Consider the following 56,803-nt stretch of genomic DNA (forward strand, 5'->3'; position numbering starts at 1 on the left):
CCACGGATTTCCCGCCCTCAACACCGCCAACGGCTACTCCGCGCTATGGGTTTGGCTCCAGGCAGCCGCTATCGGCCTATTTGGCCACACCGCACTCAGCCTACGGCTCTGGGCCGCAGTGCTCGGCACGCTCGCCGTCGTCGCCACCTGGCTCTGGCTGCGCGACTGGTTTAGCCCCCGCATCGCCTGGGTCGGCGCCCTCACGCTCGCCGTATCGCCCTGGGCCGTCACCCTCAGCCGAGGCGGCCTCGAATCGGCCCTCCCGCCAGTCCTGATACCGCTCACGCTCTGGCTCTGCGGCCGCGTCATGCGCCAGCCCAGCTTGATCGCCTACGCCGCACTCGGCGCCGCCCTGGCACTCAACCTACTCAGCGGGCCCATCGGCTGGATATTCACGCTCGCCATTGTCGGCATCGCCGTGGTCAAATCTGCCAAAGACCACAATCTGCTCAAAATCACCCGCGCGCGTCTCGTCGGCTCCAGCATCTTGGCACTCGGTCTCGCTGTCTTGGCCTACCTCACAGCCACATCGTTCACCAATCTCAAATCTGCTCCCCATGCCCTCGGCCTCGTCAAAACCGCCGGCGCCTTCGCTGACAACATCGTGAAAGTCCTGCTCATGTTCAACGTTCACGGCGACGAAAATTACCGCCACAATCTCGCCGGCGAGCCGCTTCTCAACGCCTTCGTGGGCCTCATGCTCATAGCCGGCCTGCTTGTGAGCATCTCGCGACTCCATCGCCAGCGCTACCGCATATTGCTCCTGCTCGCGTTTGTCATGCTCAGCCCAGCGCTTCTGGCCGGAGCCGGCACGCCCAACGCCAGCTGGGCCGTCGGAGCCATGCCCTTTGTCTTTGCCTTCGTGGGCCTGGGTACGTCCTACATGCTCGAGCTCTGGTACGCCACCTTCCCGATCAACTCCGCCGCTAGGGCCACCGGCCAAGCCGCCATCATCCTGCTCCTAGCCCTATCGCTGCTCCAGGGTTATACCCAATACTTCCGCGCCTGGGCCGGCTCCACCGCGGTCTACGTCGCCTACAACGAAGGCACCACCCAAATGGCCACCCACCTGCGCACCGACAAATTTAACGGCGAACGATTTGTGGTGGTGGGAGCCGATCAAGTTCCCGTCTTCGAATACCTCGACCACGACCTGGCCAACTACCGCCTGCTCGACACCACCGCGCTCGCCGGACTGCCCATCGCCACTGCCAGCCGCGAATTCTACATCGCCACGAGCACCCGCGACGCCGCCGTCAAGATACTCAAGGCCAAATTCCCCGGCGGGGTACTGCACCCGCATTATTCGGGCTTCAACCAAATCGAAATTTACTACACCTACGAAACCACCAAATGAGCGAACCTACCATCGACCTGAGCATCATCATTCCAGCCTACATGGAGGCCGCTCGGATCGCTGACGCTCTCGTCGACCTCGCCACCTTTCTCAAATCCCGCGATTACGGTAAGGTCGAGGTGATCGTGGTCACCGCCGACAGCCCTGACGGCACGGCCAAAATCGCGGCCGCCCAAGCCCGTCTGTTCAAACACTTCCGCCTCGTGCAGGCCGGCCCGCGAGTCGGCAAGGGCCGCGACGTGAGGCTGGGCATCTTCGAAGCCCGCGGCCGCTACCGCCTCTTCATGGACGCCGACCTCGCCACCCCGCTCCACCACCTCGACGACGTCAAAGCCTTCATGGATCGCGGCGGCGTCGTGGGCATCGCCGTGCGCAACCTCCTGGTGATTCACAAGCAATTCACGCGCAAGTTCGTATCCAAAGCCGCCAACATCGCCGCCCAAGTGCTCGTGGTGCCCGGCATCAAAGACACCCAGTGCGGCTTCAAAGTCTTCGAGGCCGAGGCCGCCGAAAAAATTTTCAGCCGCATGACCATGCTCCAATGGAGCTTCGACATGGAGATTCTCGCCATCGCCCGTCAGCTCCACTACCCCATCGAATACTTCGACACCCCCGACTGGAAAGACCCCAAAACCGCCGGCACCAGCCTCGTCGGAGATTCCATCATCAAGGTTGCCCTCAGCGGCTTCCTCGATCCCTTCAAAATCCGGGCCGGCATTTGGGCCGGTCGCTACCGCCAAGCTCACTACACTCACAAAGCCCGATACTAATACAGTTTATAAACGTAAATACTATTGCCAATCTGGGCTACGGGTTGGCGCACGCGCAAATACTCATACCCCGGCCGGTGATCCTTTTGAGCGTAAAACCGGTCGTTCTCGAGAAACGTCTCCGATACCGCGATGTACTGGCCCTTATACGGTCCATAATCTGCCCGCCACTGCTCAAACACGCTCCGCGAACAATCATACCCATCCGCCAATGTCACCAAATTACCCGCATCGTCATACCGCCGCTGACAGAAGTAGTATTGCGGCACGCCGCCGCCAAAGTAATCCACCGCAATATGATGAATTTCCGGATGCGCCTTCACGTAGCCCACAAGCCGCTTCAGATCCTGACCCCAATCCACGTTAGAGTCCGAAAAATAACGCCCCGCATTCGCCCCGCCACCGATAAACTCATTAAAGTACGACAAGTAGCTCGGATACGTCGCCACCGTGCTGCCGCCGTACCACACCAAAAGCAGCGCTAATGCCGCCACCGCTTGACGCGCCCAGCGCCCAGCCGCCAGCCGCCGCATCAGCTTCACCGTACCCACCGCCACCAATACAAACAGTGGCACATACACGGGCAAAATGTGCCGAATGCCCAAATTCAGGTTACCGGCTGTCGAAAACCCAAAATAAAACGCCGCAAACAAACCCAGCACCCACTCAAACAAATGACCCCGAATCGACGCCGCCCAGCGGGCCGGCCACTCACGCCTGGGGGTGCCGCGCCACGCCCACAGCACGAGCCCCACCAACACCACCATCAATATCAAGAGCCCAATCTGGGTCTTGAGCACAAACAGCTCCGGGAAATACGTATGAAAACTCTGGTTCGACACCTGCCCGTTAAAGTACGTCACGTTCCCGCCCGTCACGCGCCCAAACACCATCAGCACACCAAGCAAATACTGCACCAGCGGCTTCATCAGCGGCAAGTGGTTGATGGCCGCCAAACCATCCGCCAGCGCCCGAAACCGGCTATCAAACGATCCCTGGATGAGCGCATCCTGCACCGCCGTCGGCATCCGCCACACCTGCGGAATGTAATACAGCCACACCCATGCCAAGCTGACGACGCTCGCCCCCACCAAGCCGCCCACGTACGTTCGCATCCGCGCCCCCAGGCTCGCCGGACGCCGCAACACCAGAGCCAAACCGATGCTTACCAAACCCAAAAACGCGTACAACAAAATTCCCGAAAACTTCGCGAGCTGCGCGCCCGCAATCGCTAGCGACAACCACCAAAACGTCATCTTCGTCGGCCGTTCCACAAACCACACAAACGCCGCCAGTGCGATCACCATGAAGATACTCGCCCCCACATCGGTCGTCACCAGCGTGGCATGAGCCAAAATATTCGGACTGAGCGCATAGAAAAACAGCGCCAGCAGAGCCGTGCCGGTGCCCCAACGCCGCCGCACGATCCAATACAGCACCGCCCCAAAGGCCAGCGCCAGCAGCAACAACGGCAGCCGCGACAACAACAGAATCTTGTCGGCATCGTTGCCCAAGTGATACAAGAAATTCCAGCCCGTCTCCCACTGACCATTCACATCCGTTTTCCACGCTGGCAGGTCGAGCGGAAATTTGAGAGGCGTAAACTGCAGCGGCAGCGCCGCCAAGTCTTTGAGAAGCGGCGGGTGCTCCGGGTTAAGCCGGTAGTCTTGATAATGCAAATACGAGTATCCCGCCGAAATGTGCGCCACCTCGTCCACGATGGCCGAATTGCCGGCCATACTGCCAAAACCGAGCACCGCCATCACCGCCAGCAGCCCTCCGGCGATCCAGGCCTGTTGGTTCTGTATGATGTGTGCGAGCTTGGCTATGGTACGATTGGAGTAAGACTTCATGATGCCCTTGAGTATAAACTGATTCTAGCATAAGTATTATTCAAGCGGGCGGGTCTGTCACAACATAGCGTAAGGAGCATACCCATGTTCGAAAAAAGTAAGGCCCTGTTTGAGCTCAAGAAAATTCAGAGTGCACTCTCCAAGGAAATCATTGAGGTAGAGACCGGAAATGGCGCCGTCAAGGTGCGCATCAACGGCGAGCAAAAAATCCAAAAAATCACCCTCGACGAAGCCGTCATTCGCGGCACCGAGATGGCCAAGGTCGAAAAATGGATCGAATCCGCCATCACCCAAGCCATCACTCGCTCGCAGCAGCTTGCCGCCGAAAAAATGCGCAGCGTCGCCGGCGGATTGGGGCTACCCGGGCTGTAGACCGAGTGGCAAAACACTACCAATACATTCTGCTCGACTGGGACGGCAATCTCGCCAACACCCTCGACCTCTGGATGGCCGCCACGCGCAGCGTTTTGGCCCGCCACGGGCATTATCCCGACGACCAAACCCTCGGTGCCAGCCTCGGCCACTTTGAAGTAGCCTTCGCCCGCCTCGGCGTGGAAAACCCCCGCGCCGCTATAAACGACATCCGGGACGAAGTCACCGCCAACCTACCTCAGGCCCCCCTGTACCCCGATGCACTCGAGGTCCTCCAACACCTCAAGTCCCGCGGCAAAAACCTCGCCCTCGTCACCACCGGCTGGCGACCCATGATCGACGCCGCCCTGCAGCACCACGAGCTCACCGGGCTATTCGACATCGTCATCACCGGCGATGACGTCACCCACCACAAACCCCACGCCGAACCGCTCCAAAAAGCCCTAGCCGCCCTGGGCGGCATCAAAGACCAGGCCATCATGATCGGCGACACCGAAAAAGACATCGGCAGCGCCCACAATGCCGGCATCGACTCCATCCTCTTTCTCCCACCCCAGCACGCCCCTTTCTACGACTTCGAGGACATGCTGGCGCACCGCCCCACCCACGCCATCACCGATTTTCGCGATATAATGGGGCTTATTGCGTAGCGTCCGTGCGTAAATAAGAACCAACGTTAGCCATTGTGCGAGGCAAGGGTCCTAGGCCGTGCACATCCGATATGATCGTGATAATGTCTTCGTCGGCCAGCTCATTGTGTCGGCGAAGATCGTGAATATATTCAATCTCTTCGGTCGGAAATGCAGAGGCTATCTTCCGCGTATACATAGCCCATTCAGTATTATCCCGCAAATCACTACTCGGCCTATCAACCGGCCGGTCCTCAATAAACCCATCTAAAATAGGATCAAACACTGCCTCGATATAAGCCTTCGCCAAGAGATCGCGACTCGGCTCCTTCCCAAATCTCATGCTTCTCTCTAATTCCCCACGATAGTTAAAAGAATAGGGGCGCCCCGGGAAGCTACGCGTTGCTTCCACGCCCATCGTCCGAACCGCCTCATGATGAAGCGCCGTATGAAAAGCCCCTACACTATCGACTACCCTTAATTCTGATTTTTGCTTAAGTTCGGGGTGGCGCTCCAAAATAGCCTCGAGTTCCGGCTCCAGACGCTCCAACATAACTTGCTCTCGCTTATGTTGCCACTTCGCAATGTCAGTCGCTCGTCCTCGAACCTGTGCAAGCACTTCATCAAAACTCGCCGTCTTATCGTAAGGGCGAGCGTAAGCCTCGAAAATCTTCTCCGCTATCTCATGATCCTCCTCTTCCTCCTCGGCTCGCAAATCAATATGACCCACTACTACCCCGGACCCATACAGCGCCCGGAGCTGCGCTTCATCAAAAGTGCCGCGGATCGATTCGTCTGATCCATAAAAGGTATCAACAACCGTCTCGATATGGTCAGCGGGAAAATCAGCTGGGTTAGCATCTGCCAGCTCCTGCATTCGGCTAAGCCCCTTACGCCCCCTGGCCGCTTCGTATAAATAAACATCAGCCCCCTGAAGCTTCCCAGGCAAATCGGGGATATCTTTGGCACTTCCATGCGGAGCAAAATAAAAATCTAATGCTATTGGTGGCCAGTCCGGATGGCGTTCCGCCAGGGTTTTGCGTGTCGACTCAGCTTCAACACTACGCGCAGACTCTGACAACTCCGGACCCTCTACGGATTCGCCCTGCAATTGGGCGAGCAAGTCCTTTGCCCCCTTAAAGTGATCCCGATCACCCGGAGATCCAAATTCTCTCTGTTCCATTTTGCCATAATATCATGCACCGTGTAATTCCAGGGAGCCGGTTAAATTCTGATAAACTTAAAAAGTCATGCAAATCATCCCCTCATCCGTCGAACGCCTCATCACCGAGCTCGGTAGACTCCCGGGCGTCGGGCCGCGCACGGCCGAACGACTGGCTTTTTTTATGCTCAAAAATGACCCCACCCGCGCCAGCGCCCTCGGTGCCGCGGTCGATGGGCTCCACGCCGGCGTGCGCAATTGCCGCGTCTGCTTCAATTTTGCCGAGGCCGATGAATGCGAGGTCTGCCGCTCGCCCAGCCGCCTGCACAATCTCATCGCCGTCGTCGAGGAGCCCTTCGACGTGGTGGCGGTCGAAAAAACCGGCCAGTACCAGGGCCTCTACCATGTGCTCGGCGGCGTCATTTCGCCCATCGACGGCATGGGCCCCGACCGCCTCGAAATCGCCAGCCTCATCACCCGCGTGCGCAGCGGGGGAGTCGACGAAGTCATCCTCGCCACCAACCCGTCGCTCGAAGGCGAATCCACCGCCATGTACATCCGTGCTCAACTCGAACCCACCGGCGTCAAGCTCACGCGGCTCGCCCGCGGCTTGCCCGTAGGGGGCGACCTCGAGTATGCTGACCAAATTACGCTCGGCAGGGCACTCCAAGGAAGACAGGCATTTTGATCGACCACGAAACGTATCTCGCATTTGCCACCAAACTGGCCCACCAGGCCGGCGACATCATGCTCGAGCATTTCCAGATCGGAATCGACCGCGACACCAAAACCGACAACACTCCCGTCACCGTCGCCGACCTCAAAATCAACCAGCTCGTCATCGACACCGTCCGGCAAACCTACCCCACCCACAGCATCCTCGCCGAAGAGGGGAGTCACCTCGAGCCAAACGCCACCCACGTTTGGGTCTGCGACCCCATCGACGGCACATTTCCCTACACCCTCGGCGTGCCCACCAGCACGTTCTCGCTGGCCCTGGTAGTTGCGGGCAAGCCCGAAGTCGCTGTCATTTACGACCCGTACACCAAGCGGCTCTATCGCGCCACCGTGGGCAAAGGAGCCTTCGTCAACGATCAACGCCTCCAAGTAAGTTCCCATATCTCCCTGAAAAACACTCACGTGGGGGTCGCCGTTTACAAAACCGAGCAACTCGACATCGCCGGCCTCAACGCCGAGCTCATGGAGCAAGGAATTTGGGGGCTATCGTACCTGTGCATCACCTACGAAGGCACGCTCGTGGCCCTTGGCCAGTTTTCGGGCGCCACCTTCGCGTTTACCTCGCCCTGGGACATTGCCGCGCTCAAGCTCATCGTCGAAGAGGCCGGCGGCACCGTCACCGATCTCTACGGGCGCGAGCAGCGCTATGACCAACCCATCCGCGGCGCCATCATTTCCAACAGCCATGTCCACGACACATTGGTTTCGATCGTTAAAAAGCACCTGCTACCGTGACCGATCTCAAGCAAGACCTCGCAGCCGCGGGCAAACTCGTCACCGTCGGCGCACGCTACCGCCATTACAAGGGCGGCGAATACCAGGTACTCCAGCTGGCGCTACTCGAAGCCACCACCGAGCCCTGCGTCGTGTATCAAGCCCAATACGGCGACCGCCTGAGCTTCATCCGTCCGCTCACCAATTGGCTCCAGTCCGTCGAATCAGACGGACGCCGTATCCAACGCTTCACCAAGCTTGTACAATAATCCAATGAAATCACAGCTCTCCCACCTCGCCGCAGCCGTGGCCGATGCCACCACCATTCTCATTCTCCAACCCGATTCGCCCGACGGCGACAGCCTCGGCACCGCCCTCGGGCTCGAGGAAATCCTCGGCGATCTCGGCAAAACAGTTGCCATGTACGCCTACAAAGCCCCCGAATCCTATCTGCACGGCCTCGAGGGCTGGGACCGCGTGTCGCAAGACCTGCCAAAATCGTTCGACCTCACCATCCTCGTCGACACCGGCGCACCCGCGCTCATCAAATCCGCGCTCGAGCACCACTTTGCCGCGCTCACCTCCAAGCCGTTTTTCATCATCGATCACCACGTCTCGCGACAGCCTTTTGGCTTTACCGTCACCGAAATCGTCGAAGAGGCCGTCGCTACGAGCGAGCTCGTCACCCGCATCTGCCTCGAGCTCGATTGGCCCATCAATGAGGCGGCGGCCGGCAAACTCGCCTCGGCGCTGCTCAGCGATTCGCTCGGCCTCACCACCTCCGGCACCACCGCAAGGAGCGTCGAGGCCCTCGCCGAGCTCACTCGCCGCGGCGCCAACCTCTACGAGCTCTACAAAACCAAGCGCGAGGCCGGCGCTATCACCTCAGATTTGCTCCACCTCAAGGGCAAATTGCTCGAATCGGTCGAATTTTACGAAGATGGCAAGCTCGCCGTCGCCGAAATCACCCCCGACATGGTGGCCAAATACAAAGACATCGCCGAACCCTACACGCTCATATTAAACGAAATGCAATGGACCAAAGGCGTCGAGCTCGTCGCCGTGTTCAAAAATTACGGCTCCAAAATCAACGTCCCCCTGCGCTCCACCACCGGCGTCGCGGCCCCCATCGCCGAAATCTTCGGCGGCGGCGGTCACCCCAACGCCGCCGCTTACCGCACCAAAGGCACCCACATCCGCACCGAAATTGACCTGCTCGTAAAAACCTTCCACGATTACCTCACAAAGCAACCCGCCGCATGAATCACACGCCCGAGCTCCTCAGCCAACTCCAACAGCTCGTAGCCGGCGTCAGCAACATCGAGCGCCATCACTACCACCCCGGCACCGATCAACACGAAAACGTCGCCGAGCATAGCTTGTCGGTGGCGACCTTGTCCTGGTTTCTCCACCAACACGTCGCGTCGACCACCAATCTCGACCTCGTACTCAAATATGCCATCATCCACGATTTTGTCGAAATCTACGCCGACGACGTACACACTTTCGCCGACCCCAAAGCCCGCCAGCGCAAAGAAGTTGACGAAGCCAAAGCCCTCGGCCGACTAACCAGCGAATTAACCTACTTCCCCGATATCACCACTTGCCTCCAAGACTACCAAGCCATGGCTAGTCCCGAAGCCCGGTTCGTCTGGAGCGTCGACAAAATCCAAGCCTACATTCTCGGCAACCTCGATGAGTGGCGACCGTACCGCGAGTACCCCGTTAGCCTCGAGCAATTTCAAGCCAAACAAGCCGAGCATCTCGAGCAGTGCACCCCCGAATTACAACCCATTTTTCGCGACCTCATAGCCTACACCCTCAAAACCTATTAAGATGCACCTATCATGAAACTCCACAACACGCTCACCCGCACCGTCGAAGACCTCGAGCCGCACTCGCCCGGCACCGTCACGCTCTACACCTGCGGCCCCACCGTGTACGATTACGCTCACATCGGCAACCTGCGCAAGTTCATCTTCGACGATGTGCTGCGCCGCACGCTTGAAGCCACCGGCCTCACCGTCCGCCACGTCATGAACATCACCGACGTCGGCCACCTCGTCGCCGACGAAGACGAATCGATCCTCAGCGAAGACAAATTCGAAAAAGGCGCCCGCCGCGAAGGCAAATCCGTCTGGGACGTCGCCGCCCAGTACACCGAGGCGTTCAAAGCCGACATGAAAGCCCTCAATGTTTTGCCCCCCAACGTCGACCCCAAGCGCACCCAAAACCACGCCGCGGGCGACCCCTATGCCCGCGCCACCGACTTCATCCCCGAGCAAATCGACATGGTGGAGCGCTTGCTCAAAAACGGCTACGCCTACCAGACGCAGCAGGCTATCTACTTCGACATCCAAAAACTCGCAGGTTACGGCAAACTCACCGGCCAAGACCTGGGAGACAAAGAAGTCGGCGCCCGCAGCGAGGTCGTCACCGACCCCCACAAGCACCACCCCCACGACTTTGCCGTCTGGTTTTTCACCACCGGCCACTTCGCCGACCACACCATGCGCTGGCCCAGCCCTTGGGGCGACGGCTTCCCCGGCTGGCATCTCGAGTGCTCAGCCATCATCCATGCCACCCTCGGCGACCCCATCGACATCCACACCGGCGGCATCGACCACATCGGCACCCACCACCCCAACGAAATGGCCCAAACCGAGGGTGCCTTTGGCCACGATCTCGCCCGCCTGTGGGTCCACAGCGAACATTTGCTCGTCGAAGGCGCCAAAATGTCCAAATCCAAAGACAATTTCTACACCCTGGCCAACCTCACGGAGCAGGGCTTCCACCCTCTGGCATTCCGCTTGCTCATGCTCCAAGCCCATTACCGCAGCCAGCTCAATTTCACCCTCGAATCGCTCGACAGCGCCCAAAACACCCTGCTCAACCTCTACGCCTGGGCCGACCTCAAGCACCAAACCGGCCTCGCCGAAATTCGCCTGGGCGACGACGATCTCAGCCAATTTCTCGATCGGATCAAGCTCGCCCTGGCCGACGACCTCTCCACCACCCGAGCGCTAGCCGAACTATTTGGCTACAGCACCAGCCTAGCACCCGGCATGACCCTCAGCCCCGAAGACTTCGAGCCGCTGCTCGCCTCCCTCGACGACCTCTTTGGCCTGCGTCTCGCCGGCCGCCCCGACATCAACGACGCCGCCAAAGCCCTCATCGCCGAACGCGAAACCGCTCGCGAGGCCAAAAACTGGGCTGCTGCCGACAAACTCCGCAAGCAGCTCGCCAAACACGATCTCGAAATCAGCGACACCCCCAACGGCCCCCGCTGGCGCCGCGCCACGACCAGACTCTAGCGACGAATCGCCAGCCGATGACGCGCCAAGTCACGCGCCAATATTTGCACACTCGCACCCACCGGAATAGCCACGATGGCGCCCAAAAACCCGCCCAAGCCCACACCAACAAGCACCGAAACCAACACCAAGAGGGGAGACATCTTCACCGTGCGCCCCTGCACCAAGGGCTGCAATACATGATTTTCAACCTGCTGGTAAATCAAGAAGAATATCAGCATCACCAGTCCTGCCGAATTCGAGCTAAACAGCGCCGCAATCACCACCACAGCCGCACCAATCGTTGCGCCCACCAGCGGCAGCCAATCGAAAATCCCCACCAAAATGCCCAACGGCACCGCATACGGCACGCCCAAAATAGTTAGCAAAATGGCTGTAATGCTAGCCGCAAACAGGCTCATCAGCAAATAACCCAGCACATATCCGGTGACCGCCTTGTACATTTCGCCAGCCAGTTCGCGCCCATGCACCCGCCGCTTCTCGGGAACCACTCGCCAAAACGCCTCCACCCAGTGCGGCCCCTCGAGCAACATAAAAATAGTAAGTACCAAAATCGTCAACCCAGCTGCAAAGCTGGCAAACAATCGCTGCAACACCGAAAAGAACGAACCGCCCGCCGAAGACACGTAGCGAATCAGCTCTGTCTGGCTATTCTTCACTCGATCCACCAGATGGTAGTTTCTGATCTGTTCCGACACCACCGAGTGCCCGTTCACCAACTCATCGGTATAGTGCGGCAAATTTTGCGCCAATCGTTCGCTCTGGTGAATCAGCGGCGGCACCAGCGCCACCAACAAAAACGCCAACAACGCCCCCGCCAGCAAAAACACGCTCGCCACCGCCAGCGATCGGCTACGCACCAGCCTCCTAAGCTGCTCCACCGACGGATTCAGCGCCACACTCAAGAAAAACGCCGTGCCCATCCACACCAACTGGATGCGAAGCATATAGGCCGCCAGCAGCATTCCCACAAACAACGCCGTAATACCAAGGACCTTTACTACCGTGCGGGAAGAAATATTCATAACTGAAATAAATTATGGCATAACGAACCAAATTTGCGCAAGAACAGCCGGTAGTTTAAAATCTAAGGCTGTTCACCTACATCGTTGGGGAGTGGCCAAGTGGTAAGGCACCAGGTTTTGGTCCTGGTATTCGGGGGTTCGAGTCCCTCCTCCCCAGCCATTGAACTTATGCTTAAAATAGCGGCTCAATTGAGTCGTTATTTTGTTGTCAGCCTACATATCGTATAAAATTTAAACATGATCAAGAATTAAATATGCCGGAAAATCAGAACGGTTTGAGTGGCGTACAGTTAAGCCAGGAACTTGAGCGTCAAGTGGAGGCAGGAAGACTGAGTGGAGATTTATTGCGGGACTTCTATCAAACCTTTCGTCTTTCCCAAAAAGAGACAGCTATTCAACCACCTCTGTTTAGTTTCTTGGCAGATCAGCATTTACAAGTCGGCCACCAGGACATACTCGTCGACGCCCTCACGCTAGCCGATGATAAGGTGGATGAGTTGCTACCGCCACGCCGTCATGGCGATACCGATGCAGAATCCCGTAATGATCCCGAAACAGGCTTCCGGGCCATGTGGGCCGAATACTCGAAAACACTCCAAGATCCAGATTCAGGTATTAGGCGATCTCCTGAACTTATCTTGGAGGATATATTGGCCCAAGACCTACATTATCAGGACAACGAGCGCCCAAATCGAGGGGATCAAGATGACGTCCATGAAAGCATTGCCCGCGAATACATACTTGGTGATCGGCTCACTGGCTCAGCCCAGCTTATGGCTGCGCGAAACCAACTACGAGAAGCACTAATGTCGCCAGCCGTTGACGAGGACACTGGCGGCGACTGGATGCTAAAGCGCCGAGAAGAATTGATAGGGAAGTGGGAGGCCAATCATCCCGGCCAATCGTTTATGCCGCAAGGCCAGCAGGACTCGTCACTAGAAGGGTTCTAACTTCATTAACTAGCCCCAGCCAAGACTCGCCGTAAAGTGGATTTGATCAAATATATTAACACCCTGCACGCACGTAAACTCTCTAGAATCTTATCGCCGTCTTCCCAAGCTCGTGCTCTTCTTCCATATAGATGTAAGCATCTCGCACCCGATCTATCGAGAATGTTCGCGCAATAGGAACTTCAAGCTCTCCCTCATCTATATAACGCAATAAGGTCTGTAGAGTTTGTTTGCCGTTAGCGTCTGCCGAACCTTTGGACTGAGCTTGGTATCTATGTGCCGCTTGGAAATCAATGGTTGTATTGATGCGTTCTGGGCTTACGCCTAGTTCTAAGGCCAGCTCTACGTAACCGTCACCTACCGTGTCAATAAAGGCATCGACTACATCTGCTAGTCTGCGTATTTGTGTCGCAGTATCGCCATGGTAATCCACTGGTGTAATTCCGTGAGCATATAACCATTCATGGTAGTTCTCGCTCGCTATTCCTATAACATGCGCTCCACGTATGACCGCCAATTGGCTAGCTATAGCACCGACGCCACCAGCAGCCCCAGCTATCACCACTGTATCGCCGGACTTCATGCCAACTGCCTCAACTGACGCTATTGCCGTGTTGCCAGCCACAAATAGTGAGCCGCCGACTTCCCAGGAAACACCTTTCGGTTTGAGCGTCAGCTTATCTACGTCCGCTAATACGAATTCGGCATGACTTGCCCGATTGTCCGTATAGCCAACAACCTCATCACCCAATTTGAAATCTGTTAGGCCTTGGCCTAATTCTTGGACGATACCAGCAAAGTCGGATCCTTCGCCGCACGGTAGTTTGGTCGGAAAGAAATCTTCAAGTAGTCCCTGCCGAATCATAGACTCGCCAGGGTTAAGGCCGGCCGCTTTCACCCGTACGAGAACTTCGCCTCGACCAACCGCAGGCTGCGGCAAATCGACAATCTGCAATCTTTCGGGGCCGCCAAACTCACAAAATTGCACCGCTTTCAGGCTTGCCTCCTTATGTCTTTATGTCTACGCAGGCTTTAACCTCTACCAAGGCAGCTCACCATCCTCATCCCGGAAACTAGCAGTAGGACCGTCTGCTCCGAGAGTGCTTAACTTCACAATAATAGTTGCTGCTTGTTTGGCTGACTTCGTGCCACGATGGCCGTTGAAGTCGGTATCGACAAATCCTGGACAGGCTGCATTTACTTTTATGCCCTCGCCCTCTAATTCTTTAGCAAACTCAATCGTAATGGCATTGAGAGCAGCCTTTGAAGATTGGTATTGCAAACTGTTGATACCGTAAAACATGTCATTTGGATCAAGTGCCATGTTAAGTGAGCCTAGGCTACTCGAAACGTTTACAATCCGAGCTTGGTCTGCCAATCTGAGCAATGGAATCATGGCAATTGTCACGCTCGTCACGCCAAAAACATTCGTTTCATAGACCTGGCGCACTACGTCTATATCGGTCTGGCTTGGTGGTGTGCGTATATTACCCCCTGATATTCCAGCATTATTAACCAAGATATCGAGTTTACCGAATTCTTTGGATATCTGAGCAGCAGCCTTTTTAATACTTGTACCATCGGTCACGTCAAGCGAAAGGTAGGTTGCGAGAATGTTCTGAGAAGTCAACTGCTCGACCGCAGCCTTACCACGACCTTCATCTCTCGCGCCAATCAGCACATGTATACCTTGTTCACCTAGTTGTCGTGCCACTTCAAAGCCGATACTTTTATTTGCCCCCGTTATGAGCGCGACTTTACGATTATCTTTTGTCATAGTTAGTTCCCCCTCGTTTTAGCTAGGTTATTTCGCGGTGTCCAGACAAGTTTACGCATCATGACCACAAAGTTTGGTATATCTGCTTCAAGGACGCCAAAGAACTCTCTATCAACTGCTTCAACAGCCATTATCGCTCGATCAACCAGCTGCGCACCTTTGGCGGTCGCTTCTAAGCTAACAGCTCGTTTATCTTGTGTGCTCGACATTCTTCGTACAAGACCTTTCACTTCTAGTTTTCTGAGCACCTGCGATGTCATCATTGGGTCAGTCTCGGCTCGTTCGGCAAGTTGTATTTGCGTGAGGCTCTCGTTGCCCGGTGCATAGACAAGACAAGCTAGCAGCACAAACTGCACGTGCGTAAGTTCGAATGGCTTGAGAGCTAATCTTTGCTCGGCTTGCCATTTGTTACTCATGAGCCAGAGCAAGTAGCCCGGGCTGTCGCGTGCAGCGTTAAATTCGATGTCCTGGTGATGTGAGTTCATAATATTTGCATATCGGCCATGAATGACTGGTGTCCAATCGTATGGTAACGATGTATCCTGTTTATCTAAAGCTATATTATATGCGCGCATAGTTTTATTGTCGAGGCAACTCGGCCATGGTATTCGAACAAAAATCACCCCTGAAAAGAGGTGATTTTTTGATTGGACTTTGTGATGGACCGGAGATTCCTACGCGGACATGTAAAAAATATTCCACAAATGTCCATCGAGGTCGGCAAATGTTCGGCCATATATCTCAGGCATATCAACCGGTTCCTGGGTTTGCTTGCCGCCAGCAGCCAAAGCCCTATCCGCGAGTTCGTCAACCTCTTCTCTGCTGTCCATGCCGATTGATAAAAGTATTTCGTGAGTTGCCGCATCGGCAACCTGGCCGCCATTGATAGCGTCTTTAAAGTGCGCTGCGGGAAGCAAGACAATACCTATATTGTCTTCTATATCGAAGCATGTTGCCTGCTCATCTGACAATTTTTTGTTTAAAGGAAAGCCTACGGCTTCAAAAAAACGTTTCGACTCCTCCGCTTTGTTAACTGGCATGTTAATAAGCAGCTGTTTGGTCATAATATAGTCCTTAAACTTCGTTCCATTCTTCCACACTCCCTTCTTGGTGTGCAAGCCAGGTAGTGATAGCGCCCTCGTAGGTCGTTTGAAAATATAGACACCGATAAGATCAAGTATTACATTCAGGGTTACGAAGACACACCCCTATGATATAACTATCATAGCTGATGTGAGGTAGGTAGTGTCTAACGATCCTGAACGTGATGGTCCGGACCCCGGATTGGGAGATGCCCAAGCGGAGAGTCGGCCCCCAGCTTATGCGAATTTGGAGAAGGTGCTTGATGCCAGTCAGCCGCACGAGAACGATCCTGGGCATGCGGAAGCTACGGCGAAGCTTCATGAGCCTGCTCGCGAGGCAAGGGAAGACGGCGCAAGACAGCTTTTGCATGCCATGCCCCAAATGGACCACGACCCAAGCGTGCCATCGCCCCAACCCCCAACGACATCCGAATTACTGGCCGGCCCAGTTAACTTTGAGCATACCCTAGCCGTAGAGACCGTTCCGGAGACCATCATAGTACCCAACGGCGACATACTGCATGGAATCATTACCGATATTCAAGTCGGCCCAGCAGACAACGGTCAGCTCTATCCTTCCCGTGTTGACTTGAAGGGTATAGCGGCCTATGTTCTGCCCGAAAACTCCAGCGCTATCAGGGGCCTTTTCCGTTCTGGCCCCACTCCCACTGGACACGTAGTGCTCCAAAAAGCCCTAAAGAAAGCCGGCCAACCGCCTAACGAGCATTCAGATATCGTATGGGATGGGGAACCCTATACGATTGGGGGTCGGTTTAAATACAATGAGTCTGCCTCAACCATACAAGCCTGGGTGTTTGGAGAAGGCGGCAGCGACCCAAAATCAGCTAGCTCCCTAGCCCTTATGACCTCGATAGGAGAAGGCCTGCTGGGTGATGTCATAGCGCAAGCACGGGAGGCTGGTCACCAGCTCAACCCACAGCGCCCCAACGTTGAGCTAGCATTAAATCTATTCGCTCCAAATGCTCAAGATGCCCCAGGTGGCCCCACCATGAGTAGCGTATCCAGGTATTCATTAAACGACCTGGGGGTAACAGGGCCAAGTACCTCCATCGATCACGCGCAGTTTATGACTCAGACATTGTCGTCCATGGACTAATTCCATTCCGCTACATATCAAGGCGGACTCACTCCGACCTGCTCGGTGCGAGAAGGGTCTCTGAAGCCAAACCAACCACCAAAATTTGAGATTATTCGTATGCGATGCTAAATTAAATGCAAAGCATAAGGACTTCATGCGCCCTACCCGGTTACTGCGAAACACCCAACGCTGGAGATATCGTACCCCGACTATATTTGTCGGAGTATTTGTGGCGATCGGCCTCACCACCCTCGTATTGGCTTGGGCTGCAGCGCCCCTCGCTTCGTTTGAACCCGAGCAAGGCACCCTCAGCGGAGCTGCAACAATCGGCACCGATGCTAGCGCTTCCACTGGCCATTACATTAAGTTTGGTGATTCGGCCGGACTTCCGCCCGGCCTGAGTGCCTGGAGCAATCCCGCCACCTGGGGCGGCCATGTGCCTACAGCCGGCGAAGTCGTCACCATCGCCGCCGGTCAAAAAGTGCTGCTCGATACGAATAGCGCCGGGCTCGGCGGCCTCACGGTGGGCGGTGAGCTGTATTTTGACGACACGAAGGACGTAAAACTCGTGTCTAAGTACGTTGTTGTCACCGGAAGCGGCGGCAAACTCCAAGCCGGCACCGCCACCACGCCCTACCAACACAATGCCGTCATCCAGCTCACCGGCGGCGGCACCACCGAAAGCTACGCGCTCACCGGCCTAGCCGCCACCGCCATCACCAATTACAACGCCACCCACAGCGCCGTGCTGAAGACCGGCATTGGCACCAATGTTCTAGCCGCCATGAACGGCGGCATCATCGACCTGCACGGCCGCACCGACAATGACTGCGACACCAGCGGCCAAAATTGCCTCACCTGGACCCGGCTAGCCGCCACCGCAGCCGCCGGCGGCACCACTTTGTCACTCCAGCAAGCCGTAAATTGGCGGGCCGGCGACCAGCTGATACTCGCATCCAGCACCCTCGACCCATTCCAATCCGAAACCGTCACCGTCGCCAGCCGCTCGGCCGACGGCAAAACCATCACGCTCACGGCACCGCTCGCCAACAAGCACACCAGCATAAGCACCTGCTTCAGCAACGGCGGCAACAGTCGGTGCGTAGATGAACGCAGCGAAGTCGGCTTGCTCACGCACAACCTCAAAGTCACCGGCCCAGACGACGCCACCACCACCCACTTTGGCGGCCACACCGCCACCCTCGCCGGCGGCATCATGCGCCTCTCCAATACCGAAATGTACCACCTGGGCCAGCAGGGCGTGCTCGGCCGTTATCCCCTGCACTTCCACATCATGACCTACCCCACCACGGCCGGCGGCAACACCATGACGGGCGACGCCAGCGCTTCGTCCATCACCGACGTATCGCTCCACGACAATTTCAACCGCCAACTCACCATCCACGGCAGCAACGGCCTCCACACCTCCGGTATGGTCGCAAACGACACCGTCGGCCACAGCGTAATGCTCGAAGACGGCTTCGAGGAGCACAACGTTCTCGCAAATAACCTCGTGCTCGGCACCCGCTACGACCCCGTCGCGGCCCAGCGCCTGCGTCTCAGCGACGAAGCCCCGGCCGAATTTTGGATCACTAACCCCAACAACGACCTCACCGGCAACGCCGCGGCCGGTGGCCAAGGCGCGGGCATCTGGTACGACTTCAGCGTCAACAGCGACAACACCAACTTCGCCGCGGCCAAATTCCGGCCCGTCGGACTCTTTAACAACAACGTGGCCCACTCGCACAAAGCCACCACCCGCCTGTCATTCTCAGACGAAGGCGTCGACGGCGGCACCGGCATTAGCTTCGACGAATACGCCGGCGATTCCACCCAAGCTCGGCCGACCTTCGCCAACAATAGCGCCTGGATGAACGCCGCCTTTGGCATGTGGATGGACGGCGTCTACACGCTCAAAGACGCCACCGCCGCCAACAACGGCGTGGCCTACAACGCCCAAGACACCGCCGCTCTCGGCGGCCTCTTCGTGGGCACCACCCCCAACACCGACGCCGCCACCGTGCCGATCTTCGTCGCGCTCGCGCGGTTCTACCACGGCCAGGCCGACATCGACGGCGCCTGGCTGGCCAACTTCGACCGCCTAAATAACAACTACGACGCCGACTTCTCGGCCCTCGGCGATCCCTTCGCCAGCAGCTGGGATTACACCAACCGCGTGCGCGGCCTCACCTTCTTCAGTAGCCTGCACGGTGGCAGCACGGCCATGTTTAGCGACAGCCACCGCGTAATGTACGGCCGGCCGTACCTCGACGACCCCATCCCCGCATACCCCTACATCGATCACGACCACTGGATGGCCGACCTCGACGGCTCCATCACCAACGGCTCCATCGGCCCGGCACTGCTGAGCAACTTCTCCGGCCTGCTCGTACCCGCCGCCGGCCAACCCGCAGACCAAACGCTCTACAACTGGGCCGGCTGGTACAGCCCCGTCCACGGCGCCTATGGCCCGCTCGTGCAAAACGGCTTCGACCGCAGCAAAATCATGAGCCTCAAATTCGGCGGCACCAACTGGCTCCAGATCCGTCGCGACGACGGCACACCCGTGTCATACGGCGACATCGGCGCCTTCGCCATGGGCCACGCCTACCAGCTCAAGCAGCTTAATGGCTCCGACCCCACGAGCATGCATTTCTACTTCAATGGCTCCGAACCCGGCCAAGTCGAGCTGTATTACAACAAATCCACCAAGCCGTCGGCGGTCCGGTCCGGCTACAGCGGCGACGAGACCCCCTACCCCGAAGTCGCCTGCGGTAGCAGCAACAAAAATAATACCTGGTGCTACGACGGCAGCGCCAAGGTGGTCCACCTGTATCTGCAAATCAGCGGCACCTCCGTGCCGTTCGGCCAGGGTGGCAATTTAAGCAGCATCAGCCCGCGCGGCAACACCTACTGGACGGTCCAATGAGCACTCGTCGATTAGTGACAATCGGGGCACCAACGCTTGCCGTCGTCATACTCCTACTCGTGGGCGCCTTCATGCTCATCCTCAAGCCCCACGGGCAGACGCTATCCGCCACCACTACAGCTTCCACGCGCGAGGTCATCAGCTCATTTGCCACCACCAAAACCCTAACGTCGCAACCAGCAGGCGCCAAACAAACCTTTTTGCGCCAAGCCTCGCTGAGCCTCGGTGTTAAGCCCGATCAGGCCCGCGCCGCCACGCCAGAAACGACTATTCGAGCTTGCCTGAGCCAAAACTCCGCCATGCTCCAATCCACCGTTACGCACCAGCGAGACTACTACCGGCAGCACGCCAACGAGCTCCATGCTATGAGTATGGCGATGCGAGATTATTGCTACCGCACCTACTCCACCGACGGCAGCGGGGCACCGATGACGATGCCGATGGGCGCGCATTAATAGCTGCTAGATCCATCCCTGCGTCCGAAGAACCCGCTCAACAGCCGCATGCTGAAGATCACGACGCCTGATGTTATCGATGATGGTGTCATCGTAATCGAATGCCACGGCCAACTCCTTGGCACTATCCAAAACCCCGGCCTCGTACATTGAATCAATCGACGCCACCGTTTGGTCCACGGCACCAACGGGAAAAATTCTGCCCTGAGCTATCGCATCTACCACATCAGTCGCCTCACCGGATGCCTGCTTAGCCAATGCCCTCTTAGCATGAACACCAAATTGCACCCAAATTCCCTTGGCATCAGGAAATTCCTCCAAAAACTTCAAGATGTTTTTCGCACGATCATCCACCACCACAACTTGACGACCTGTCGCAGCTTCGCGAACCCGGTCGAAATTTTCCGGCGTTGACTTATTAGTTGCGATCGCCGTCTGAATTTCAAGAGGCTCAAAATCAGGATTAAGCCTTACCGGCGGCTCAACATTAGGGGTGACATCAGGATCGTGCAGCCCAATCGCCCCCAGTTTATGATGCTGATGCGCCGGGTCACCAGCCGACCAGATTATCACCTCGTCACCTCTACCCGCCAGCGTCTCGATCTGTTCGCGCGCGCCCGGCAGCAGGGTCTCGGCCACACTCACCCCACGTACCATCGTGTCGGCAACTGCTTGCACAAACTCATCCCGATCGGGCATATCACCCTCCAGATCAACCGGCTGCTCCAAAATCGCTACCGTCGTCTCGCGCTCATCCGGCGGCAATTGATCGCCGACAGCCCCCGACCGATAAAGCGAATCGTAGAGCAACCCCGCAGCAGCTTGCGGCTCACCATACCCATGAGCGCCCACCAAACTTCCCCACGACTTCGCGATTTTGTCCCGTATCAATGTTTCGCGCTGGGATTGATGGTCATTGGCTTCTAGCTTTGGCTCTGTCAAGCCAGTTGGCCAATTTCGCATATCCGCCGTCGACGCGGACCGTTCGTGTTCACCCGGACTACGTGGAGATTCTTGATGTTCCGACATATATCATCCTTATACCCGATATTATCCACAATTATACCGCCCAAGAAAACCACACAGCCCAATTGACCCCGTCTCCCCAGCCCTGCTATCGTCAACCCATGAGCCCCAAGCCAATGCCCAGAATCGCTGCCCGAAGCATCGCCGGCGGAATGCTGCTCATGGCCGGCTTCACCCTCATATGGGCCGGCATCGCCTCCTCCGCACTACCCAGTCCGCTGAGCATCCCCGCAATCGTCGCATTTGGAACCCTCAGCCTCTTGGTTGGCTTTGGTGGCGCCCAGCTGCTGCTCGCGTCGGGTAAATTCCCCGCGCACTCCAGCCAAGCCGACCGCGCCCAAAGCAAACGCATAGGGATCGCGTATGGCGCCATTTTTGGCACCGAGGCCCTGCTTATCGGCGGCGCCTCCGGAATAATAACCGCCACCCATCACGATGCCTACCTCATCCCCACGATTGGCCTGATCGTCGGCCTGCATTTTTACCCCATGGCAAAGGTATTTCACCGCACCATCGACTACTACCTCGCCACCTGGGTCTGCTCGGTGGCCTTGAGTAGCATGATTATGCTCTCCCAAGGCAAAATCACGACGCCCACAGCTTCGATCGTAGTCAGCCTGGCCACCGCTACCGCTACCAGCATCTATGGCCTGTATATGCTGCGCCTGGAGCAACGAGCCATCCGAAGCCTCACTCGCTAGCCGCCAAACTGCTATAGTTAAAACTAGCAATGAACAAATTTCTCAGCCATATCCCCGCCGTCCTCAACCCCAAAGGCACCATCGCCGCCGACGAACGCCAGCTCATCGTCACGGCCACCATGCTCATGCTACTGATCGTAGTGCCCGTGCTCGTCCTTACCTTCGTCATCGCCTGGCGCTACCGAGCCGGCAACACCAAAGCCACCTACGCACCCGATTGGGACCGCAGCCGCAAACTCGAAACTATCTGGTGGCTCATACCGTCGGCCCTCATCGTGGGGCTATCGGTCATCACCTGGCAGAGCTCCCACGCTCTCGATCCCTCCAAGCCCCTAGCCTCATCGGTGCAGCCGCTCAAAATTCAGGTAGTCGCCCTGCAATGGAAGTGGCTTTTCATTTACCCCAAACAAAATATCGCCAGCGTCAACTTCGTGGAGCTTCCCGTGGGAACGCCGGTGGAGTTCGAAATCACATCCGACGCCCCCATGAACTCGTTTTGGATCCCCCAGCTCGGCGGCCAAATTTACGCCATGAGCGGCATGTCGACGCATCTGCACCTCCGAGCCGATGCGGCGGGGGACTACACCGGCTCGTCGGCCAACCTCAGCGGCCGCGGTTTTGCCGGCATGCACTTTGTAGCCCGCGCCGAGGCACCGGCCGATTTCGACAACTGGGTACGATCGGTCAAACACTCCGCCCCACCCCTTACCTTCACCAGCTACGAAGCGCTCGCAAGGCCAAGCGAAAATCAGGCGCCCAGCCCCTACTCAGCCACCCCCGCTGGTCTGTATGATGAGGTAGTAATGCAATACATGATGCCAAACGCCACCCTCACGCCAGCGAGCGCACCATGAGCATCCTCGGACGCCTCACCCTGCAAGCCTTTCAGCACGGCGGCATCACCGGCCTCGCGCTCATTGGCACCGCCGTCGCCGGCACGCTGGGCGCCATCGCCGCCGCCATCTGGCTCACTGTCACGAGGCGCTGGGGCTGGGCCGCCGGCCGCGCCCGGTGGCTCTGGCGCGAATGGCTCACCTCGCTCGACCCCAAGAAAATCGGCGTCATGTACATCGTAGTCGCCTTGCTCATGCTCCTGCGCGGAATCAGCGACGCCGCCATGATCCGCGCCCAGCAAGCCACGTCAGCCGGCAACGCCCACGGGATCGTCTCGTCCGATACCTTCCAGCAGGTGTTTAGCGCCCATGGCACGATCATGATTTTCTTCGTCGCTATGGGGCTCATGTTTGGCCTCATCAATCTGATTTTGCCACTCCAGCTCGGCGCTCGCGACGTAGCATTTCCGTTTCTCAATGCCACCAGCCTCTGGCTGTTTGTAGCCGGCATGGCGCTCATCAACCTCTCGCTGGCCGTCGGCGAATTTGCCGCCACCGGCTGGCTAGCGTACCCGCCGCTATCGGAGCTAGCCTACTCGCCCGGCGTCGGGGTCGACTACTGGATCTGGAGCCTGCAGATCGCCGGGGTGGGCAGCCTGCTCTCGGGCATCAATTTCCTCGTCACCATCATCAAGCTCCGCCGTCCCGGCATGAGCCTCATGAAGATGCCGGTATTTGCCTGGAGCGTAGCCGGCGCCATGGCGCTCGTCGTGTTTGCGTTCCCCGTGCTCACCGTCACACTCACCCTCCTCGCCCTTGACCGCACCATGGGTATGCACTTTTTCACCTCGGCCTTCGGCGGCAATCCTATGATGTACGTCAACCTCATCTGGGCCTGGGGACATCCTGAGGTTTACATTCTCATACTGCCCGCGTTTGGCGTGTTTTCGGAAGTTGTGCCGACATTTTCGAGCAAGCGGCTCTTTGGCTACACCTCCATGGTATGGGCTATTTGGAGCATCGTGGTGCTGTCGTTCCTCGTCTGGTTGCACCACTTCTTCACCATGGGCGCCGGCGCCGATGTGAACGCCTTCTTTGGCATCATGACGATGGTGATCGCCATTCCCACCGGCGTCAAAGTGTTTAACTGGCTGTTTACGATGTACCGCGGCCGCATCCGGTTCACCACCCCCATGATGTGGTTTTTGGGTTTTGTGGTCACCTTTACCATCGGCGGCATGGCCGGCGTGCTCATGGCCGTACCGCCGGCCGACTTCCAGCTCCACAACAGCCTGTTTTTGGTAGCACACTTCCACACCATGATCATCGGCGGCGTGGTATTTGGCTACTTCGCCGGCATCACCTATTGGTTTCCGAAGATTTTCGGCTTCCGGCTCAACGAAACCCTCGGCAAATGCGCCTTTTGGTGCTGGCTGACCGGCTTCTGCCTCGCCTTTGTGCCGCTCTACATCCTGGGCCTCATGGGCGCCACTCGCCGGCTCGATCATTACGACGCCTCGATGGGCTGGCAATGGCTGTTCATCGTGGCCGGCATCGGCGTGCTCATTATCTGCCTCGGCATCGGCTTCCAGCTCCTCCAGTTCGCCTACAGCATCTGGAAACGCCACGATACCCGCGATACCACCGGCGACCCCTGGGACGGCCGCACGCTCGAATGGGCTACCAGCTCACCACCTCCGGTGTATAATTTCGCCCTCACACCCGCCGTGTCTGAGCGCGACGCCTTCTGGGCCGCCAAGCAGGCCGCCCACGACCATCCCCAATCTCACGCCGCCTACCAGCCCATCAGCCTGCCCCGCAACTCCGCCATGAGTCTGCTCATCGCCGGCTTGAGCTTCGTATTCGGCTTTGCCATCATTTGGCACATCTGGTGGCTCGCGCTGGTGGCTCTGGTGGGCGTCGTCGGCGCCATCATCGCTCGCTCCACCAACGAAGATACCGAATACGAAATCAGCGCCGCCGAGGTAGCCGCCATAGAGGCCAAGGCCGCCCGTAAATCCGAAGGAGGCCGGGCGTGAATCCCTCCATCGACCCCACCGCCATGAGCCCCAGCTCCAAAACCGTTTTTGGCTTCTGGCTCTATCTCATGACCGACTGCGTACTGTTTGCCACGCTGTTTGCTACCTACGCCGTACTACGCCACAACACCTTCGGCGGGCCCTCCGGCACCGACCTCTTCAGCCTCCCGTTCGTGCTCACCGAAACCATGCTCCTGCTCACTAGCAGCTTCACCTGCGGTCTAGCGATGATAGCCGCCCACCGCGGCGCCAAAACCGCCATCCTGGCATGGCTCGGCGTCACCTTCCTGCTCGGCGCCAGCTTCCTGGCTCTTGAGCTCTCCGAATTTAGCCACCTCGTTGCCGAAGGCAACAGTTGGCAGCGCAGTGGCTTTCTATCAGCCTTCTTCACCCTCGTCGGCACCCACGGCCTGCATATCACCATTGGGCTCTTGTGGATGGGCACGCTCATGCTCCGATTGCTGCGCCGCGGCCTCACCACCATCTCAGCTCGCCGGCTCATGATGCTCAGCCTGTTTTGGCACTTCCTAGACGTCATTTGGATTTTCATCTTTACCCTCGTGTATCTCATGGGAGCCATATCATGAGTCGGCCCACTTCCGCGCCTCAGCCCCAACCCGAAACCGCGCAGGGGAGTGTAGGCTCCTACGTGCTCGGCTTCGCGCTGTCGCTAGCCTTCACCCTCACCGCCTACGCCCTCGCAGCCAACCACGCCCTGCCGTCTCGCACGCTCGTCACCGTCGTCCTCGGCCTCGGCGTTATGCAGCTCATTGTGCAGTTAGCACTGTTTTTGCACCTTGGCAAAGGCTCAAAACCCCAATGGAATGTGTCCGTATTCTCGTTTGCGCTGCTCGTGATAGTAATCCTCGTCGGCGGATCACTCTGGATCATGACCAACCTGAATTACCACATGATTTCACCCACCGACACCGACCGCGCCATCATCCACGACGAGGGAGTAGGCCCGTAGCTACGCTCAAGACTTACTACACGCTCGTCAAACCCGGCATAATCTATGGCAACGCCATAAACGCCACCGGCGGCTTTTTGCTCGCCTCGCGCGGCCACCCCAGCCTCCCGCTGTTCATCGCCATGCTCGCCGGCATTTCACTCGTGATGGCCTCCGGATGCGTCTTCAACAACTACATCGACCGCGGTATCGACGCCAAAATGATCCGCACCAAACACCGCGCCCTCGCCGCCCACACCCTGCCAGCCCGCCATGCCCTCATCTACGCCACCGTCCTCGGCCTCGTAGGCGCAGCGCTGCTCGGCCGGTTCACCAATCTCCTCACCCTCGCCGTTGCCCTCGGCGGGTTCGTGGTCTACGTAGCGCTCTACGGCCTCGCCAAACGCCGCTCAGTGCACGGCACCATCGTCGGCGCCGTCGCGGGCGCCGTACCGCCAGTGGTGGGGTACACGGCCGTGTCAGGGCAGCTGGACGCGGGCGCCGCCATCGTGTTTATCATTCTGGTTCTCTGGCAAATGCCGCATTTCTACGCCATTGCCATCTTTCGGCTGGCCGACTACCGCGCCGCCGGCTTGCCGGTGCTACCGGTCAAACGCGGTATCCGCGCCGCCAAAGTCCAAATCGTCGCCTACATCGCCGCCTTCATGTTCGCGCTGGCCACGCTGTCTGCCACCGGCTACGTGGGCCCACTCTACCTGATCGTGATGCTCGGCCTGGCCACCATCTGGCTGCGGCTGGCTCTGCGCGGCTTTCACGCCCCCGACAACGCGCTCTGGGCCCGCCAGCTCTTCCGCTTCTCGCTGCTCGTCATCTTAACCTTTAGTGCTATGATTTCCCTAGACGCTCTACCGCGCTAAACAAGGACTCCGTCATGGTCACCCTCATCCACGTCATCATCGCGCTCGCCAGCCTCGGCTTCACCACTTTTGTCTTCTTCTCGCCCTCGCGCACCAAACTCCACGCGTCGTATGGACTCGCAGCCCTCACCATCACGAGCGGCGTTTACCTCACCTTCACCAAGCCCGCCCACCTGCTCGAAACCTGCACCATAGGCCTACTCTACGTCGGCCTCGTCTCGGCCGGCATCATCGCCAGCCGCCACAAGCTCACCTCCACCACATCCACCGATTAAGCCGTCGGTTTAGCCAGCTCCAGGCCCTTCGACGACACCACAATGTTGAGTGCTTGCTCAATCCGCCGAATATCCGCCAGCAAATTTGACCGCACCGGATTAAACAGCATCACGTCCAGCACTGGATCACCACCGTATTTCGCAAACGTACATTTGTCACCCGGCTCTTTGCGGACTTTCACGCGCTTAAACGACTCCACGGCTTCAATCTTGAACAGTCCCTGAATTTTCTCCAATTTACCCTCTTGTTTGGCATAAAACTGCATAAGAGCCGAGTACCCCTTAACTTTCTTGGGCAGCACGGGCTTGCGCGAGTTACGAATCAGCAAATCATTGAGCGAATGGTCAATGCCAAACGACAACTCGTACATCTCATGCCGAAACCCGCCCATGCGCGGTCCCAGCTCAATCACTTTCCACCCCGTCTCGGTGCGCATCAGCTCAATATGACACGTGGTACTGCGCATCCCAAGGGCCTTAATACCCTTCGTGGCGGCCTCTTGAGCCTCTTCCGTGTGAGGAACATTCAATTGCGTAGGAGTAACTCTCATATAGCCAAAGAAATCGTCAAAACCCACTTCGCGACCTGTCTTAACATATACGAGCGGCGCGAAATAGATCACACCCCGAGCATTCACATAGGCGTCAATGGAATACATAGTCCCTTCCATGAAACCTTCTACCAGAATTTTAGGTTCACCCAAGCCCTTTTTGGACTTATAGATTTGATCCATTTTCTTAAATGTCTGCTTCAAAACTTTCTCAAGTTCTTCACGATGATAGCAAATACTTACCAATAAGCTGGCCGTGAGGCCCGATGGCTTCACTACTAATGGATAACCCACACGTTTCTCGATCTTTTCAATCGTTTCGGGGGTACTGTCATGGGCTACGGTAAAATTCGGAGCAATTGACTTGTCATAGTTACGCAGTAAACTCCGCATCCTGATCTTCTCTGTAGTCCATTTTAGGGACGTCTCGGTCGGCAACACGCAGTTGGGAATAAGCGGGATCACTTTTCGGAAATAGCTAGAATTGCGATCGGCCAGGAAGGTAGCGGTCAAAATATCATCAGCATACGGCTTAAGCGTGCTCTGAAGCGCGTCGGTATCAGCAAAATCCACCGTGAGCAAGGTATGATTATCCGAAGGCTTGAGCCAATCCGGCACCGGTGTTTTGTGATCAAAAATAATCACCGAACTCACGTGCGCTCCCGTAAGCTCACGATATTTCGCTACGGCCCGGTCTTGCGCGGGCGTAAAGCTATTGACGAATAGGATCTTATCTCTATTCCCCGTCTGGTGATATTGTGCCATAGTCTTGTTCCATAACTTCTTTAGTTCGCGAAGCTACCCGCGCGATTGTAACCTTCCTGCGGACAAACTTCAATGAGGTACTCAGCAATTTTCTCGTTCACAAAGGCCGCCTGAGGACTCACCGAGGCCGGCGATAGGCCGGGTTTATGATTGAGCTCGATGAGCTTCCAACCACGGGTAGTATTGGCCATATCTACACAATAAAACCGCGGATAGTCAGCAAAATACCGATCAATCTCCAGGGCCATCCGCTTGGCCTCAGCTGGGATCTCGTCCGGGTAAAGGTGCTGAATCGACCCGCCCTGCTTGCGGTTGGCTCGGTATTCCCCGGGGGCCGGCACCCGCACCATCCCGCCCAAAATCTGGCCGCCACCAATCTTCACCCGCAGGTCATGAATACCCGGCGCAATGCCCTCAATGCCCACCGACGTATCCATAAACTCCTGCACCAGCAGGGGATAGCCCGCATCCGGCGCCTCCCCGAGCACCTCTGCTCGCGTGCCGATGTACACCGACTCACCCCCAGAGCTCACCGGATGCTTCACGACCACCAAATCGCCCTGCACCCGGTCCATCGCCCGCTCCAACTCCCGCCGATTGCCGCAGACAATCGTGAGCGGCTGATACTGCCCAAAAATCCGATATGTCTCGCTCTTGCTCTCCGCCACCCGGTTCACAAAGGGCGGATTAATCACCACCACATCATCGGCCGTAAACCCACCTTTTTCGAGCACCAGTCCGGCCCGGATGTCGCCAACCTTAGTGAATTCCCGTACCGGCTTTTTCGTCTCGGCCGTGTAGGCAACCTTAAAATTGCCATCCCCCAAGTATGTAGCGGTGTCAGTCGCAAAATACGCCATCGCCCCCCGAGCCTTAATCGCCAACAACAAATCAAGATACGAATTCCACAGGTACTCATCATGAAACGGGTACGCATCAGGATCAATCGTCCGGCAAAAAATAACGATGGTTTTCACGAAGGCGCAACTTCAATTAAATAATCCGCCAACATCTCAATAATATGTCGCGTCGGTGCACTCTGCGAAACCGGCGTCAGCCCCGGCTTACTATTGAGTTCGATGAGCTTCCAGCCCTGCGGCGTATTCGCAAAATCAAGCGCGTAATAGCGCGGGTAATCTGCAAAAAACTGATCAATCTCCAGTGCCAACGCCGCCACATCCGCCGGAATTTGCTCAGTATACAAATACCGTTCGCTTCCCCCCTGCGAAACATTGGCTCGGTATTCACCCGGCGCCGGCATCCGAATCTTCGCGCCCCAAATCTTCCCGCCGCCAATCTTAATCCTCAGGTCGTGCATGCCCTCCACCAGCCCCTCGATACCCACCGAGGTATCGACAAACTCCTGCACAATCAACGGATAGGTAGCCGGCATCTTTGCCAGCACCTCGGCTCGAGGACCAATGAAAACCGCCTTACCGCCGTTTCCCTCCGGCTCTTTTACCACAATCATGTCTCCGGCCAGTTCCTCGGCCGCCCGCTCGAGCTCGGAGCGATCATGCGCGATCACCGTTTTGGGCTGGTACTTGCCAAAATACTTATAGGTTTCGGTTTTGCTGGAGGTAATATCATGCACGAACGCCGGGTTAATAACCAAAACATCCTTACCCGTAAACCCACCCTTTTCGTACACCACATCCGCCTTCACGTTGTGCACCACCTCAAACTCATCGGCCGGCCGCTTGGTGTCGGTAGTGTAGGCGGTCGAAAACAGGCCGTCACCCAGATACGTAGCGTTATCGGTCGCAAAATATGCCTGCGCCCCACGCTTGCGTATGGCAAACATCAAATCCAGATAAGATTCCCAATAATACGGTTCATTAAACGGATAGCCATGGGGATCAACGGTTCGGCAAAAAATAACCACCGTTTTCATGCCAGCCCTACCATATACGACACAAATCCATCCATAAATTCCTGCGCCAACGGTCCCACATCCCGGTAGTATAAACCCGGCTTTCCGTTGAGCTCAATCAGCTTCCAGCCTTGCGTACCCTTCGCAAAATCCAGGCTATAATACCGCGGAAATTCCTTGAGCTCACCGTCAATGCTGTGCGCCATATCAACCACTGCTTTCGGCAGCTCAGCGCGGCTAAGCAAACGCAAACTACCCCCCTGGCCCGTATTGGCCAGCAGTCGGCCAGCAGCCGGCTGCCGCAATGTACCGCCGAGAATCGTGTTCCCGGCCATAATCACGCGCACGTCGTGCGGACCCGCCGCCAAACCGGGAAGCCCGTCACTCATATCCACAAATTCCTGGACCAACATGGGGTACGTTTCAGTCTCCGGCACCACCAGCTCGTCTTTGGCCGCAATGTACACCTGCTGGCCGCTGCTACCAGCTGGATTTTTCACCACCACCATCTCACCGGGCATATCGGCAATCGCCGCCTTCAGCTCCTGCGGATTTGCCACAATCACCGTTTTCGGCTGGAACTGACCAAACCGCCGGTAGGTTTCAGCCTTGTTGCAAATTTCACGCAGCTTCGGGTCGGTTACGGTCAGAACATCCCGGCCCTCAAACCCACCCTTTTCATACACTACGCTCGCCGTGATAGGGCCAACCTCCCGAAATTCCGGCACCGCCCGAGCCTCATGGATAGTCCAGGCGTTGGCAAAACGTCCGCCACCCAGATAGCTAGCATTATCAGTCACAAAATACGCCTTCACATCGGCCCGATTCAGCGCCAACAAGTATTGCTGATTGGCAAACCCAAAATCGTTATATCCCACCTCTGATCGCAAAAAAGGCGGTTTGGTGACATCGATATTGCGCACAAAAAACCCTATAGTCTTCACCGTATCTCCTGTAACGATTACCATTAGACACCCCGCCACAGCCAGCAGTGGCGATAATTCTTAATATGAGCAATAATGACTTTCGTGTTCTGTGTCGACTGAAAATTCTCTCAAGCGATGTACGTCCATAACCTACTGCAGTATCGAATGCTTCCAAGTCATATAAAAGATTAGTGATTGTCGCGCAATATTACAAGATGAAAATACATTCCCAGCAATGTTTATTTGATACCTGGCAGGCAACCTCAGCGCCAATGTTTCACACCAGCGAATTTTGGCCTCGTTTTAGCGAAACCAATATTCGGCAGTTTCTCGAAAGCACCGGCGATCAGCCCACGCCATCGCAAGCTCTCAATGAAGAGGGGATAAGGGCATCAAAACACAAAATCAAAGCCTTTCTCCGGCACATCCAGCCGCTCGATAGCACCACCTTTCCCTGCAAAGACGAATACGTGGCGTTTGAGCAGGAACGGCTGGTTTTATTGAATGTCGTGCTGGGTGCCAACCAGGCCGAGCAGCTCGCGGACTACAACGACGAATTGTATGGCTCACTAGCCGACATGCACTACCACGAGGTACTCCAATACCTCAAGCACTACCTCCAAAACCTAGATCCGCGCTCAGCTCCCGTCAGCGCAGCGCGTGATCTGCTCCTCGAAACCTGGCACACGATGGGATCAGATAATATGCTGGTCTCGGGTATCTTCGCCCAAGCCGATGCCTACCGGCTCAAACTTCGTCCACTGGTAGCATATCGATTCGGCTTTCTCGAGACGCTGCTCGAAACCCATCAGCCAAACGAAATCCTCACCCCGCAAGCCGCTCAATCCATCCTCCAGAGCTCCCTCAAGCCGACTCTAGGAGAAGCGGGGACCAGCTGGACGACCATCATCCAAGACGGTGCACCCAATGTGTTTATCGACTACGAACACCACGCCATCGTCATTCCCGCCGGCCGCAATTACACCCTGGCTCAAATTCGCGTCCTGGTAGTCCACGAGATCGGCGTCCACGTCACGCGCTCGGTGCGTGGCGAAACCAGCCATGAGCGCCTAGCCGGCTACGGCCTGCACGGCTACGGGCCCACCGAAGAAGCCTTTGCCGAACTGCTCGGAACCGCCGGCACCAGTCATCGGCCCAATCTCGGACCGCTCGAGGCCTTCGCCATCATCGACTTCGCCACGCCCGCCACTGGTCGGTCCTTCCGGGAGGTTTACGACCTCGTCAAAGCCTTAATTCTGTGCCTCGCCAACCCCGACGACACCCAGCTCGACCAACACCGCTACAATTACCAGCGCAAGGCCTTCGCCCGCACGATCCGCATGCTGCGACTCGGCACCAATGTACTCGTGGACCGGTCTATGACCAAATATTGGCGAGGAGGATTATTGCTCAATCATTATTTCCAGTCCCACGAGGTAAACGAACAAACAGTAGGCGAATTTCTCCTCGGCAAATACGAGCCCACGAATCTCGCTCAACTCGAGCTCATCAAACACCACACGAGAGGATAAACCATGACCACCCCGCCCCCAACACCCGCCACTCCCGTCGGCCCCTACAGCCCCATCCGCAGGGTCGGCGAACTCTACTTCATCTCCGGCGTCATCCCGCTCGTCCCCGGCACCAAAACCGCCGCCGCCGACATCGACACCCAGACCCGCCAAGCCTTCGCCAATCTCACTGCCGTTCTGGCCGACGCCGGGCTGAGCCTCGACACTATTGTCAAAACTACCGTATTCCTCACCGACATGGCCGATTTCGCCGCCATGAACGCTATTTACGTCGAACATTTTGCCCAGCCGCGCCCCGCCCGCAGCTGCGTCGGCGTCAGCGAGCTGCCCCGAGTGGCCACCGTACCCCTCAAAATCGAAATTGAGGCCATCGCCACCAAACCGTTGGAGTAACCACCATACCGCCTCGTTTACGGAAAGTGTTACTATAGTAACCCAGATACGGAGTAGAATGTTGGCAATACCTCCCCTCATCGTCGTTTCAAACCGGCTCCCCGTTAGCGTAAAAAAATCTGGTGGCAAATTAGTCTTCGAAGCTAGCACCGGCGGGCTGGCCACGGCCATGTCGTCGCTCGACAATTCCGGCAGCAACATCTGGATCGGCTGGCCCGGCATTAGCTCCGACGAGCTCACCGCCGACGACAAAAAAACCATCCGCAAAGAGCTCGAAAAAAACCATTGCTATCCAGTTTTTCTCAATTCCCAGCAAATCGAACGATTCTACGACGGCTACGCCAACGCCACCCTGTGGCCGCTATTCCACTACTTCCAATCCCTCACCGAGCACCACACCGAGCAATGGCGCGAGTACCAGAAGGTCAACAAACTCTTTGCCGCGGCCGTCATGAAGTACGCCACCGCCGATTCCCAAATCTGGATTCACGACTACCACCTCATGATCCTACCCAAGCTCCTGCGCGACGAGTTGCCCGAAAGCTCCATTGGCTTTTTCCTGCATATCCCGTTTCCCTCGTACGAAATCTACCGTCTGCTGCCCGATCGCAAAGAGATCATCGAAGGCCTGCTGGGCGCCGACCTCGTGGGCTTCCACACCTACGACTACGTCCGACACTTCTTGAGCGCCGCCCTGCGAACGCTCGGCCACGACAGCAACATGTCGGCCATCACCGTGGGCGACCGCCTCGTGCGGGCCGACGTGTTTCCCATCGGCATCGACTACGACAAGTTTGCCGGTTTCAGCAAATCGCCCGAAGTCAAAGCCGAGCTGACCGCGCTCAAAAATCGCTACGATGACCAAAAAATCGTGCTTTCGGTCGACCGGCTCGATTACTCCAAGGGCATACTGGAGCGTCTCGAAGCCTTCGATCACTTCCTCGAGACCAACAAGCGCTGGCTCAAAAAAATCACGCTCGTGGTGGTAGCCGTACCCTCGCGCATCGCCATCGACGCCTACCAGCACATGCGCGAAGACATCGAGCGCGCCGTCAGCCGCATCAACGGCCGCTACTCCACGGTCGACTGGTCGCCCATCTCGTACCAGTACAAAAACCTGCCGTTTGTACAACTCGTGGCGCTCTATGCCCGCGCCGACGTTGCCCTGGTCACGCCCCTGCGCGACGGCATGAATCTCGTCGCCAAAGAGTACATCGCCAGCAAACAAAGCCGACCCGGCGTGCTTATCATTAGCGAAATGGCCGGCGTCGCCGACGAGCTCCCCGAGGCCATTCGGGTCAACCCCAAATACCGCGAAGACATGGCCCGAGCCCTCGAAACTGCCCTCCGCATGCCGATCGCCACCCAGCGCCGCAAACTCGCCACCATGCAGCACCGGCTAGCGCTCTACGACGTCGGGCGCTGGGCCCAAGACTTCATCGAGCAGCTCTCCACCGCCAAAAACCGCCGCGTCGCCCACGACCTCAAACTCGTCGACGACATCACCACGCGAGAAATCATTGCCAAATACCGCCAGGCCAAGCGCCGCCTGCTCATGCTCGACTACGACGGCACGCTCACCAACTTCGTCAACGACATCCGCCCCATGTCGTCGCGCCCCTCCGGCCGCCTCCTCAAAATGCTCAAAAAACTTGGTAGCACCCCCGGAAACGAAGTTGTCATCGTCAGCGGCCGGCCCAAACGTGCCCTTGATTCGTGGTTCAGCAAGCTGCCCCTCGACCTCGTCGCCGAGCACGGCGCCTGGGTCAAAGACGACGGCAAATGGTCTGCCCGCTCCAGCATCCCCGCAGGCTGGAAGGAGCCCATCCGCACCATCCTCGAAGCTATCACCGAGCGTACCCCCGGCTCGCTCATCGAAGAGAAAAATTTCTCGCTCGTTTGGCACTATCGCAATGTCTCGCCCGAGCTCGCCTACGTGCGAAAAGCCAGCCTCAGGCACGATACCGAACGCCTCCTGCACGACAGCGACGTCGAAGTCTTTCAGGGCAACAAGATCCTCGAATTCAAACCCAGTTTCATCACCAAAGGCGCCGCCGCCAAAGAAAAATTAGCCGGCGCGGCCTACGATTTTGTGCTCGCCATCGGCGACGACTACACCGACGAGGATCTCTTCGAGACCCTACCCGTAGGTTCATTCACCATCAAAGTCGGCCTCAGCAATTCTAGCGCCCGCTATCACGTCACGAGCGTCGAGGAAGTCCACCGATTTCTCGCTCACCTGGCCGCCGCCGTCGACTAAAACCAGTTCTCGCGCCAAAATATCCAGCCCAAAAGCCCAATCGCACCAATCACCACAGCGCCCAACACCCAGAACATCCCCGAGTTATGCTGGCCGGGCAGCGCCACGTTCATGCCGTAAATGCTCGACACAATCGTCGGGATCGACATAAAAATCGTAATAACCGTCAGTCGCTTAATAATCCGGTTCAGGTTATTGGCCATGATCGTCGAATAGGCCTCACGGATGTTCACGATCGTTTGCATGCTCGACCGACTCGATTCAATGAGCTGGCGAGTAGCCTGCGACAAGTCTTCCACGAGGTCTTTATCTTCCTCGTGAAACACCAAGCCGTACCGACCGCTCAGCAGCCCCTGCAGTACCACGTTCGCCGCCACCAGATCTGACAAAAATGACCCCAGCGAGTCCTCGATCACCACAAACGCCACAAAATCACGGTTGCTGATTTTTTCCACGCTCAGCTTGGCCCGCACGCCCCGAATCTGACGATCCAAGAAATTAACATTCGATTCGTAGCTCAGCACCAAACTGCGCAGCAGCAATAGCAGCACCTTCGCGCGCTGCGTCGTAATGAGAGTGGGGGAGCCCAACAACCGGTCCAGCCCCGGCAACGGCCGCCGCGACACCAGCGCCACAAAGTTTGAGCTCACCACCAACAGCACCGGATCGGTATCCACCACGTCCCCGCGCCGGTACGAGTAGCGCATATACACGTACAGCATGTCGTCATCGGTTTCGATGCGCGGGATCTCATCCGGGTCGAGGGCATCGGTCAGCAGATCAGGATCAAGCTTAAATTTAGCCTCGAGCAATTTCAGCTCGTCGGGCGTCGGGCCCTCAGCCAAAATGAGCGACCCCGGGCGAAAAACATCCGCCTTAGCCAGCTTGTCTTCCCGGACGCTCCGGTAGCAATATGTCAGCATTATGATTTCCTCTTGAGATCATTCTTGCCCATGCATGGCGCGTTGTCGACACCTTTGGTGTATCATGGGATCGAAATGACAACCCACACCATACCCCACACCGCAACCAGTGTTCTCTTCGGATGCATCGACGACCGGCTCACCGCCGCCGACTCCGAATTCATCAACCAACACGGCGGCGCCTTTCACCCCGCGCTCGCCGGCGGGGGCGCCGCCTTCCTCGACCCCGAGGCCAGGTCTGTAGCCCTCAGCCAGATCGTCGCTGCCTACCGCATCGCCGGAGCCACCACCATTTACCTCGAAAGCCACACCGATTGCGGCGCTTACCGGCTCGCCGGAGTGCGGTTTGATTCGCTCGCAGCCGAAATCGACCGGCTCACCGCCGACCTCAAACAAGCCGCCAAGTACGTCAAAGCCGCCCTCATCCAAGCCGACGCCCCCACGGACGCCATCGAGATCTTCATCCGCATCATCAACCCCGCCGGTCACGAGCTAGATCTGCAGCGACAACCCTAACCCCCAGAGGAATCATGCCCCACCCCAGCACCCCACTCCGCCACATCCTCTCGGCCGATCAATTTACCCCCGATCTCATGAGCCAACTCTTCGATTACGCCGACCGAGCCGCTACCATTATCGACGACGAACAGCGCTACCAGCACATCGGCAACCGGCTCACTGGGCACATTTTGTACCGGCTGTTTTACAAAGAATCCACCCGCACCTACGAATCATTTGGCTTTGCCGCCACCCACCTCGGTATGAACGTCTTGGGCACCCAAAGCGTGCAATTTTCATCAGTAGCCAAGGGCGAGACCCTCGAAGACACCATCCGCACCATCTGCAGCTACCGCCCCAGCATGATCGTGTTGCGCAGCGCGAGCGTCGGCGAGGCCGCCACCGCCGCCACCGTCTCGAGCGTGCCAATCATCAACGCTGGCGATGGTAGCGGCGAACACCCCACCCAAGCCCTCCTCGACCTCTACACCATCCAACGCGAGCTCGGGCGCACCAGCGGCCTCAAACTCGTGATGGGCGGTGATCTCGCCAACGGCCGCACCGTCCGCAGCCTCGTCAAACTAGCCGCCAAATACCCCGACAATCACTTCACCTTCGTGGCACCCCCCACTTTCGAAATGGGCGATGATATCCTAGCCGAGCTCCGAGCCCAAAACATCGCCTACGACCAAACCGCCGAGGTAATTCCGGCGCTGAAATCCGCCGATGTCGTGTACTGGACCCGCATCCAAAAAGAACGCATCACCGACGAGCAATCCGCCTACCTCAAAGCCCACCCCACCACCGGTGAAGACTACAGCCTCGGACTCGCCGAAGTAGCGCACATGCCCGCCGGCGCCCGCTTGATGCACCCGCTGCCCCGCGTCGGCGAAATCAAGCCCGAGGTCGACAGCGATCCCCGAGCCGTCTATTTCAAGCAAATGCATTACGGCATGCTCGTGCGCATGGGCCTCATCGAATACGTTTTGGGGTACCTCTAAATGCCCGGCACCCTCATCCTCGCGCGACACGGCGAGTCCGAGTTCAACGCCAAGGGACTCTGGACCGGCATTTGGGACATCCCGCTCACCGACAAAGGCCGCGGTCAGGCCAAGCAAATGGGGGAGGCCCTCGCCGACCTCAAGCCCAGCGTTGCGTTTACCTCAGCGCTCATTCGCGCCCAAGAAACGCTCAAACTTATGCTCGCTGCCAACGACTGGGACATCCCCACGCACCAGGCTCACCAACTCAACGAGCGCGATTACGGTAAACTCACCGGCCTCAACAAATGGGAGGTCGAAAAACAGTACGGCGAGGAACAATTCACCAAATGGCGCCGCGGCTGGGACTTCCCCGTACCTGGCGGCGAAACCCTCAAAGACGTGCAGGCCCGCGCCCTCCCGTATTTCCAAACCCACATAGTACCCCTCCTCGAAGCCGGTCAGACCGTCCTTGTTTCAGCTCACGGCAACAGCCTCCGCGCCCTCATGAAATATCTCGACGACACGAGCGACAAGGGCGTAGAACAGCTCGAAATTCATTTTGGCGAGATCGTCATCTACACCTTCGACCAATCTGGCCATCCCAGCGACAAAACCATCCGCAAGATTACAACCCAACCCACTAATGCTTAAATCTGGCTGCCTAGGTGCACCAGAAATTAGAGAAATGTCCATACTTTACAAAACCCGGAGATGACAATATAGTGCCATACCCCAGATAGGCGGCCCACCGCGGGCCCTAGCATCATCGTCACCGCACGGCACTGAACGAAGGCCGAAGCGATAGAGAGCTTGGATAGAAGAAATCAGCCGGCTTCGAGTTTCTACAACGACTTGAAGCCGGCCCTGCGCCCCACTCTCGCCCCCTCACCGAACCAACGGTTATTTTTTGCGAGTTGGCAGCCGTGTATAGTGATCAGACAGATGATGCTCACCTTGGAGTCCAAAATTCACCGCGTCGACAACGTTTGGTCGTTTCGGTTCCAGCCGGAGCACCCGATGCTCTGGCTCGCAGGCCAATTTATGCGCGTAGAGCTCCCGCACGCTGATGTCGACGCCGCCGGCGCGAGCCGTTGGTTCACCATCGCCGCCGCGCCCCACGAAGCCGTGCCCACCATCACCACCCGCCTCACCAACTCCACCTTCAAACAAGCCTTAGCCAACCTCCGCATCGGCGACCACCTGCGGCTGCTCGAGTCCCCAGCCGGCAATTTCGTCTGGCGCCCGTCCGATCGACCGCGGCTGTTCGCCGCCCAAGGGATCGGCATCACGCCGTTTTACGCCATCATCAAAGACCGGCGGCATCACGGTCTGCCCACCGAGGCCGTACTGGTCTACGCCCACCGACCAGGCACCGGCGCCGTGTTTGACGACGAGCTGCAGGCCTGGGCCGAATCCGACCCCACGCTCACCATCATTCACCACGCCGGCCTTCTGTCGCCGGAGCAGTTGGTGCGATACGTTCCCGATTATGCCCAGCGCACCCTGTATGTGTCTGGTCCCAAATCATTCATTCGGCTCTGCATGCCGCCCCACCGACTCCCCCCACGCCAGCTCAAACAAGACAATTTTCCCGGCTATGCTGCCGCCAACTATTAAACCCGCTCCAGTATCGCCAGCGACTCCAGGTGAAGCGTCCCCGGATACAGGTCAAACCCCGTCACGGCCGCCGCTCGATAATCCGGCTGCAACAACCGCATGTCGCGGGCCTGAGTGGCCGGATTGCACGACAAATAAATAATCCGGCGCGGCGCGGCCGCCACAATCGCGCGCACCACCGCCGGCTCCAGCCCCGCCCGCGGCGGATCCACGATCACGCAGTCCGCACCATCAAGCAACCGCGCATCCAAACCCGCCACCGACGTCGCCACCGCGGCGTAGTTGGCGATGCCCACGCGAGCCGCATTCGCGCGCGCCGCCTCCACACTCCCCGGATTAATCTCCACCCCCAGCACCTCGCCGGCCACCCGCGCCGCCGCCAAACCCAGCGTACCCACGCCGCCATACAAATCCACCAACCGCCCGCGCGGTGGCACCGCCGCCACAATGCGCTCCGCGATCTGCTCAAAAAACGGCACGTTGGTCTGAAAAAATCCGTCGTACGGATACGTCAAGTCAATCCCGGCCACCCGGTCGGTCAACTCCGGCGCCCCGCTACTCCCGAGCAGCTCATGCTGGCTCCGACCGACCCGCCGCGACACCACCAGCACCTCGAGCCCCGGCACCTCCAGCTCAGCCCATCGCCGGCGCGGCTTATCGAGCAACGCCACATGGCCCAATACCGCCCCCGTCGCCACGCTCTGGCGCACCGTCAGCGTATCCAGAGACTCGCTCAAACCAAACTCCCGCACCCGCTCCAGCAGACCCAGTGCCGCCGCGTTCATCGCCTCAGACCCCAATCGGCAGCCATGGGGCAGGGGAATGATATCGCCGTAACTTCCCCGAGCATGAAAGCCCAAATCCATCGCAGCTCCCGCCCGCGCTATCGAAAACTCCAGCTTATTGCGATACCCCAGCAGCGCCGGTGCCGCCACCATCTCGGCCACCGGCACTAGCAGATCGGGGTGCCCAAAAGCCTCTGCCAATACCTGTCGTTTAAGCTCCAGCTGATAATCGTACTCCACACCTTGCCACGGCGCACACGCCAAAAAGTGCTCCTCGGCCGCCTCACCGCGCTGAGCCGCCGCCCGCACAATTCGCGTCACTTGAGCCTCTACATAGCCGCTTTTGGTTTTGGTCACCTCCACCTCGGCCGTCTCGCCCGGCAACGGACCGGCCGCAAACACCGCCCGTCCCTCCGCATAACCAAGCGCCCGGCCGCCGCCCACTACTTTCTCGAATGTTACTGTCATCATAGGCAGTCATTATACTCGGCGGCGACCATATTCCCAGCACAATCATGTATGATATCCATATGGTCAAACCCAAGCCGCCACTTCCAGCGAACCCTCCCGCACCGGCGGCTCTCGTAATTTTTGGCGTCACCGGCAACCTGGCCCAGCACATGCTGCTACCCGCCCTCTACCACCTCGAAAGCCAGCAGCTACTACCCGAGGAATTCTACATCGTCGGCATCTTTCGGCGCGTCCCCGACGTCGATGCCATCCTCCACGAAGCCACCGCCCAGCTCGAGCAAAACGGCGAAACCATCGACCCAGCCGTCACCAGTCGCCTCAAAAGCCGCCTTCACACCATCAAAATGGACAGCACCAATCCCAGCGACTTTTCACGCCTCGCCGAGCTCCTGCACGGCCTCGACGACGCCGCCGGAACCAAGCTCAACCATCTCTTCTACCTCGCTATCCCGCCGGATATCTTCGAAACCGTCATCGATAATCTCGCCACGGGCGGCCTCAATCACGATGACGCCGACCGCTCCAGCCGACTGCTCATCGAAAAACCCTTCGGCTACGACCTCGCCTCGGCCGAAGCGCTCATCGACGCCATGTCGGCCCATTTCGACGAGCATCAAATTTTTCGCATCGATCACTACCTCGCCAAGGAGACCGCCCAAAACATCCTCACGTTTCGCTTTAGCAATCCTCTCATCCAGGGCATCTGGAGCCGCGAATTTATCGATCATATCCAAATCACCGCCACCGAAAAAATCGGTATCCAAGGCCGCGTGGCCTTCTACGAAAAAATGGGCGCGTTACGCGACTTTGTGCAAAGCCACCTCATGCAGCTCATGGCGCTCGTAATGATGGAATACCCCGAAGATCTCACCTCCGAAGCCATCCACGCCGAAAAGCTGAAGGTACTAGAGAGCATCGAGACCATCACCCCCCACAGCGTGCCCGATGTAGCCGTGCGTGGCCAATACGCCGGCTACCGCGACGAAGTGGGCGACCCAGGTTCCACCACCGAAACCTACGCCGCGCTCAAACTCGAAGTCGCCAATTCGCGCTGGGGCGGCGTGCCGATACTCCTTCGCACCGGCAAATCGCTCGCGCGCAAAACCACCGAAATCGTCGTTGTATTCAAAGACCGCACACGCAAAGCCTCCCCCGACAATTTGCTGGTCATTCGCATTCAACCCGATGAAGGCATCTCGCTCAAGCTCCTGGCCAAAAAGCCTGGTTTCGACGACCAACTCCAGCCGGTCCAAATGGATTTTTCCTACTCCGGCGTCTTCGACGGCCACCAACCCGACGCCTACCAGCGCGTACTCATCGACGCATTGCGCGGCGATCACTCGTTATTTGCCACCAACGACGAAGTGCTCGTCAGCTGGCGCATTTTACAACCCGTGCTCGATGCCTGGTCGCATACCGCCGAGCCGCCGCAAAGCTACGCCCGCGGCAGTCGCGGACCCGCCGACGCTCAGCGCCTCGCCGCCAACTACGGCTCCCAATGGATCGACAACCACACCCCCAGGCAGCCCTAGCGCACCAGCCGCGCAATGCGCTCCAGGATTACGTCGAGCCACCACAGGCTCACCCGATACGTAGCCGCCAGCTCCAGCAACACCGCGTTCACCTGCGCATACCGATCGCCCAACCGTTCCCCCTGCGCAAATTCCGGCATGAGCCCCATGCCCGCAAGCGCGCGCTCCGCATAATCGTTCCACACCCCATAGCTCCGCGGCCCAGTCACGAGCAAAATCGGCGTCAGCTTGGCCTTACCCAAATGCGCCACCGCTAGCTCACCCCGGCCCGGCTCCAGCGCATTCAGCCGCTCCGCCACCGGCCGCGCCTCGTCAATGAGGCAAGCCAGCGCCACCCGCAACCGCTCCATGTCGGCCGTCACATCTTCGCGGCTAATCTCGCGCCAACGATGATTTTGCCGGTAGCTCAAAAACCCCGTCATATCTTGCTTCGTGAGCGTCGCAATCCCCTTGGGCGAAAAAATTACACCCCAATACGCCGTCACCTCCTGCTCTTGCAATCGCAGCGCCATCACCGCCGGTGTCGAATCGCGAAAGGTCTGAATTTGACTAACCGGTATTTGAGCCGTCATCCGCCCATAATACCACCATCGGATCACTCTCATACGCAAAATTACTTAAAAATTTTATGCATAAAAAATGTAAGTAATTTTGAGGCGTATAATAAGGCCTGCTTAAGGAAACCCCTCTCATGAAGATCACCCACGTCACAGCCCGCCAAATTCTCGACTCCCGCGGCAATCCCACGGTCGAATCCGATGTCACGCTTGAGTCCGGTGCTCTCGGCCGCGCCGCCGTCCCCAGTGGCGCCTCCACCGGCTCGCACGAAGCCGTCGAATTGCGCGATGGGGGAGCGGCCTATGGCGGCAAGGGCGTCACGGGGGCCGTCGGCCATGTCAAAACCGAGATCGCCGACGCCGTCACCGGCCTCGATGCCGACGACCAGGACGCGCTCGACCACGTACTCATTGATCTCGACGGCACCCGGGGCAAATCCCGCCTCGGCGCCAACGCCATCCTGGCCGTCTCCCTCGCCGCCGCCAAAGCCGCTGCCGCCAGCCACGACCGGCCCCTCTGGGAGCACATCCAGCATCTCGCCCCCGGCGTCCAAGACCCCACGCTGCCGCTACCCATGATGAACATCATCAACGGCGGCAAGCACGCCGCCGGCTCTACCGACATCCAGGAGTTCATGATCCTGCCTGTCGGCGCCGCCAACTTCAGCGAAGCCCTGCGATGGGGAACCGAGGTCTTTCACGCGCTCGCGAAGGTGCTCAAAAAAGCCGGCTACGGCACCACCGTCGGCGATGAAGGGGGATACGCACCCACCGTGCGTCATGGTAACGCCGAGGCCCTCGAGCTCATCGCCGCCGCCGTCGAGCAAGCCGGCTACCGCCTCGGCGACCAAATCGCCCTTGGCCTCGACGTCGCCGCCACCGAACTCTACGCCAATGGCACATATACCCTTCACACCGAAAACAAATCGCTCACTTCCGTCGAAATGATCGATTTCCTCGCCGACCTCGCCACCAAATATCCCATCATCTCTATCGAGGACGGCCTAGCCGAAGACGACTGGACCGGCTGGGCCCAGCTCACCGCCCGCCTCGGCTCCAAACTCCAACTCGTCGGCGACGACCTGTTTGTGACCAACACCGAATTCCTCGCTCGCGGCATCAAAGACCACTCCGCCAATTCAATCCTCATCAAACTCAACCAAATCGGCACCCTCACCGAAACCATCCAGGCCGTCACCATGGCTCGCGAAGCCGGGTGGACCGCCGTCATCTCGCATCGCTCCGGCGAAACCGAAGACACCACCATCGCCGACCTCGTGGTAGGCCTCGCCACCGGCCAAATCAAAACCGGATCGCTCAGCCGCACCGACCGCGTCGCCAAATACAACCAGCTCCTGCGCATCGAGGAGCAGCTCGGCGCTTCCACGCGCTTCGCCGGCCGCAACGCGCTAGCTCACCGAAAATAACAACAACTCGTTTAAATCGTCCCGGGAACCAGGACCCTGTGGGTTTTCTCTCCGTGCCGTCCACCACAATGTAGCAGTGCGCCTGAATCCGTGGAGGCATCGCCCACCCCGGAGTGGGGGCGTAGAGACCCATCGGTATCGTTACCTGGATATGTACCTTCGTGCCACTCCTCACCCAAGCCTCTTGATCTATCATGTAGGCGGTACGCGGGGGAGCGAGGTATCCCGGCCGCCGGTCATGAAGAACTACGCTGGGCGTACGCTCAACACTGATCCAGACGTCATGCACCCCGGCCTTCTTCGCCACCACGGTCGTCGGCTCTGGATCCTTCTGAGTGGGATTAGTACCTGGCAGCCACCACTCGGCCAAAAACCGCACATGATGACAGTTACTGCCTCCCTCCTGACAATTGGATTGAACATGGGTGGGCTTCTTCGGCGACGAGTGCATCGCTTGGCCCAGCCCCAGCACGGCAGCCCCCGCAAGCACAGCCGCGCCGATCCTGCTCATGAACCTTCGTCGTGGGATCGTGTCGGACATCAGAATGCCCTCCTGCTTCTCGACTCCGATAGGATGGTCTCTTGACTACGCGAGACGCATTATTATCACGCTAGCGAGCCAAGATTGTCAAACCCGGGACGGCGCGTCATTGGGCCGTCCCGGGGCCAACCGATGAGACCGCGGCCCCATCGGCCGATATACTTGCGGGCCTCATACCGCCGCTAAGTAACGATCGCCTGGCAGTCGGCGCTTGCGTTGCTCCCCCGCGGAGTCCACTCGTCTCTCGTGTCGAGCGGATCGATCGCACAGTAGGCATATACCCCCTGCTGAAAACGATTATAGCCGCCATAAGGAGTAATGCTGGCCCGCACCACCGTCCCGACCCGCACCCAGCGTGCATGGTACTCCATGAGAGGAGCATGAGTCGTAGCAGGATAACCCTGCCGAAGGTCGGGCCGGTCCTCATTGACCTGCCCGGGAATCGAGATCAGAAGCCTCTGAACTCCTGCCACTTCCGATCCGCTACCCGGCAGATACCAGTAGGCCTTGACCTCGATCTGCCGACAGTCAAGCTCGCCCGGCTGGCACCGAGAATCATCCGTCACCACGGGGCTAGCGGGAACGGACCGAGGCGGGGCGGATGGTTGACGGGTCGTCGACAGAAGAGCCCCAAGCAACCCGACCACCACGAGTACACTAACAGTACCCACCCCAGCTCTACCGCTTCTCCGGCTCTTCTGAATCGTCTGATTGCGCATAAACAGCCTCTCCGATAGAAGGGGGAACCGGCTCACTACGACATGAGCCGAATTATTTTTACGCCAACAACCCCTGTCTTGACAAGTCGCCTCAGTATGAATAGTATGATTAGTATGCAAAACTCCCATGAGTCAATTCACGCCGCTATGGACATGGTCACGCTCGGTGAGCGAGGCCAAGTCGTGATACCCGCCGTAATCCGCGACACTATTGGGCTCAAGCCGGGCGATAAACTCATGGTGTTCACCAAGCACGCCGAAGTCATCTGCATGGTGCCGGCTTCAAGCATGCGTCACCTCGTAGACGTGCTCAACGCCCAGCTGGCCGAGATCGACACCGAGGGGCCCTCCAAGAATAACCAGAGCACTAAGGAGGCCAAATAAATGCTCCACGAACTCAGCCGCGGCACCAAAATCGGCATTCTCGTCAGCGTGATGGTCGGCATGTTCTTGGCCGCCCTCGACCAAACCATCGTCGGCACCGCCATGCCCAAGATCGTGGCCGAGCTTCAAGGCCTCTCCGAAATCACCTGGGTAGTGTCAGCCTACCTGCTCGCCCAAGCCGTATCCGTGCCCATTACCTCCAAGCTTTCCGACATTTTCGGCCGTCGGACCATGTTTTTCTTCAACGTCATCGTTTTTCTCATCGGCTCCATCCTATCCGGTGCCTCACCCAACATGGGCTGGCTCATCGCCTCGCGTGCCATCCAGGGCATCGGCGGTGGGGGACTGGCCGCGGCCGCCTTCACCATCATCGCCGACATCTTCCCACCCCGCGAACGCGGCAAGTGGACCGGCCTCGTAGCCGGTATGTTTGGCCTCGCCTCGGTCATTGGCCCCACGCTCGGCGGCTACATCACCGACCACCTTTCCTGGCGCTGGGTGTTCTACGTCAACCTGCCCGTAGGCCTCATTGCCCTAGCCATCGCCGCCGTCGCCTTGCCCAACATCAAGCGCGATTCGCGCGGCCGCATCGACTGGCTTGGCTCCATCAGCATCGCCGGCGCTGTGATTCCGCTGCTGCTCGGCCTCATCTGGGGCGGCTCAAAGTATTCCTGGAGCAGCCCAACTATTCTGGGACTCTTCGCGGCCGCCGCCGTCATGACCGCCGTCCTCATCGCTGTCGAGCGCCGCGCCCAAGACCCCGTCTTGCCACTCCGGCTCTTCAAACACCGTATCTTCAATCTGGTAAACCTCATCATCATCTTGTCGTCGGCGGCCATGTTTGGCGGCATTCTCTACATTCCCGTATTCTTCCAAATGGTGCTTGGCCAAAGCGCCACCAGCTCCGGGCTCATTCTCCTGCCGCTCATGGTCGGTATTGTCTTCGGCAGTATCGTGTCGGGCCAAATCGTCTCACGCACCGGCAAGTACCGCATCATCGGCCTCATCGGCTTCGCCACCAGCACGCTCGGCCTCTTGCTCCTATCACACATCACCACCGCCAGCACCGCCGGCCAAGTGAGCCTCGGCATGGTGATCCTCGGCCTCGGCCTTGGCCCAAGCCTGCCCCTCATGCCCCTCATCATCCAAAACGCCTTCGGCCCCGAAGACACCGGCGTAGTCACCGGTGCCACTCAATTTTTCCGCACCATCGGCGGCGCGCTGGGCGCGAGTGTACTCGGCACCGTCTTCAACAACCAGCTCACCACCAGCCTCAAAGCACTACCTACTGCCGGCCTACCCGACCAGCTTTCCACTGCGCTGCATGATCCCAACATCATCACCAGCCAGACCGCGCTCAATCAGGTGCTAGCCCACATTCCCCATAACGTCCTGCCCCTGGTCCAACCCAGCATCACGGCTTACCTTGATCTCTCAAAAGGCTCCATCGCCTATGCCATTTCCATTGTCTTCACGGTTTCCATGGCGCTCGCTGCCATCGCTCTGGTCGTGTTCTACCTGGTAGAGGAGCGCGAACTGCGCACCTCGCATGGCCCGACACCCGCTCCAGCCGAACCCGCCGTCGTCTAGCCCTTAAGCTCGCGCAAAGCCGCCCGCAAATCGCGTTCCAGCACCTCGGCTTCGACCTCATCGATCACCGTCAAAACCTTGCGCTGAGCCAGCACAATATCATGGTCTCGAAAGAGATAATGTTTAAAATAATCCGTCTCGCCCAAATCCGACGACACCTCCAGCAGCCACTCAAACGGCGGCCGCGCATCCGGCCGCGTGCGCGCTACCCGCAGGCGCTCACCGTCCACCCGCACCTCCACCTCCTGCACCACTACGCGGTCGGGCACGTCTTCCATTGCAAACTCACTGGCCTTCACCGCCCGCTTCACCTCCCCGGCGTCATACACTCGCGCCGCGAGGTCCACCAACTCCCGACACCGCTGCGCCCCAATCGGCTCTCCAATCTCTCTCATATGCCCCGATCTTACTGTATACTTCTAGGATCATAATACGGCTATCAGGAGTATTCAATGACACAGCCTTCCACCAATTGGGTCAGCCGCACCACAGCTTTCTTTTTGCACCGCCGCCAGATCGTCATCATTTTGCTACTCGGCCTCGTCTTCGGCGGCCTCACCGCGCTCACCAGTCTTCGCCGCGAGGGCTTTCCGCGCGTCCCCGTCAAGATCGTAGTCGTGTCCACGGTCTACAAGGGCGCTGCTGCCGGCGAGATCGAACAAACCGTCACGAATCCCGTAGAGGCCGCGATCAAGGATGTACGCGAAGTTAAGTCTATCGCCTCAAACTCCGGCGAAAGCCACTCCAGCGTCGTCGCCACGCTCAACGAAAACGCCAACCTCGACGCCGCTCTCCAAAACATCACCTCCAAGGTTGCCGGCATCACCCTGCCTCCCGACGCCGACAAACCAACCGTCAGCCAACCCACCACCGGCAGTTCGTCGTTTGTCTTTGGGCTCAGCGGGCCAGCCTCGTACGAAGAATTACTGGCTGCCGGCCGCATCTTCAAACGCGAAATCGAGCAGGTGAAAGGCGTCAAACAGGTCGAGCTGGCCTCGAGCGTCACTGATCGCGTCAACGTCGTATTTGACCCCACCAAGCTAACCGCTGCCGGCGTCGACACCGCGCACATCGCCACCGCCGTCGCCGCAGGCAACCTCAACCTACCGGCCGGCTCCAGCCTCACGCTCGACGGCGCCCGCGCCACCGCCCTTACTGCCGGCCGCGACCGCAGCCTCGCCGACCTCGGCGCCACCCCGCTACCGACGCTTTCCGGCGGCACCGTCACGCTCGCCAGCGTGGCCGCCATCGACCGCGTCGCCCATGTCAATGGCTCCACCAACCGCATCGGCATCGTCGAGGACGGTCTGCCGGTAGCCAAACCCGGCCTCGTCTACAATGTCGACATCAGCAGCGACGCCGACATCCTCACCGTCGACACCACTCTCAGCGACACCCTGAAGCGTCTGGCAGACAACCACACGCTCAGTTCAGGCATCCACATCACCCGGCTGATTGACGACGCCGCCAACACCACCGACCAAATCAACGAAATCAAAGCCGGCGCCATCGGCCAAAGCTGGAGCGGCATAGGGCCACTGGGCTTCGCTGGCTACCTCGTGGGCGGCATTTGGCTCCTGATGCTAGCGATGTTCTTGTTTGTAAACCTCCGCATAGCGCTCATCGCCGGCGTAGCCATTCCGCTGTCGTTCTTCTTTACTCTGATGGCGCTCTACTTTGGCGGTATTACCCTCAATACCCTCACGCTGTTCTCAATGATTCTCGTCCTCGGCCTCGTTGTAGACCCAGCCATCGTGGTACTCGAAAGTATTCAGCGCTACAAAGACCTCGGCTACACCGGCAAAGACGGCGTACTCGCCGCGATGGGCTCGATCGGCCAGGGCCTGGTGCTCGCCACCCTGTGCTCCATCATCGTCTTCACGCCCTTCGGGATCGTGTCGGGAGTCTTTGGCGAAATCATCAAGTTCATACCCATCACGGTCATTCCGGCGCTCATCGCCTCATTCTTCGTGCCCCTCATTTTTCTCGCCCCCTTCGCCACGCGCTTCATCAAACCCCACCGCCACGCTGGAAAGCTCGGCGACGAACAAGCCGCCCTGTGGGCCACCAGCCGCTGGTTTAAACGCGCCAACCTATACATTCTCGGCCGCGTCTGGCTGCAAATTATTATCATGATCGTCGCCGTTGTCGCGCCCCTCGCCACTACCGGATATTTGTTCGCCTCAGGCAAAGTCAAAAGCGCTCAATTTTCCAAGCCGCACGACACCACCGAAGCCATGGCAAGCATCGCGTACCCCGCCAGCTTCACGCCCACTCAGGTAGATCAGCTTGCTCGCCAAACCGAGCAAGCGCTGGCCAAGCACTTCGAAATCGCCAGCTACTATTACCTCGATCAGCTCAGGAACACATCGGGAGGCTCGGGTAGCAACAGCTTCACCGTCTACATCACACTCACCCCCATCAAAGACCGCACCATAACTTCCGAGCAGATGGTCAGTCAGCTCAAAGCCGACCTGCCCCACGACACCGCCAAACAGATTTACGCCTCAGCCAGCACCTTGTCGGCCGGGCCTCCCGAAAACACCTACCCCGTTCAACTCCAGATCTACGAAGCCGATCTGGCCAGACTCAAAGACTTCACCATCGCCGCCGGTAATCACGTCCGCGCCACCGCCGGCGTCACTCGCGTATCAGACGGCTACACCGATGGCTCCGTCAACGCCGTTCAAATCAATGTCAACAAGGCGAAAGCCGCCGCTCGCGGACTCAATCCTGCCACCATTGGCGCGCAAGTCAGCGGCTTGCTCGGCGAGCAAACGCTCACCAAGCTCGCCCTCGACGACATCACGCTCGATGTCGTCAGCTCCTATCAAGACGTCGGCAAATACACCGCCACCAGCGATCTCAGCAAAATCACCATCACCTCACCCACCGGACCCGTTCAGCTCAGCCAAATCGCCAACCTCTCCAACGACGCCGCCTCCGGCAGCATCAACCACCAAGACGGCCTGCGCTACGCCACGGTGCGCGCTCAAGTCGACAGCTCAACCACCGCCAACAAAGTCCAATCCGAGCTCAACGACTGGGCCAAATCACACCTAGCCGCCGCCGGCCTCAGCTCCAGTGCCCTCGAAAACAAGGGCGAAGACAACGACATCGCCCAATCGTTCCTCAACCTCTTTGCCGCCCTGGGCGTCGCTATCGTGATGATTTACCTCCTGCTGGCCATCTTCTTTGGCTCGTTCCTGAAACCCCTTATCATCACCTTCGCCTTGCCCCTATCGTTTCTCGGGGTGTTCCCGGTGCTAGCCATCCTGGGCAACGAATTTGGCTTCCTGGAGATCCTAGGGCTGATCACCCTAGCCGGCATCGTGGTCAACGTCGGCATCTTCGTCATCGATGCCGCCAACCACCGCGTCGCCGCTGGCATGCCCGTCAAAGAAGCCATCGCCGAAGCCACCGCCGTGCGTTTCCGGCCCATCTTCCTCACCAAGATCACCGCGCTGGGTTCACTCTTGCCGCTGGCCATCTTGAGCCCGTTCTGGCGGGGGCTAGCCTCGGTGATCATCGCCGGCATCCTCACCTCGGGCATTTTGTCGCTCTTTACCACCCCTATCCTCTATGTCTGGTTCACCAAACTCAGCAAACTACCCGCCTGGATCGCCCGCCGCTCGCGCCGCGGCACCCAAACCCCGCCGGCTACTTCCGCTTCTGGAGCGCGTCCCGAATCTCCTCCAACACTTCCAGCTGTGGATCCTTCGGCGTAGGCTCCGCTTCCTTGCCACTCTGCAGCCGGGTAAGCAAGATATTGAGCGGCTTCACCACGAAGAAAAATATTACGGCTGAGATTATCAAAAACGAGATAAGCGAATTCAAAAACAATCCGTACCCAAACCGGCTATGATTAATCGTAAATGACAGTCCGCTAAAGTCCGGCGTGCCGCCCACCGCCGCAATGAGGGGGGTGATAAGATTGCTTACAAGCGAGGTCACGACCGACCCAAAGGCCGCCCCAATCACCACGGCAACGGCCAAATCGACCACATTCCCGCGCAACAAAAATGATTTAAAATCCCTGAGCATAGGAGTAACTCCCGGTTAATATATGGCCATCGTACCACGCCCCACCCCACCTCCCTCACCGTATCAATGGCTCTGCCAAGACGTGCTCGTGGTAGCCCCACAACTGCTTGGCTGGGAGCTCGTAAGTACAATTGATGGCGCCGAAACCGCCGGACGGATCGTGGAAGTAGAGGCCTATCACGGCGCCGAGGACCCGGCCAGCCACGCTTTTCGCGGAATTCGTCCCCGGACCGCCCCCATGGCTCTCGGGGGCGGCCACATCTACGCGTACCGCAGCTATGGTATTCACACGTGCGTGAATCTCGTCACTGGAGCGCCCGGATCATCGGGCCAGGCCGTGCTCATCCGAGCGCTTGAGCCCACCACCGGGCTAGACCTCATGGCCGCCCGCCGCGGCCTCACCCAAGTCCGTCTCCTCTGCAAAGGTCCCGGCCGGCTCACCCAGGCCCTAGGCATCGCCCTAGACGACTCCGACACAGCCATGGGCAGCAAGATCTCACTCCGGCCACCACAACAGCGCACCGAAGCCGCCACGATTGTCGCCGGTCCGCGCATTGGTGTCAGCCAAGCCAAGGACTATCCCTGGCGCTTCTACCTCAAAAATAATCGCTTTGTTTCGCGCTAAATAATTGCCATAAATGGTGCGCGGCCGGGGGGACCCCCGGCCGCTTCTCGCTACTTCATCTCCAGTCGGTCAGCCGAGGTTTGGCTGTGCCGCCGGTATCCCAGGGCCGCCAGCGTCACGACGCCGCAGATGACCGCGCCGACGATGGTCCCCTCGCCGGCCATCTCGGCGTTGTGCTCGTAGGCGGGGACCAGCAGGCGGATGCCAAGGATCGCCGACGCCAGAGCGAACCCACTGAGCCAGCCGACGGCCGGTCCGTACAGAGCTTGCTTGCGGCCGAAGTGCACGCAGATCCACACGAAGGCCATGGCAGCTGCCAGCGCTGCCACGCCATAGGCGGCTTGAAGACCAACGTTCATGAGATGTTCCCTAGATCGAGCCGCAAATGCGGCGGGGCCGAGATACGAGAAAATCCCGAACCACAATTATAACATATAGACCCAAGTTTGTCTACAAGTTGCCTGTCAAATTCATTTATGGCACAATAAATACCGTATGAAAACCGAACTTATACCCTCACTACGCCATCGCCGCCGGCACCGCCTCAAGATCACCGGCGGCCTCATCGGACTCATCGCCCTCCTCGGCGCCGCGCTGTTCCAAGCCACCCCGCCCACCATCACCCAAACCGTCCTCGACGCCCAGCCCGGCCTAGCACACGTCACGCGTGTCGTCGACGGCGACACCATGGACATCGAGCTCGGCGGCCACAAAGACACCGTGCGCTTCCTCGGCATTGATACGCCCGAAACCCACGACCCCCGCAAACCCGTCCAATGCTTTGGCCAAGCCGCCGCCGCGCACACCAAGGCGCTCCTCGAGGACAAAAACGTGCGCCTCGAACCCGACCCCACCAACTCCAACCGCGACAAATACCACCGCCTCCTACGCTACGTCTACCTACCAGACGGCACCCTCGTAAACGCCGAGATCATCCGCGACGGCTACGCCTTCGCCTATACCGTATTCCCGCTCGTAAGACTCGATGAATTTCGCGCCCTCGAAACCGAAGCGCGCAGCGCCAACCGCGGCCTCTGGGCCGGCTGCAATATCAACGAATCCGACAAAATCAAGCAAACCACCAGCTCGAAGTAGCATGTCTAGAGCCGGCGCAACCGCATTAAATATGCAACGCGTTGATACCGCACGCTTTCGGAATGGAGCACCTGTCGACCTTGAGCCGTCAATCGATATGCGCGCCGACCCAACGGCGCCTTCGCGATCAAGCCCTCGAGCTCCAGCCGATGAATGGCTTTGTATAAAGCACTCGCATCCGGCATAAAAATACTCTGCGAATCTCGCACAATCAATTCGTCAATGGCAGCCGGAACATTATCTCCCTCAGCCAAAGCCAGTAAAATATGAAGCGTGAGCAGGGTAGGAGGCATTACTATCGACCGAGAGTTATTACCTTAACTACCATACTGGAACCAGGACAACTTACAAGCACAAAAAGTGTCCTGATTCCAGCAACCACTACTCAAGGAAAATCCCCTCGCATGCAACCAAATCGATCAGTCTACTCTGCGATTTCCTTGCCCAACTTCGCACTCACCACCACCTGCAGCGTCTCACCGTCCGGCGTGGTCAGCGACGTCTCACCTGACTCACTAAAATACGTCACCAAATGATGACTCATAATCTCCTGCAAATCCTTGTGCTTAAACTTCAACTCTTCAAGCTCCGAGTTGACGACCTGGTAGTCTTTATCAGCCTCGAGCAATTTCTTGGCCGTAGCACGCTTCTCAGATACCTCCTTGAGCTCCTCCTGGAGCACGCGATACTCATCATTTTGCTCCGCAATATCCTTCAAATCATCCTTAATCTTCTTCATCTTGCCCCGCGTCTCCGCCAGTTCAAGCATCAAGCGGTGCACGGCTTCTAGCGTTGTTTTGTCTTCCATGGGTTCCTATCAGATTTAACGTTAGCGATATCATAGCGAGCGTTAGGCAAATTGTCACCCACCTATGATAGGCTTGAAAAGATGAAAAACGTCCTCGCACTCACCGCCGGCCTACTCGCATTCGCCAGTGCCTTTCCCTATCTCGTCGATGTCATCCGCGGCAAAACGCACCCCAATCTGGTGACATGGCTCACATGGACGCTAGTGGACGTGATTTTGTTTATCGCCGCACTCAGCTCCGGCAGCGTCGCGACCACCATCCTTATGGGCGGCATTACGCTCGGTGCGGCCGCCATCTTGGTTGCCGGCCTACGCGGCGGGGTTAAGACCTACACGCCGTTTGATTTCGCCTGTCAAGCAATAGCCCTCATCGGCATCGTAGCCTGGCGCATCACGGGCAATGCCATCACCGCCGTCGCCATTTCAGAAATTGTCGTCCTCGTAGCCGCCCTGCCGACATGGCGTCACGCCTGGCTGAGCCCCCGCGCCGAAACCTGGCAAGGCTTCGCCGTAGCCATCGCCTCCGGCATCTTCACGCTCGCCAGCCTCAGCCGCTACGACTTCGTCTCGCTCGTGCCAGTCCTCGTCTTCATCGGCAACAGTGCAATTCTATGCGCCATCATTCTGGGCCGCCGCCGGTATCTGGCCCCACCACCGTCAATTCCAGCTCAGCCCGCGTAACCGCCGTGTACAGCCAGCGTCGCCATTCCTCATCACTTGAGCGCGCAAACCGCTCCTCAAACACCAGTACCGCCGGCGCCTGCGAGCCTTGGGCCTTGTGCACCGTCAGCGCGTAGCCAAAATCCCACAGGTCGCCGCGCTCCCCGTCCGGCCCCACCGGCACGTCTTTGAGCGTCGTAGCCGCCCCAAATTGCTCACGCAAAATATACCCGGTGTAAACATAATCCTCGCCCTCCAGCTCAATTTCCGCCTCATACCACGCCGCGCCCTCCTCGCCCATGGCCGGCACCACCCGCACAATCCGCCCCAGCATGCCGTTAAACAAATGCTTGGTGCGATTGTTGCGCAAACACACCACCCGGTCGCCGGATTGCGGCTCGGGCGCGACCATATCACGCATCTCGCGCATTGCCTGGTTGAGCTTCACCCGCGTCGCGTTGTAGCCGCACAGTACCAGCAAATCCGGCCGCCAATTCGACAACAACTCCTGCACAATCGTGCCCGTCTCCGGCTGCGCGCGGTCGAGTTTGCGCACCCCCGCCCCATATTCGCGCACCGCCAGCAGTCCCGTCTCGCGCGCGATGGTCGCCACCTCGATGATGGGGGAGTCGGCCTCTTGCCGAAAAATCCGCTCCAACCGCAACGTCGGTTTTTCCATTAAGTTAAACGCCGACCCCACCGGCGGCAGCTGCCCATGGTCGCCCACGGCCAAAATCGGAATGCCAAAGCTCAGCAAATCCTGCCAGATCGATTCGTCCACCATGCTCGCCTCGTCCACCACGATCAGGCTGCGGTCCAAGGCCTCCTTGCGCACCCATTTCACCGCCCCGCCAGGCCCCTCCTCGGTGCTGTAGATGAGACTGTGAATCGTCGACACACTATCGCCACGCCGCATCGTCCGACTCTCGCGCAGCTTATCTTGGAGCACCCGCGTAGCCTTGCCGGTGTACGCACAAAAACCCACAGTAGCGTCAACATCGTGCTCGGTCAGCGCCTGGCGCAGGTACGAGATAAGCGTCGTTTTACCCGTTCCCGCATACCCGCCCAGCGTCAAAAACGGCGCCGTCTTGCCCCGATACCAGGCCCCGATCTGGCGCAAAGCCGCCGCTTGATCTTGTGACAACACATAACTCATGCCTTGCCATTATGACCCGGCCAATCATCCCTGCCAAATCTCACTCCCACATTGTGGAAACCACCAGTGCGCCCCGTTCCCGCCGGCCGTATGATGCCACCAATGGTAAGGTGGAGGGCCAACAATTATGAGCAAGCAGAATTTTGCTCATCAAGAGCAGCGAATCGACGAGATATTATTCTCAAACACCGATTCGCTCAGTAAAGTCCAAAGTATTATGAGGCTCGGATTTGACGCCGAGGTGGCAGACGAAATCGTCGAACGCCATCAAGTCGGCACCCGCACACCGGTGTACTACGAACGGCTCGACTTCGCCGATCTCGACGACGAACCCGAAGTCGCCGCCAACAAAAAATTCCCTCTCCCCTGAGGGGCTTTTTTAGCTTGCATCCGCGGTCCCGCCCCACTATGCTAGGGCCGTACACAAATTGTCATATCAAGAGCGCAGCAAGGGACCTAGCCCTACGACCTGCCGGCAACCCCCGACCCACCCGGTCGAACGGTGCTCCGTCTAGCCCGCAAGGGAAGATATCGCGAAACCACGCCTTTCTTACCCCGGGACCACACCAGAAAGGCTTTTCATTGAACAACCATACCGACGGACGTCTTTTTACCAGTGAATCAGTCTGCGCCGGCCACCCCGACAAAGTCTGCGACGCCATCTCCGACGCCATCGTCGACGCCGCTTTCGAGCAAGACCCCAAGTCTCACTGCGCCATCGAAACCGTCGCCGGCGCCAACCAAATCTGCCTGTTTGGCGAAATCAAAACCACGGCCAAAATCGACTATGAACAGATCGCCCGCGATACCATCAAGCGACTCGGCTACACCGAACCAAGCTGGGGCTTCAGCGGCGAATCCACCTTTAGCAACAACATTCACGAGCAATCTCCCGAGATAGCCCTTGGCGCCGATCAAGATGGCGCCGGCGATCAAGGCATGATGTTTGGCTACGCCTGCAACGAAACCACCGAGCTCATGCCCCTGCCTATCGCTCTCGCGCACGCCCTCACTCGCCGCATCGACAGCGCCCGCGAGCAGGGTGAGCTCGCCTGGCTGCGACCCGACGGCAAAACCCAAGTCACCATCCGCTACCAAAACGACCGACCAGTGGCCCTCGAAAAATTGGTGGCCGCCGTTGCCCACCGCGAAGACGCCCCC

The 56,803-nt window shown here is 58.3% G+C and carries 57 protein-coding genes, 1 tRNA gene and 1 pseudogene (2 of these 59 cut by a window edge); 38 read left to right on the plus strand and 21 right to left on the minus strand.

The window, feature by feature from the left end:
• A protein-coding gene (locus tag VMT30_07640) for a glycosyltransferase family 39 protein (GenBank protein HVQ44802.1) crosses the window boundary here: on the plus strand, nucleotides 1-1,357 show its 3' portion. It extends 185 nt beyond the left edge of the window; 1,357 of the gene's 1,542 nt are visible here — the last part of the coding sequence; its start codon lies off the left edge, out of view; it ends in the stop codon at nucleotides 1,355-1,357.
• A complete protein-coding gene (locus tag VMT30_07645; GenBank protein ID HVQ44803.1) occupies nucleotides 1,354-2,127 on the plus strand; it encodes a glycosyltransferase in 774 nt (257 codons plus the stop codon). The genes VMT30_07640 and VMT30_07645 overlap by 4 nt, the downstream gene beginning before the upstream one ends.
• On the opposite strand, the gene VMT30_07650 is transcribed toward VMT30_07645, so the two are convergent.
• Nucleotides 2,124-3,980, minus strand: coding sequence for a glycosyltransferase family 39 protein (locus VMT30_07650; protein ID HVQ44804.1), 1,857 nt, complete (start codon nucleotides 3,978-3,980; stop codon nucleotides 2,124-2,126). The genes VMT30_07645 and VMT30_07650 overlap by 4 nt on opposite strands.
• Before the next feature lie 84 nt (nucleotides 3,981-4,064).
• On the opposite strand from VMT30_07650, the gene VMT30_07655 reads away from it, so the two are divergent.
• Nucleotides 4,065-4,352 (plus strand): YbaB/EbfC family nucleoid-associated protein, encoded by a 288-nt coding sequence (locus VMT30_07655; GenBank protein ID HVQ44805.1) that lies wholly within the window; start codon nucleotides 4,065-4,067, stop codon nucleotides 4,350-4,352.
• 5 nt (nucleotides 4,353-4,357) lie between these two features.
• A complete protein-coding gene (locus VMT30_07660) occupies nucleotides 4,358-5,002 on the plus strand; it encodes an HAD family hydrolase (GenBank protein ID HVQ44806.1) in 645 nt (214 codons plus the stop codon).
• On the opposite strand, the gene VMT30_07665 is transcribed toward VMT30_07660, so the two are convergent.
• Entirely contained in the window at nucleotides 4,992-6,164 is a 1,173-nt protein-coding gene (locus VMT30_07665) for a hypothetical protein (protein ID HVQ44807.1), read from the minus strand. The two genes, VMT30_07660 and VMT30_07665, sit on opposite strands and share 11 nt — an antisense overlap.
• A gap of 73 nt (nucleotides 6,165-6,237) precedes the next feature.
• Between VMT30_07665 and recR the strand changes: the two genes are divergently transcribed.
• The 6 genes from recR to cysS are packed head-to-tail and all read left to right on the plus strand — an operon-like array spanning nucleotide 6,238 to nucleotide 10,909.
• On the plus strand, nucleotides 6,238-6,831 hold the full coding sequence (gene recR, locus VMT30_07670) for a recombination mediator RecR (protein ID HVQ44808.1): 594 nt from the start codon (nucleotides 6,238-6,240) through the stop codon (nucleotides 6,829-6,831).
• Nucleotides 6,828-7,616: an inositol monophosphatase gene (locus VMT30_07675; protein ID HVQ44809.1), complete on the plus strand. Its 789-nt coding sequence runs from the start codon at nucleotides 6,828-6,830 to the stop codon at nucleotides 7,614-7,616. The genes recR and VMT30_07675 overlap by 4 nt, the downstream gene beginning before the upstream one ends.
• Nucleotides 7,613-7,864, plus strand: a complete 252-nt coding sequence (locus tag VMT30_07680) for a DUF1653 domain-containing protein (protein HVQ44810.1) — start codon at nucleotides 7,613-7,615, stop codon at nucleotides 7,862-7,864. Before VMT30_07675 ends, VMT30_07680 begins: the two co-directional genes overlap by 4 nt.
• Nucleotides 7,865-7,868: 4 nt before the next feature.
• Nucleotides 7,869-8,858, plus strand: coding sequence for a DHH family phosphoesterase (locus tag VMT30_07685; protein ID HVQ44811.1), 990 nt, complete (start codon nucleotides 7,869-7,871; stop codon nucleotides 8,856-8,858).
• Nucleotides 8,855-9,430, plus strand: a complete 576-nt coding sequence (locus tag VMT30_07690) for an HD domain-containing protein (GenBank protein HVQ44812.1) — start codon at nucleotides 8,855-8,857, stop codon at nucleotides 9,428-9,430. Before VMT30_07685 ends, VMT30_07690 begins: the two co-directional genes overlap by 4 nt.
• Before the next feature lie 12 nt (nucleotides 9,431-9,442).
• The gene (cysS, locus tag VMT30_07695) at nucleotides 9,443-10,909 is read left to right on the plus strand and encodes a cysteine--tRNA ligase (GenBank protein HVQ44813.1); all 1,467 of its coding nucleotides are present in this window, start codon (nucleotides 9,443-9,445) and stop codon (nucleotides 10,907-10,909) included.
• On the opposite strand, the gene VMT30_07700 is transcribed toward cysS, so the two are convergent.
• The gene (locus VMT30_07700; GenBank protein HVQ44814.1) at nucleotides 10,906-11,934 is read right to left on the minus strand and encodes an AI-2E family transporter; all 1,029 of its coding nucleotides are present in this window, start codon (nucleotides 11,932-11,934) and stop codon (nucleotides 10,906-10,908) included. The genes cysS and VMT30_07700 overlap by 4 nt on opposite strands.
• Before the next feature lie 85 nt (nucleotides 11,935-12,019).
• Between VMT30_07700 and VMT30_07705 the strand changes: the two genes are divergently transcribed.
• Together VMT30_07705 and VMT30_07710 are read left to right on the plus strand one after the other, a co-directional pair.
• Nucleotides 12,020-12,094, plus strand: a tRNA-Gln gene (locus VMT30_07705).
• A gap of 94 nt (nucleotides 12,095-12,188) precedes the next feature.
• Entirely contained in the window at nucleotides 12,189-12,884 is a 696-nt protein-coding gene (locus VMT30_07710; protein ID HVQ44815.1) for a hypothetical protein, read from the plus strand.
• Nucleotides 12,885-12,966: 82 nt separating this feature from the next.
• Here VMT30_07710 and VMT30_07715 read toward each other — a convergent pair whose 3' ends face one another.
• The 4 genes from VMT30_07715 to VMT30_07730 all read right to left on the minus strand — a co-directional run bounded on the left by VMT30_07715 (nucleotide 12,967) and on the right by VMT30_07730 (nucleotide 15,725).
• Nucleotides 12,967-13,881, minus strand: coding sequence for an NADP-dependent oxidoreductase (locus VMT30_07715; protein HVQ44816.1), 915 nt, complete (start codon nucleotides 13,879-13,881; stop codon nucleotides 12,967-12,969).
• Between the two features lie 42 nt (nucleotides 13,882-13,923).
• On the minus strand, nucleotides 13,924-14,661 hold the full coding sequence (locus VMT30_07720) for an SDR family oxidoreductase (GenBank protein ID HVQ44817.1): 738 nt from the start codon (nucleotides 14,659-14,661) through the stop codon (nucleotides 13,924-13,926).
• Between the two features lie 2 nt (nucleotides 14,662-14,663).
• Nucleotides 14,664-15,236, minus strand: coding sequence for a MarR family transcriptional regulator (locus VMT30_07725; protein ID HVQ44818.1), 573 nt, complete (start codon nucleotides 15,234-15,236; stop codon nucleotides 14,664-14,666).
• A gap of 99 nt (nucleotides 15,237-15,335) precedes the next feature.
• The gene (locus VMT30_07730; protein HVQ44819.1) at nucleotides 15,336-15,725 is read right to left on the minus strand and encodes a VOC family protein; all 390 of its coding nucleotides are present in this window, start codon (nucleotides 15,723-15,725) and stop codon (nucleotides 15,336-15,338) included.
• Between the two features lie 1,346 nt (nucleotides 15,726-17,071).
• Here VMT30_07730 and VMT30_07735 point away from each other — a divergent pair.
• Complete coding sequence (locus tag VMT30_07735) at nucleotides 17,072-19,771, plus strand: G8 domain-containing protein (GenBank protein ID HVQ44820.1); 2,700 nt, start codon at nucleotides 17,072-17,074, stop codon at nucleotides 19,769-19,771.
• 14 nt (nucleotides 19,772-19,785) lie between these two features.
• Entirely contained in the window at nucleotides 19,786-20,226 is a 441-nt protein-coding gene (locus VMT30_07740) for a hypothetical protein (GenBank protein ID HVQ44821.1), read from the plus strand.
• Between the two features lie 6 nt (nucleotides 20,227-20,232).
• Here VMT30_07740 and VMT30_07745 read toward each other — a convergent pair whose 3' ends face one another.
• On the minus strand, nucleotides 20,233-21,168 hold the full coding sequence (locus VMT30_07745; protein ID HVQ44822.1) for a hypothetical protein: 936 nt from the start codon (nucleotides 21,166-21,168) through the stop codon (nucleotides 20,233-20,235).
• Nucleotides 21,169-21,353: 185 nt separating this feature from the next.
• Between VMT30_07745 and VMT30_07750 the strand changes: the two genes are divergently transcribed.
• From VMT30_07750 to VMT30_07780, 7 genes and pseudogenes are all read left to right on the plus strand, one after another.
• On the plus strand, nucleotides 21,354-21,953 hold the full coding sequence (locus VMT30_07750) for a hypothetical protein (protein HVQ44823.1): 600 nt from the start codon (nucleotides 21,354-21,356) through the stop codon (nucleotides 21,951-21,953).
• A gap of 29 nt (nucleotides 21,954-21,982) precedes the next feature.
• Nucleotides 21,983-22,807: a ubiquinol oxidase subunit II gene (cyoA, locus tag VMT30_07755; protein ID HVQ44824.1), complete on the plus strand. Its 825-nt coding sequence runs from the start codon at nucleotides 21,983-21,985 to the stop codon at nucleotides 22,805-22,807.
• A complete protein-coding gene (gene cyoB, locus VMT30_07760; protein ID HVQ44825.1) occupies nucleotides 22,804-24,825 on the plus strand; it encodes a cytochrome o ubiquinol oxidase subunit I in 2,022 nt (673 codons plus the stop codon). The genes cyoA and cyoB overlap by 4 nt, the downstream gene beginning before the upstream one ends.
• A gap of 23 nt (nucleotides 24,826-24,848) precedes the next feature.
• The gene (gene cyoC, locus VMT30_07765; GenBank protein HVQ44826.1) at nucleotides 24,849-25,412 is read left to right on the plus strand and encodes a cytochrome o ubiquinol oxidase subunit III; all 564 of its coding nucleotides are present in this window, start codon (nucleotides 24,849-24,851) and stop codon (nucleotides 25,410-25,412) included.
• Nucleotides 25,409-25,795, plus strand: coding sequence for a cytochrome o ubiquinol oxidase subunit IV (gene cyoD / locus VMT30_07770; GenBank protein HVQ44827.1), 387 nt, complete (start codon nucleotides 25,409-25,411; stop codon nucleotides 25,793-25,795). The genes cyoC and cyoD overlap by 4 nt, the downstream gene beginning before the upstream one ends.
• A gap of 5 nt (nucleotides 25,796-25,800) precedes the next feature.
• Nucleotides 25,801-26,652, plus strand: a pseudogene (gene cyoE / locus VMT30_07775) (heme o synthase).
• Nucleotides 26,653-26,666: 14 nt separating this feature from the next.
• Nucleotides 26,667-26,927: a hypothetical protein gene (locus tag VMT30_07780; GenBank protein ID HVQ44828.1), complete on the plus strand. Its 261-nt coding sequence runs from the start codon at nucleotides 26,667-26,669 to the stop codon at nucleotides 26,925-26,927.
• Here VMT30_07780 and VMT30_07785 read toward each other — a convergent pair.
• Genes VMT30_07785 through VMT30_07800 form a run of 4 tightly spaced genes read right to left on the minus strand, consistent with a single transcriptional unit; the run spans nucleotide 26,924 to nucleotide 31,084 of the window.
• A complete protein-coding gene (locus VMT30_07785; GenBank protein HVQ44829.1) occupies nucleotides 26,924-28,243 on the minus strand; it encodes an ATP-grasp domain-containing protein in 1,320 nt (439 codons plus the stop codon). The genes VMT30_07780 and VMT30_07785 overlap by 4 nt on opposite strands.
• Nucleotides 28,244-28,263: 20 nt before the next feature.
• The gene (locus VMT30_07790; GenBank protein ID HVQ44830.1) at nucleotides 28,264-29,220 is read right to left on the minus strand and encodes a hypothetical protein; all 957 of its coding nucleotides are present in this window, start codon (nucleotides 29,218-29,220) and stop codon (nucleotides 28,264-28,266) included.
• Nucleotides 29,217-30,137 (minus strand): hypothetical protein, encoded by a 921-nt coding sequence (locus VMT30_07795; protein ID HVQ44831.1) that lies wholly within the window; start codon nucleotides 30,135-30,137, stop codon nucleotides 29,217-29,219. The genes VMT30_07790 and VMT30_07795 overlap by 4 nt, the downstream gene beginning before the upstream one ends.
• A complete protein-coding gene (locus tag VMT30_07800; protein ID HVQ44832.1) occupies nucleotides 30,134-31,084 on the minus strand; it encodes a hypothetical protein in 951 nt (316 codons plus the stop codon). Before VMT30_07800 ends, VMT30_07795 begins: the two co-directional genes overlap by 4 nt.
• A gap of 173 nt (nucleotides 31,085-31,257) precedes the next feature.
• Between VMT30_07800 and VMT30_07805 the strand changes: the two genes are divergently transcribed.
• The 3 genes from VMT30_07805 to VMT30_07815 are packed head-to-tail and all read left to right on the plus strand — an operon-like array spanning nucleotide 31,258 to nucleotide 35,227.
• Nucleotides 31,258-32,574: a hypothetical protein gene (locus VMT30_07805; protein HVQ44833.1), complete on the plus strand. Its 1,317-nt coding sequence runs from the start codon at nucleotides 31,258-31,260 to the stop codon at nucleotides 32,572-32,574.
• A 3-nt stretch (nucleotides 32,575-32,577) separates the two neighbouring features.
• Nucleotides 32,578-32,967, plus strand: coding sequence for a Rid family detoxifying hydrolase (locus tag VMT30_07810; protein ID HVQ44834.1), 390 nt, complete (start codon nucleotides 32,578-32,580; stop codon nucleotides 32,965-32,967).
• Nucleotides 32,968-33,025: 58 nt separating this feature from the next.
• Nucleotides 33,026-35,227, plus strand: coding sequence for a bifunctional alpha,alpha-trehalose-phosphate synthase (UDP-forming)/trehalose-phosphatase (locus VMT30_07815; GenBank protein HVQ44835.1), 2,202 nt, complete (start codon nucleotides 33,026-33,028; stop codon nucleotides 35,225-35,227).
• On the opposite strand, the gene VMT30_07820 is transcribed toward VMT30_07815, so the two are convergent.
• Nucleotides 35,224-36,150 carry a magnesium transporter CorA family protein gene (locus VMT30_07820; GenBank protein ID HVQ44836.1) on the minus strand — a complete coding sequence of 309 codons (927 nt, stop codon included), beginning with the start codon at nucleotides 36,148-36,150 and terminating at the stop codon, nucleotides 35,224-35,226. The genes VMT30_07815 and VMT30_07820 overlap by 4 nt on opposite strands.
• 75 nt (nucleotides 36,151-36,225) lie before the next feature.
• On the opposite strand from VMT30_07820, the gene VMT30_07825 reads away from it, so the two are divergent.
• The 4 genes from VMT30_07825 (at nucleotide 36,226) to VMT30_07840 (ending at nucleotide 39,248) form a co-directional block, all read left to right on the plus strand.
• Nucleotides 36,226-36,666, plus strand: coding sequence for a hypothetical protein (locus VMT30_07825; protein ID HVQ44837.1), 441 nt, complete (start codon nucleotides 36,226-36,228; stop codon nucleotides 36,664-36,666).
• A gap of 14 nt (nucleotides 36,667-36,680) precedes the next feature.
• The gene (pyrB, locus tag VMT30_07830) at nucleotides 36,681-37,649 is read left to right on the plus strand and encodes an aspartate carbamoyltransferase (GenBank protein HVQ44838.1); all 969 of its coding nucleotides are present in this window, start codon (nucleotides 36,681-36,683) and stop codon (nucleotides 37,647-37,649) included.
• Complete coding sequence (locus tag VMT30_07835) at nucleotides 37,650-38,282, plus strand: 2,3-bisphosphoglycerate-dependent phosphoglycerate mutase (protein HVQ44839.1); 633 nt, start codon at nucleotides 37,650-37,652, stop codon at nucleotides 38,280-38,282.
• Nucleotides 38,283-38,573: 291 nt separating this feature from the next.
• Nucleotides 38,574-39,248 (plus strand): FAD-dependent oxidoreductase, encoded by a 675-nt coding sequence (locus tag VMT30_07840; GenBank protein ID HVQ44840.1) that lies wholly within the window; start codon nucleotides 38,574-38,576, stop codon nucleotides 39,246-39,248.
• On the opposite strand, the gene VMT30_07845 is transcribed toward VMT30_07840, so the two are convergent.
• On the minus strand, nucleotides 39,245-40,504 hold the full coding sequence (locus VMT30_07845; protein ID HVQ44841.1) for a TRAM domain-containing protein: 1,260 nt from the start codon (nucleotides 40,502-40,504) through the stop codon (nucleotides 39,245-39,247). The two genes, VMT30_07840 and VMT30_07845, sit on opposite strands and share 4 nt — an antisense overlap.
• A 59-nt stretch (nucleotides 40,505-40,563) precedes the next feature.
• On the opposite strand from VMT30_07845, the gene zwf reads away from it, so the two are divergent.
• Nucleotides 40,564-42,036: a glucose-6-phosphate dehydrogenase gene (gene zwf, locus VMT30_07850; GenBank protein HVQ44842.1), complete on the plus strand. Its 1,473-nt coding sequence runs from the start codon at nucleotides 40,564-40,566 to the stop codon at nucleotides 42,034-42,036.
• Here zwf and VMT30_07855 read toward each other — a convergent pair.
• Nucleotides 42,033-42,608, minus strand: coding sequence for a hypothetical protein (locus VMT30_07855; protein ID HVQ44843.1), 576 nt, complete (start codon nucleotides 42,606-42,608; stop codon nucleotides 42,033-42,035). The genes zwf and VMT30_07855 overlap by 4 nt on opposite strands.
• A 119-nt stretch (nucleotides 42,609-42,727) precedes the next feature.
• On the opposite strand from VMT30_07855, the gene eno reads away from it, so the two are divergent.
• Complete coding sequence (eno, locus tag VMT30_07860; protein HVQ44844.1) at nucleotides 42,728-44,020, plus strand: phosphopyruvate hydratase; 1,293 nt, start codon at nucleotides 42,728-42,730, stop codon at nucleotides 44,018-44,020.
• 723 nt (nucleotides 44,021-44,743) lie between these two features.
• On the opposite strand, the gene VMT30_07865 is transcribed toward eno, so the two are convergent.
• Nucleotides 44,744-44,932 (minus strand): hypothetical protein, encoded by a 189-nt coding sequence (locus VMT30_07865; protein ID HVQ44845.1) that lies wholly within the window; start codon nucleotides 44,930-44,932, stop codon nucleotides 44,744-44,746.
• A gap of 462 nt (nucleotides 44,933-45,394) precedes the next feature.
• On the opposite strand from VMT30_07865, the gene VMT30_07870 reads away from it, so the two are divergent.
• Nucleotides 45,395-45,664 carry an AbrB/MazE/SpoVT family DNA-binding domain-containing protein gene (locus VMT30_07870; protein ID HVQ44846.1) on the plus strand — a complete coding sequence of 90 codons (270 nt, stop codon included), beginning with the start codon at nucleotides 45,395-45,397 and terminating at the stop codon, nucleotides 45,662-45,664.
• A complete protein-coding gene (locus tag VMT30_07875; GenBank protein HVQ44847.1) occupies nucleotides 45,665-47,254 on the plus strand; it encodes an MDR family MFS transporter in 1,590 nt (529 codons plus the stop codon).
• Here VMT30_07875 and VMT30_07880 read toward each other — a convergent pair.
• Nucleotides 47,251-47,649 (minus strand): hypothetical protein, encoded by a 399-nt coding sequence (locus tag VMT30_07880; protein HVQ44848.1) that lies wholly within the window; start codon nucleotides 47,647-47,649, stop codon nucleotides 47,251-47,253. The two genes, VMT30_07875 and VMT30_07880, sit on opposite strands and share 4 nt — an antisense overlap.
• A gap of 57 nt (nucleotides 47,650-47,706) precedes the next feature.
• On the opposite strand from VMT30_07880, the gene VMT30_07885 reads away from it, so the two are divergent.
• Nucleotides 47,707-50,982 (plus strand): efflux RND transporter permease subunit, encoded by a 3,276-nt coding sequence (locus VMT30_07885; GenBank protein HVQ44849.1) that lies wholly within the window; start codon nucleotides 47,707-47,709, stop codon nucleotides 50,980-50,982.
• Here the strand turns inward: VMT30_07885 and mscL are convergent.
• Entirely contained in the window at nucleotides 50,915-51,298 is a 384-nt protein-coding gene (gene mscL, locus VMT30_07890) for a large conductance mechanosensitive channel protein MscL (protein ID HVQ44850.1), read from the minus strand. The genes VMT30_07885 and mscL overlap by 68 nt on opposite strands.
• A 22-nt stretch (nucleotides 51,299-51,320) precedes the next feature.
• Between mscL and VMT30_07895 the strand changes: the two genes are divergently transcribed.
• Complete coding sequence (locus VMT30_07895; protein HVQ44851.1) at nucleotides 51,321-51,923, plus strand: DNA-3-methyladenine glycosylase; 603 nt, start codon at nucleotides 51,321-51,323, stop codon at nucleotides 51,921-51,923.
• A gap of 50 nt (nucleotides 51,924-51,973) precedes the next feature.
• Here VMT30_07895 and VMT30_07900 read toward each other — a convergent pair whose 3' ends face one another.
• On the minus strand, nucleotides 51,974-52,282 hold the full coding sequence (locus tag VMT30_07900; GenBank protein ID HVQ44852.1) for a hypothetical protein: 309 nt from the start codon (nucleotides 52,280-52,282) through the stop codon (nucleotides 51,974-51,976).
• 136 nt (nucleotides 52,283-52,418) lie between these two features.
• On the opposite strand from VMT30_07900, the gene VMT30_07905 reads away from it, so the two are divergent.
• On the plus strand, nucleotides 52,419-53,018 hold the full coding sequence (locus tag VMT30_07905; GenBank protein HVQ44853.1) for a thermonuclease family protein: 600 nt from the start codon (nucleotides 52,419-52,421) through the stop codon (nucleotides 53,016-53,018).
• Nucleotides 53,019-53,442: 424 nt separating this feature from the next.
• Here VMT30_07905 and VMT30_07910 read toward each other — a convergent pair whose 3' ends face one another.
• A complete protein-coding gene (locus VMT30_07910; GenBank protein ID HVQ44854.1) occupies nucleotides 53,443-53,826 on the minus strand; it encodes a hypothetical protein in 384 nt (127 codons plus the stop codon).
• An 81-nt stretch (nucleotides 53,827-53,907) separates the two neighbouring features.
• On the opposite strand from VMT30_07910, the gene VMT30_07915 reads away from it, so the two are divergent.
• Complete coding sequence (locus tag VMT30_07915; protein ID HVQ44855.1) at nucleotides 53,908-54,507, plus strand: hypothetical protein; 600 nt, start codon at nucleotides 53,908-53,910, stop codon at nucleotides 54,505-54,507.
• On the opposite strand, the gene VMT30_07920 is transcribed toward VMT30_07915, so the two are convergent.
• Entirely contained in the window at nucleotides 54,446-55,642 is a 1,197-nt protein-coding gene (locus VMT30_07920; GenBank protein HVQ44856.1) for an AAA family ATPase, read from the minus strand. The genes VMT30_07915 and VMT30_07920 overlap by 62 nt on opposite strands.
• Before the next feature lie 127 nt (nucleotides 55,643-55,769).
• Between VMT30_07920 and VMT30_07925 the strand changes: the two genes are divergently transcribed.
• Together VMT30_07925 and metK are read left to right on the plus strand one after the other, a co-directional pair.
• Nucleotides 55,770-56,012: a hypothetical protein gene (locus VMT30_07925; protein ID HVQ44857.1), complete on the plus strand. Its 243-nt coding sequence runs from the start codon at nucleotides 55,770-55,772 to the stop codon at nucleotides 56,010-56,012.
• A gap of 212 nt (nucleotides 56,013-56,224) precedes the next feature.
• Nucleotides 56,225-56,803, plus strand: the 5' portion of a protein-coding gene (gene metK, locus VMT30_07930) for a methionine adenosyltransferase (protein ID HVQ44858.1). It continues 543 nt past the right edge of the window; the window shows 579 of its 1,122 coding nt (coding positions 1-579); it begins with the start codon at nucleotides 56,225-56,227; its stop codon lies off the right edge, out of view.

This window comes from Candidatus Saccharimonadia bacterium (genome assembly GCA_035544015.1).
Taxonomy (GTDB): Bacteria; Patescibacteriota; Saccharimonadia; order UBA4664; family UBA4664; genus UBA5169.

Bases quoted from the DNA above. Each gene is read 5' to 3' on its own strand.
- VMT30_07645 (HVQ44803.1), top strand. From the start codon at position 1,354: ATGAGCGAACCTACCATCGACCTGAGCATCATCATTCCAGCCTACATG.
- VMT30_07650 (HVQ44804.1), bottom strand. From the start codon at position 3,980: ATGAAGTCTTACTCCAATCGTACCATAGCCAAGCTCGCACACATCATA.
- VMT30_07655 (HVQ44805.1), top strand. From the start codon at position 4,065: ATGTTCGAAAAAAGTAAGGCCCTGTTTGAGCTCAAGAAAATTCAGAGT.
- VMT30_07665 (HVQ44807.1), bottom strand. From the start codon at position 6,164: ATGGAACAGAGAGAATTTGGATCTCCGGGTGATCGGGATCACTTTAAG.
- VMT30_07685 (HVQ44811.1), top strand. From the start codon at position 7,869: ATGAAATCACAGCTCTCCCACCTCGCCGCAGCCGTGGCCGATGCCACC.
- VMT30_07690 (HVQ44812.1), top strand. From the start codon at position 8,855: ATGAATCACACGCCCGAGCTCCTCAGCCAACTCCAACAGCTCGTAGCC.
- cysS (HVQ44813.1), top strand. From the start codon at position 9,443: ATGAAACTCCACAACACGCTCACCCGCACCGTCGAAGACCTCGAGCCG.
- VMT30_07700 (HVQ44814.1), bottom strand. From the start codon at position 11,934: ATGAATATTTCTTCCCGCACGGTAGTAAAGGTCCTTGGTATTACGGCG.
- VMT30_07710 (HVQ44815.1), top strand. From the start codon at position 12,189: ATGCCGGAAAATCAGAACGGTTTGAGTGGCGTACAGTTAAGCCAGGAA.
- VMT30_07720 (HVQ44817.1), bottom strand. From the start codon at position 14,661: ATGACAAAAGATAATCGTAAAGTCGCGCTCATAACGGGGGCAAATAAA.
- VMT30_07725 (HVQ44818.1), bottom strand. From the start codon at position 15,236: ATGCGCGCATATAATATAGCTTTAGATAAACAGGATACATCGTTACCA.
- VMT30_07730 (HVQ44819.1), bottom strand. From the start codon at position 15,725: ATGACCAAACAGCTGCTTATTAACATGCCAGTTAACAAAGCGGAGGAG.
- VMT30_07750 (HVQ44823.1), top strand. From the start codon at position 21,354: ATGAGCCCCAAGCCAATGCCCAGAATCGCTGCCCGAAGCATCGCCGGC.
- cyoA (HVQ44824.1), top strand. From the start codon at position 21,983: ATGAACAAATTTCTCAGCCATATCCCCGCCGTCCTCAACCCCAAAGGC.
- cyoB (HVQ44825.1), top strand. From the start codon at position 22,804: ATGAGCATCCTCGGACGCCTCACCCTGCAAGCCTTTCAGCACGGCGGC.
- cyoC (HVQ44826.1), top strand. From the start codon at position 24,849: ATGAGCCCCAGCTCCAAAACCGTTTTTGGCTTCTGGCTCTATCTCATG.
- cyoD (HVQ44827.1), top strand. From the start codon at position 25,409: ATGAGTCGGCCCACTTCCGCGCCTCAGCCCCAACCCGAAACCGCGCAG.
- VMT30_07780 (HVQ44828.1), top strand. From the start codon at position 26,667: ATGGTCACCCTCATCCACGTCATCATCGCGCTCGCCAGCCTCGGCTTC.
- VMT30_07785 (HVQ44829.1), bottom strand. From the start codon at position 28,243: ATGGCACAATATCACCAGACGGGGAATAGAGATAAGATCCTATTCGTC.
- VMT30_07795 (HVQ44831.1), bottom strand. From the start codon at position 30,137: ATGAAAACGGTGGTTATTTTTTGCCGAACCGTTGATCCCCATGGCTAT.
- VMT30_07800 (HVQ44832.1), bottom strand. From the start codon at position 31,084: ATGGTAATCGTTACAGGAGATACGGTGAAGACTATAGGGTTTTTTGTG.
- VMT30_07805 (HVQ44833.1), top strand. From the start codon at position 31,258: ATGAAAATACATTCCCAGCAATGTTTATTTGATACCTGGCAGGCAACC.
- VMT30_07810 (HVQ44834.1), top strand. From the start codon at position 32,578: ATGACCACCCCGCCCCCAACACCCGCCACTCCCGTCGGCCCCTACAGC.
- VMT30_07815 (HVQ44835.1), top strand. From the start codon at position 33,026: ATGTTGGCAATACCTCCCCTCATCGTCGTTTCAAACCGGCTCCCCGTT.
- VMT30_07820 (HVQ44836.1), bottom strand. From the start codon at position 36,150: ATGCTGACATATTGCTACCGGAGCGTCCGGGAAGACAAGCTGGCTAAG.
- VMT30_07825 (HVQ44837.1), top strand. From the start codon at position 36,226: ATGACAACCCACACCATACCCCACACCGCAACCAGTGTTCTCTTCGGA.
- pyrB (HVQ44838.1), top strand. From the start codon at position 36,681: ATGCCCCACCCCAGCACCCCACTCCGCCACATCCTCTCGGCCGATCAA.
- VMT30_07835 (HVQ44839.1), top strand. From the start codon at position 37,650: ATGCCCGGCACCCTCATCCTCGCGCGACACGGCGAGTCCGAGTTCAAC.
- VMT30_07840 (HVQ44840.1), top strand. From the start codon at position 38,574: ATGATGCTCACCTTGGAGTCCAAAATTCACCGCGTCGACAACGTTTGG.
- VMT30_07845 (HVQ44841.1), bottom strand. From the start codon at position 40,504: ATGATGACAGTAACATTCGAGAAAGTAGTGGGCGGCGGCCGGGCGCTT.
- zwf (HVQ44842.1), top strand. From the start codon at position 40,564: ATGGTCAAACCCAAGCCGCCACTTCCAGCGAACCCTCCCGCACCGGCG.
- VMT30_07855 (HVQ44843.1), bottom strand. From the start codon at position 42,608: ATGACGGCTCAAATACCGGTTAGTCAAATTCAGACCTTTCGCGATTCG.
- eno (HVQ44844.1), top strand. From the start codon at position 42,728: ATGAAGATCACCCACGTCACAGCCCGCCAAATTCTCGACTCCCGCGGC.
- VMT30_07865 (HVQ44845.1), bottom strand. From the start codon at position 44,932: ATGGAGTACCATGCACGCTGGGTGCGGGTCGGGACGGTGGTGCGGGCC.
- VMT30_07870 (HVQ44846.1), top strand. From the start codon at position 45,395: ATGCAAAACTCCCATGAGTCAATTCACGCCGCTATGGACATGGTCACG.
- VMT30_07875 (HVQ44847.1), top strand. From the start codon at position 45,665: ATGCTCCACGAACTCAGCCGCGGCACCAAAATCGGCATTCTCGTCAGC.
- VMT30_07880 (HVQ44848.1), bottom strand. From the start codon at position 47,649: ATGAGAGAGATTGGAGAGCCGATTGGGGCGCAGCGGTGTCGGGAGTTG.
- VMT30_07885 (HVQ44849.1), top strand. From the start codon at position 47,707: ATGACACAGCCTTCCACCAATTGGGTCAGCCGCACCACAGCTTTCTTT.
- mscL (HVQ44850.1), bottom strand. From the start codon at position 51,298: ATGCTCAGGGATTTTAAATCATTTTTGTTGCGCGGGAATGTGGTCGAT.
- VMT30_07895 (HVQ44851.1), top strand. From the start codon at position 51,321: ATGGCCATCGTACCACGCCCCACCCCACCTCCCTCACCGTATCAATGG.
- VMT30_07900 (HVQ44852.1), bottom strand. From the start codon at position 52,282: ATGAACGTTGGTCTTCAAGCCGCCTATGGCGTGGCAGCGCTGGCAGCT.
- VMT30_07905 (HVQ44853.1), top strand. From the start codon at position 52,419: ATGAAAACCGAACTTATACCCTCACTACGCCATCGCCGCCGGCACCGC.
- VMT30_07910 (HVQ44854.1), bottom strand. From the start codon at position 53,826: ATGGAAGACAAAACAACGCTAGAAGCCGTGCACCGCTTGATGCTTGAA.
- VMT30_07915 (HVQ44855.1), top strand. From the start codon at position 53,908: ATGAAAAACGTCCTCGCACTCACCGCCGGCCTACTCGCATTCGCCAGT.
- VMT30_07920 (HVQ44856.1), bottom strand. From the start codon at position 55,642: ATGAGTTATGTGTTGTCACAAGATCAAGCGGCGGCTTTGCGCCAGATC.
- VMT30_07925 (HVQ44857.1), top strand. From the start codon at position 55,770: ATGAGCAAGCAGAATTTTGCTCATCAAGAGCAGCGAATCGACGAGATA.